General features: G+C 65.0%; 52 protein-coding genes (2 of these 52 running past the window's edge). 15 read left to right on the top strand and 37 right to left on the bottom strand.

Annotated elements, in window-relative coordinates; genetic code table 11:
- Positions 1 to 291, bottom strand: the 5' portion of a protein-coding gene (locus M1D32_RS04350; protein WP_458781113.1) for a DUF4229 domain-containing protein. 21 nt of this gene lie to the left of the window's left edge; only the first 291 of its 312 coding nucleotides appear in the window; the start codon lies at positions 289 to 291; its stop codon lies beyond the left edge, outside the window.
- Positions 292 to 353: 62 nt separating this feature from the next.
- Between M1D32_RS04350 and M1D32_RS04345 the strand changes: the two genes are divergently transcribed.
- Together M1D32_RS04345 and M1D32_RS04340 are read left to right on the top strand one after the other, a co-directional pair.
- Entirely contained in the window at positions 354 to 752 is a 399-nt protein-coding gene (locus tag M1D32_RS04345) for a PLD nuclease N-terminal domain-containing protein (RefSeq protein WP_458781112.1), read from the top strand.
- Positions 753 to 863: 111 nt separating this feature from the next.
- Positions 864 to 1,367 (top strand): hypothetical protein, encoded by a 504-nt coding sequence (locus M1D32_RS04340; RefSeq protein WP_458781111.1) that lies wholly within the window; start codon positions 864 to 866, stop codon positions 1,365 to 1,367.
- A gap of 36 nt (positions 1,368 to 1,403) precedes the next feature.
- On the opposite strand, the gene M1D32_RS04335 is transcribed toward M1D32_RS04340, so the two are convergent.
- The 10 genes from M1D32_RS04335 to M1D32_RS04290 form a co-directional block, all read right to left on the bottom strand.
- Positions 1,404 to 2,891 carry a dynamin family protein gene (locus M1D32_RS04335; protein WP_458781110.1) on the bottom strand — a complete coding sequence of 496 codons (1,488 nt, stop codon included), beginning with the start codon at positions 2,889 to 2,891 and terminating at the stop codon, positions 1,404 to 1,406.
- Positions 2,888 to 4,882 carry a dynamin family protein gene (locus M1D32_RS04330; protein WP_458782101.1) on the bottom strand — a complete coding sequence of 665 codons (1,995 nt, stop codon included), beginning with the start codon at positions 4,880 to 4,882 and terminating at the stop codon, positions 2,888 to 2,890. Before M1D32_RS04330 ends, M1D32_RS04335 begins: the two co-directional genes overlap by 4 nt.
- A 141-nt stretch (positions 4,883 to 5,023) precedes the next feature.
- Positions 5,024 to 6,154 carry an IniB N-terminal domain-containing protein gene (locus M1D32_RS04325; RefSeq protein WP_458781109.1) on the bottom strand — a complete coding sequence of 377 codons (1,131 nt, stop codon included), beginning with the start codon at positions 6,152 to 6,154 and terminating at the stop codon, positions 5,024 to 5,026.
- A gap of 164 nt (positions 6,155 to 6,318) precedes the next feature.
- Complete coding sequence (locus tag M1D32_RS04320) at positions 6,319 to 8,391, bottom strand: LuxR C-terminal-related transcriptional regulator (protein ID WP_458781108.1); 2,073 nt, start codon at positions 8,389 to 8,391, stop codon at positions 6,319 to 6,321.
- Between the two features lies 1 nt (position 8,392).
- Positions 8,393 to 10,450, bottom strand: a complete 2,058-nt coding sequence (locus tag M1D32_RS04315) for an Hsp70 family protein (protein ID WP_458781107.1) — start codon at positions 10,448 to 10,450, stop codon at positions 8,393 to 8,395.
- Between the two features lie 152 nt (positions 10,451 to 10,602).
- The gene (gene ccsB, locus M1D32_RS04310; protein ID WP_458781106.1) at positions 10,603 to 11,688 is read right to left on the bottom strand and encodes a c-type cytochrome biogenesis protein CcsB; all 1,086 of its coding nucleotides are present in this window, start codon (positions 11,686 to 11,688) and stop codon (positions 10,603 to 10,605) included.
- Positions 11,688 to 13,457, bottom strand: coding sequence for a cytochrome c biogenesis protein ResB (gene resB, locus M1D32_RS04305; RefSeq protein WP_458781105.1), 1,770 nt, complete (start codon positions 13,455 to 13,457; stop codon positions 11,688 to 11,690). Before resB ends, ccsB begins: the two co-directional genes overlap by 1 nt.
- Complete coding sequence (locus tag M1D32_RS04300) at positions 13,457 to 14,212, bottom strand: cytochrome c biogenesis CcdA family protein (RefSeq protein WP_458781104.1); 756 nt, start codon at positions 14,210 to 14,212, stop codon at positions 13,457 to 13,459. Before M1D32_RS04300 ends, resB begins: the two co-directional genes overlap by 1 nt.
- A gap of 10 nt (positions 14,213 to 14,222) precedes the next feature.
- Positions 14,223 to 14,825 (bottom strand): TlpA family protein disulfide reductase, encoded by a 603-nt coding sequence (locus M1D32_RS04295; protein WP_458782100.1) that lies wholly within the window; start codon positions 14,823 to 14,825, stop codon positions 14,223 to 14,225.
- Between the two features lie 38 nt (positions 14,826 to 14,863).
- The gene (locus tag M1D32_RS04290; RefSeq protein ID WP_458781103.1) at positions 14,864 to 15,544 is read right to left on the bottom strand and encodes a histidine phosphatase family protein; all 681 of its coding nucleotides are present in this window, start codon (positions 15,542 to 15,544) and stop codon (positions 14,864 to 14,866) included.
- Between the two features lie 201 nt (positions 15,545 to 15,745).
- Between M1D32_RS04290 and M1D32_RS04285 the strand changes: the two genes are divergently transcribed.
- The 3 genes from M1D32_RS04285 (at position 15,746) to M1D32_RS04275 (ending at position 17,851) form a co-directional block, all read left to right on the top strand.
- Positions 15,746 to 16,294: a YceI family protein gene (locus M1D32_RS04285; protein ID WP_458781102.1), complete on the top strand. Its 549-nt coding sequence runs from the start codon at positions 15,746 to 15,748 to the stop codon at positions 16,292 to 16,294.
- A 189-nt stretch (positions 16,295 to 16,483) separates the two neighbouring features.
- Positions 16,484 to 16,999, top strand: coding sequence for a hypothetical protein (locus M1D32_RS04280; RefSeq protein ID WP_458781101.1), 516 nt, complete (start codon positions 16,484 to 16,486; stop codon positions 16,997 to 16,999).
- 102 nt (positions 17,000 to 17,101) lie between these two features.
- The gene (locus M1D32_RS04275; protein ID WP_458781100.1) at positions 17,102 to 17,851 is read left to right on the top strand and encodes a hypothetical protein; all 750 of its coding nucleotides are present in this window, start codon (positions 17,102 to 17,104) and stop codon (positions 17,849 to 17,851) included.
- A gap of 52 nt (positions 17,852 to 17,903) precedes the next feature.
- On the opposite strand, the gene M1D32_RS04270 is transcribed toward M1D32_RS04275, so the two are convergent.
- Complete coding sequence (locus tag M1D32_RS04270; RefSeq protein ID WP_458781099.1) at positions 17,904 to 18,608, bottom strand: redox-sensing transcriptional repressor Rex; 705 nt, start codon at positions 18,606 to 18,608, stop codon at positions 17,904 to 17,906.
- Between the two features lie 104 nt (positions 18,609 to 18,712).
- A complete protein-coding gene (locus tag M1D32_RS04265; RefSeq protein WP_458781098.1) occupies positions 18,713 to 18,967 on the bottom strand; it encodes a glutaredoxin family protein in 255 nt (84 codons plus the stop codon).
- A gap of 77 nt (positions 18,968 to 19,044) precedes the next feature.
- Here M1D32_RS04265 and M1D32_RS04260 point away from each other — a divergent pair, with 77 nt between their 5' ends.
- Entirely contained in the window at positions 19,045 to 19,863 is an 819-nt protein-coding gene (locus tag M1D32_RS04260) for an HAD family hydrolase (protein WP_458781097.1), read from the top strand.
- Between the two features lie 83 nt (positions 19,864 to 19,946).
- Here the strand turns inward: M1D32_RS04260 and M1D32_RS04255 are convergent, their stop codons facing one another.
- From M1D32_RS04255 to M1D32_RS04215, 9 genes are all read right to left on the bottom strand, one after another.
- Positions 19,947 to 20,045 carry a 30S ribosomal protein bS22 gene (locus M1D32_RS04255; protein WP_003792170.1) on the bottom strand — a complete coding sequence of 33 codons (99 nt, stop codon included), beginning with the start codon at positions 20,043 to 20,045 and terminating at the stop codon, positions 19,947 to 19,949.
- Positions 20,046 to 20,236: 191 nt separating this feature from the next.
- Positions 20,237 to 20,449, bottom strand: a complete 213-nt coding sequence (locus tag M1D32_RS04250; protein WP_458781096.1) for a helix-turn-helix domain-containing protein — start codon at positions 20,447 to 20,449, stop codon at positions 20,237 to 20,239.
- Positions 20,450 to 20,618: 169 nt separating this feature from the next.
- On the bottom strand, positions 20,619 to 21,758 hold the full coding sequence (locus M1D32_RS04245) for a 3-deoxy-7-phosphoheptulonate synthase (protein WP_458781095.1): 1,140 nt from the start codon (positions 21,756 to 21,758) through the stop codon (positions 20,619 to 20,621).
- 214 nt (positions 21,759 to 21,972) lie between these two features.
- Entirely contained in the window at positions 21,973 to 23,301 is a 1,329-nt protein-coding gene (locus M1D32_RS04240; RefSeq protein ID WP_458781094.1) for a glycoside-pentoside-hexuronide (GPH):cation symporter, read from the bottom strand.
- 58 nt (positions 23,302 to 23,359) lie between these two features.
- Positions 23,360 to 24,379: an acetylxylan esterase gene (locus M1D32_RS04235; RefSeq protein ID WP_458781093.1), complete on the bottom strand. Its 1,020-nt coding sequence runs from the start codon at positions 24,377 to 24,379 to the stop codon at positions 23,360 to 23,362.
- Between the two features lie 66 nt (positions 24,380 to 24,445).
- A complete protein-coding gene (locus M1D32_RS04230; protein WP_458781092.1) occupies positions 24,446 to 25,969 on the bottom strand; it encodes a rhamnulokinase in 1,524 nt (507 codons plus the stop codon).
- Positions 25,966 to 28,002, bottom strand: coding sequence for a bifunctional aldolase/short-chain dehydrogenase (locus M1D32_RS04225; RefSeq protein WP_458781091.1), 2,037 nt, complete (start codon positions 28,000 to 28,002; stop codon positions 25,966 to 25,968). Before M1D32_RS04225 ends, M1D32_RS04230 begins: the two co-directional genes overlap by 4 nt.
- A gap of 5 nt (positions 28,003 to 28,007) precedes the next feature.
- Positions 28,008 to 29,174, bottom strand: a complete 1,167-nt coding sequence (rhaI, locus tag M1D32_RS04220; protein ID WP_458781090.1) for an L-rhamnose isomerase — start codon at positions 29,172 to 29,174, stop codon at positions 28,008 to 28,010.
- Between the two features lie 99 nt (positions 29,175 to 29,273).
- On the bottom strand, positions 29,274 to 29,621 hold the full coding sequence (locus M1D32_RS04215) for an L-rhamnose mutarotase (RefSeq protein WP_458781089.1): 348 nt from the start codon (positions 29,619 to 29,621) through the stop codon (positions 29,274 to 29,276).
- A gap of 150 nt (positions 29,622 to 29,771) precedes the next feature.
- On the opposite strand from M1D32_RS04215, the gene M1D32_RS04210 reads away from it, so the two are divergent.
- Positions 29,772 to 30,794 (top strand): LacI family DNA-binding transcriptional regulator, encoded by a 1,023-nt coding sequence (locus tag M1D32_RS04210; protein WP_458781088.1) that lies wholly within the window; start codon positions 29,772 to 29,774, stop codon positions 30,792 to 30,794.
- A 24-nt stretch (positions 30,795 to 30,818) separates the two neighbouring features.
- Here the strand turns inward: M1D32_RS04210 and M1D32_RS04205 are convergent, their stop codons facing one another.
- Positions 30,819 to 31,193, bottom strand: a complete 375-nt coding sequence (locus tag M1D32_RS04205) for a DUF7793 family protein (RefSeq protein ID WP_458781087.1) — start codon at positions 31,191 to 31,193, stop codon at positions 30,819 to 30,821.
- A gap of 133 nt (positions 31,194 to 31,326) precedes the next feature.
- Here M1D32_RS04205 and M1D32_RS04200 point away from each other — a divergent pair, with 133 nt between their 5' ends.
- The 4 genes from M1D32_RS04200 (at position 31,327) to M1D32_RS04185 (ending at position 33,598) form a co-directional block, all read left to right on the top strand.
- On the top strand, positions 31,327 to 31,941 hold the full coding sequence (locus M1D32_RS04200) for a nucleoside/nucleotide kinase family protein (protein WP_458781086.1): 615 nt from the start codon (positions 31,327 to 31,329) through the stop codon (positions 31,939 to 31,941).
- A 77-nt stretch (positions 31,942 to 32,018) separates the two neighbouring features.
- Positions 32,019 to 32,228 (top strand): hypothetical protein, encoded by a 210-nt coding sequence (locus M1D32_RS04195; protein WP_458781085.1) that lies wholly within the window; start codon positions 32,019 to 32,021, stop codon positions 32,226 to 32,228.
- A gap of 77 nt (positions 32,229 to 32,305) precedes the next feature.
- Complete coding sequence (locus M1D32_RS04190; protein WP_458781084.1) at positions 32,306 to 32,803, top strand: hypothetical protein; 498 nt, start codon at positions 32,306 to 32,308, stop codon at positions 32,801 to 32,803.
- Positions 32,804 to 32,926: 123 nt separating this feature from the next.
- A complete protein-coding gene (locus M1D32_RS04185; RefSeq protein ID WP_458781083.1) occupies positions 32,927 to 33,598 on the top strand; it encodes an alpha/beta hydrolase in 672 nt (223 codons plus the stop codon).
- A gap of 12 nt (positions 33,599 to 33,610) precedes the next feature.
- Here M1D32_RS04185 and M1D32_RS04180 read toward each other — a convergent pair whose 3' ends face one another.
- The 6 genes from M1D32_RS04180 to M1D32_RS04155 form a co-directional block, all read right to left on the bottom strand.
- On the bottom strand, positions 33,611 to 34,255 hold the full coding sequence (locus M1D32_RS04180) for a DUF1961 family protein (protein ID WP_458781082.1): 645 nt from the start codon (positions 34,253 to 34,255) through the stop codon (positions 33,611 to 33,613).
- A 27-nt stretch (positions 34,256 to 34,282) separates the two neighbouring features.
- A complete protein-coding gene (locus M1D32_RS04175; RefSeq protein ID WP_458781081.1) occupies positions 34,283 to 34,972 on the bottom strand; it encodes a rhamnogalacturonan acetylesterase in 690 nt (229 codons plus the stop codon).
- A 95-nt stretch (positions 34,973 to 35,067) separates the two neighbouring features.
- Positions 35,068 to 35,940, bottom strand: a complete 873-nt coding sequence (locus M1D32_RS04170; protein WP_458781080.1) for a carbohydrate ABC transporter permease — start codon at positions 35,938 to 35,940, stop codon at positions 35,068 to 35,070.
- 2 nt (positions 35,941 to 35,942) lie between these two features.
- Complete coding sequence (locus M1D32_RS04165; RefSeq protein ID WP_458781079.1) at positions 35,943 to 36,917, bottom strand: ABC transporter permease; 975 nt, start codon at positions 36,915 to 36,917, stop codon at positions 35,943 to 35,945.
- Positions 36,918 to 38,447 carry an extracellular solute-binding protein gene (locus M1D32_RS04160; protein ID WP_458781078.1) on the bottom strand — a complete coding sequence of 510 codons (1,530 nt, stop codon included), beginning with the start codon at positions 38,445 to 38,447 and terminating at the stop codon, positions 36,918 to 36,920.
- 97 nt (positions 38,448 to 38,544) lie between these two features.
- On the bottom strand, positions 38,545 to 39,228 hold the full coding sequence (locus M1D32_RS04155) for a YesL family protein (RefSeq protein ID WP_458781077.1): 684 nt from the start codon (positions 39,226 to 39,228) through the stop codon (positions 38,545 to 38,547).
- Between the two features lie 238 nt (positions 39,229 to 39,466).
- Here M1D32_RS04155 and M1D32_RS04150 point away from each other — a divergent pair, with 238 nt between their 5' ends.
- Complete coding sequence (locus M1D32_RS04150) at positions 39,467 to 40,732, top strand: Gfo/Idh/MocA family protein (RefSeq protein ID WP_458781076.1); 1,266 nt, start codon at positions 39,467 to 39,469, stop codon at positions 40,730 to 40,732.
- Positions 40,733 to 44,071 (top strand): family 78 glycoside hydrolase catalytic domain, encoded by a 3,339-nt coding sequence (locus M1D32_RS04145; protein WP_458781075.1) that lies wholly within the window; start codon positions 40,733 to 40,735, stop codon positions 44,069 to 44,071. It begins immediately after the preceding gene.
- 4 nt (positions 44,072 to 44,075) lie between these two features.
- On the opposite strand, the gene M1D32_RS04140 is transcribed toward M1D32_RS04145, so the two are convergent.
- The 5 genes from M1D32_RS04140 to M1D32_RS04120 form a co-directional block, all read right to left on the bottom strand.
- Positions 44,076 to 45,338, bottom strand: coding sequence for an MFS transporter (locus M1D32_RS04140; protein WP_458781074.1), 1,263 nt, complete (start codon positions 45,336 to 45,338; stop codon positions 44,076 to 44,078).
- 96 nt (positions 45,339 to 45,434) lie between these two features.
- Entirely contained in the window at positions 45,435 to 46,064 is a 630-nt protein-coding gene (locus M1D32_RS04135; RefSeq protein ID WP_458781073.1) for a Poxvirus protein I5, read from the bottom strand.
- 23 nt (positions 46,065 to 46,087) lie between these two features.
- Positions 46,088 to 47,005 carry a carbohydrate ABC transporter permease gene (locus M1D32_RS04130; protein WP_458781072.1) on the bottom strand — a complete coding sequence of 306 codons (918 nt, stop codon included), beginning with the start codon at positions 47,003 to 47,005 and terminating at the stop codon, positions 46,088 to 46,090.
- Positions 47,002 to 47,955: a carbohydrate ABC transporter permease gene (locus tag M1D32_RS04125; RefSeq protein ID WP_458781071.1), complete on the bottom strand. Its 954-nt coding sequence runs from the start codon at positions 47,953 to 47,955 to the stop codon at positions 47,002 to 47,004. The genes M1D32_RS04130 and M1D32_RS04125 overlap by 4 nt, the downstream gene beginning before the upstream one ends.
- Positions 47,956 to 47,986: 31 nt before the next feature.
- Positions 47,987 to 49,279: an ABC transporter substrate-binding protein gene (locus M1D32_RS04120; protein ID WP_458781070.1), complete on the bottom strand. Its 1,293-nt coding sequence runs from the start codon at positions 49,277 to 49,279 to the stop codon at positions 47,987 to 47,989.
- A gap of 176 nt (positions 49,280 to 49,455) precedes the next feature.
- On the opposite strand from M1D32_RS04120, the gene M1D32_RS04115 reads away from it, so the two are divergent.
- Positions 49,456 to 51,471 (top strand): beta-galactosidase, encoded by a 2,016-nt coding sequence (locus M1D32_RS04115; RefSeq protein ID WP_458781069.1) that lies wholly within the window; start codon positions 49,456 to 49,458, stop codon positions 51,469 to 51,471.
- Between the two features lie 152 nt (positions 51,472 to 51,623).
- Complete coding sequence (locus tag M1D32_RS04110) at positions 51,624 to 53,591, top strand: HNH endonuclease signature motif containing protein (protein WP_458781068.1); 1,968 nt, start codon at positions 51,624 to 51,626, stop codon at positions 53,589 to 53,591.
- Positions 53,592 to 53,738: 147 nt separating this feature from the next.
- Here M1D32_RS04110 and M1D32_RS04105 read toward each other — a convergent pair whose 3' ends face one another.
- The 3 genes from M1D32_RS04105 to M1D32_RS04095 form a co-directional block, all read right to left on the bottom strand.
- Positions 53,739 to 55,097: an ABC transporter substrate-binding protein gene (locus tag M1D32_RS04105; protein WP_458781067.1), complete on the bottom strand. Its 1,359-nt coding sequence runs from the start codon at positions 55,095 to 55,097 to the stop codon at positions 53,739 to 53,741.
- A gap of 254 nt (positions 55,098 to 55,351) precedes the next feature.
- Positions 55,352 to 56,293 (bottom strand): carbohydrate ABC transporter permease, encoded by a 942-nt coding sequence (locus M1D32_RS04100; RefSeq protein WP_458781066.1) that lies wholly within the window; start codon positions 56,291 to 56,293, stop codon positions 55,352 to 55,354.
- Positions 56,283 to 56,910: the 3' portion of a carbohydrate ABC transporter permease gene (locus M1D32_RS04095; RefSeq protein WP_458781065.1), read on the bottom strand. It continues 317 nt past the right edge of the window; 628 of the gene's 945 nt are visible here — the last part of the coding sequence; its start codon lies off the right edge, out of view; the stop codon is at positions 56,283 to 56,285. Before M1D32_RS04095 ends, M1D32_RS04100 begins: the two co-directional genes overlap by 11 nt.

Below are 56,910 nucleotides of genomic sequence, written 5' to 3'. Positions count from 1 at the left end.
GGCGTCATTGCTGATGGCGATGTCCGGGTTGGCGTCCAGGAGGGCGTCCTCCGCGTGTGCGTCCTGGACCTCATTGGCTGAACGGATCGGCTTGGCCTTGCCCGAGAAGCGCTGGTGGATGGCCGCGGCGGCCTCGTCCCGCTGCTTCTGGAAAAACAGGTAGCTCACGGCAAAAGCGATCAGCGCTGCGCAGATCACGGACATCAACACACCCAGCTGCAGGAGCATAAAAACCACGAACAGGGGCGCGAAGAGAGCCAGGCGGATGAGGGAATATTTCAAAAAGGCCACTATTCAAGTTTAGCCGCCTCCCGCCCGAGGCCCTTGCGCCTCCTGACGATAGACTTAATGGCATGCTCCTCCGTGTGGCTTTGGCCGTCGCAGTCCTCGTCATCTTTGTGTATGGCCTCGTGGATGTGATCCGCACCGATGGACGCCTCACCCGAGGAATTTCCAAGCCGGCGTGGATCGTGGTCATGATCGTCCTGCCAGTGGTCGGCGCCATTCTCTGGCTCCTGATCGGGCGGCCCCGCAGCTCTTCCCCGCAACAGCAGAGCCAGCGCCATCCCACCGCCCCCGACGACGATCCGGATTTCCTCCGCAACCTCGAAGCCCTCCGCCGGAAACAGGCAGAAACTGAGCGCCTTAAGAAGCTCAACGAGGAACTGGATGCCAAGGCGAAGGACGACGGCAAGGGCAGCGGCAAGGACAAGCACGAAACCGACGAACACGATACCGACGGACTGAAGTAGGGGCGTATGGCTCAGGAACCTGACGGAGAAAACCGGCTGCGGACCACGTCCCAGGGGGCCGCAGCCCCGCCTTCATCCTCAGGCCCGCCAGCGCCTCCACCAAGGCCTGGATTGTCCTATTCAGCTCCGGCCCCCATCGCCGTCGTCCCGGAAGCCCCGCGCAGTGTCCGGAATGCGCGGACCCTTTGGCTTCTCAGCTTTGTGGCCGGACTTGCCGTCCTGGTGGGGTCCTTCCTCACCCGCGATTCACACCTCGAACGGCTCCGCACCGTGGTGGAGCAGATGGCCCCGGGCGGCGACGCAGAAGCCGTTACCACGGCCACCGGCATTGTTTTTTGGGGCAGCATGGGGGGCGTCCTCCTGGTCATGCTGCTGGAGGCCGCGATGCTCGGCGTGGTGATGGGCAGGCAGGGCTGGGCACGCTGGGCGCTGCTCCCGCTCCTGGCCGGACATGTCGTTGTGCTGCTGGTGGCCGCTGCCTTCCTGGTGCCCGAGGGTGATGCCGGCAGCTATGTGGTCCTGCTCTGGGGACTCCAGCTGCTGCTGGCCTTGATCGGGCTGGTGCTGTTCTTTATGCCGTCGGCCAATGCTTGGCTGAAGTCGGGCCGGGACTGACCGCAGTCAGTCAGTCCTGGTGGGCCTGCCAATGCGTCAGGCTGGCTGGTGGGCCAGCTGGGCGCACTCCGCAACAACACCTTCGCAGCTGCGGATAACTACCCTGCAGGCGTCAAGGGCAGACCGGTCGGTCAGCGGATTCTCCGCCACTGCCCGCCAGCGTTCCAGGAAGCGCCGGGCCTCGGCGGCCAGCTGCTCGGGACCGGCATCAGCTGGCAGCCCCAGGCGCACGTGGAACGCGGCGCCCCAGCCCCCGATGAGGCCTTCGGCTTCATTCGCCAGTTCAGGACTCAGCGATACGCCCGTGGTCCGAAGGGTAGCCAGCAGCCGCAATTCACGGAACTCGTGGGCGTTGACCTGCAGCCGTTCCAGGGCGGCCGCCAGATGCCCCGTCCCTTCCCGCGGTGATGTGCGGAGCAGGGTTTCCACCCCCACCAAGGCTGTCCTGGCCTTCAAAGCCTCTGCACGGGCCTGGAACTGCCGCCCCAGCATCTCCAGCAGCGGATCCAGTCCGCTGCGCCGGGCAAGCTCGTGCGCCAAGGGCGTGGGCTCGGCAAATCCGGAACGGATGAGCACCACCGCCAGGCGGATGCCAAACAGCCCGAACCTCTCCAGCAGGGACGCACGGGCCGCCGTCGTCAGCCCTTCCGGGCCTGCAGCCCGCAGGAACCTGTCGGCTGAGAGCAGCATCTTTTCCCGCTCTGCCCGTTCCATGCCGGCCAGGACCTGCAATGCCTCGAAGTCAGTCTGGCGCATGCTGCGGGCGCTCTGCGCCAGGAGCCCGGCCACCGGGACCACACCCAACGCCAGCTTCCGCAGGCTGGGGTCCTGCCGGTATCTTTCGGCGATCTCCCCGGCAGAGAGGAGGGAATCTATCCGGCCCGCGCCCACTTCGTCAGCGCGGGAGAGCACTGCCAGGGCGTTGACGGTGCCGGACCTCCCGGCTTCAGTGTCCTTGAAGGATTCGAGGAAACGCAGGTCCGAAGCGTGCATATGGCGCATCAGGTAAATGATGGCGTCGGCCTCGGACGGTGTGTCTTCGGGAGTCAGGAAGCTCGTGGACCGGGCGGAGACGTCCTGGGAGAGCGAGGCTATGCCCGGGGTATCGATCAGCGTCATCTCGCGCAGCCCCGGCGAGGGCCACTCCACGTCCAGCCGGTCCACCTCGTGGGCCTGCACGTTGCCCAGAACGAAAACCAGGCGGCCCTCCACGCGTTTGACCGGCAGGATGCGGGGTTCGCCTTCCACCGGGTAGAGCGTGATCCGGGGTGTGTGGCCGTAGCGGTACCAGGTGACGATGCGGGTGCACTCCCCCGTGTCCGTAGGCGCAATTTCCTCACCGAGGATAGCGTTCAACAAGGTGGACTTTCCCGCCTTCACCATTCCGGCAACAGCAATCCGGAGGGGTTCGGCCAGCCTCTTGGCATAACGCTCCAGCGCCGCTACGGCCGCAGGATCATCGCGGTATGCCTCCAAAGCCTCCTGGACCAGGCCCGCCGCTCCCGTGATAGTCGACGCTGTCATCCCACCGCCGCCACAGCCGATGGCGCGGCCATCCGGGCTGCGCCGGATGGTGCTCCGGAACTGTTCGGGTCCGCACTGTTGGCTTCCCCATGGGCGGAGCCCGCACTGGTGGAGCCTGCACTGTTTGTGCCGGCAGTTGTGGCGCCGGCAGGCTGGCGATGCTTCCCTTCCCGCGGAGTCACCTCGGCGGAAACTGCTTCCGCGGCCCGGGACAGGGCATCCACCTTTTGGAGCTCGGCCTTGATCTCGCGGACGCGGACGTCTTTCTTCAGCGCGTAGGTGGTGGCGGCTTTTTGGGCCGCGGCCACGGAATCGGACAGCGAGCGGTGGTGCTCGTCCGCGATCTCGGTAAAGTGGTCGCGGGTGGATCGCTGCACCAGCCGCAGCCGGTCCTTCAACTGCTTGCCCACCTGGAAGGTGACGTCGTCCAACTGCCGCCGGACCAGGGCCTTGGCTTCGCTTTGCCGGCGCTTGAGCCGCGCCTCCTTGTCCTCCCGGTAGGCCTTGCGTCCCAGCAACAGGCCCGCGCCCACCGAGAGGGGGTTGATCAGTGCCATGCCGAAGATGCCGGTCAGGAGGCCAAACATCAGCACGCCGCCGTAGGAGCCGCGCATGCCGATCAGCACCTTCTGGGCTGAATTGATGCGCCCGTCGTCGAGGGTGGGCATGTCGTCCACCGGGTCCAGCGCGTCTCCCGTGTCCGAGACATGAAGGACGGGCAACGTCACTTCCTCCGCGGCGAAGTGATCGGCAACCTGGGCGGCCAGCCACTGCGCACGCTCGTTGGTCCAGACAAACGTGTCCGAGATGGCGGCAGCCGCGCATTCTTCGAGCCACGTGGAGAATTCAGCCCAGGCTGGCCCCGGATCGCCCTGGTCGATGGCAGTTTCGGCTTCGCGCTGGATTCGCCGCAGCCGGTCCCGCAGGTCGTACTCCATATCTGCGATGAGGTCGCTGATGCCGTCATTGAGCGTGATCTGCCACCGGGCGGAGCGTTTACGGAGGTCGTCGGCTTCGGCCCGGGCCGCCTCGAGGCCGGCAATCATCTGCGGTGTTCGTTCGGGGTTCTCGAGTGCTTCAAGCTCGGACTGCAATGACAGCCGGAGGTTCTCGCACACTGAAAGCAGGTCCTGCTTCACCGAGCGCCGCTGCAGGCGCTCAGCCTTGCCCACGATTTCGTTCCGGATGTGGGTGACCAGACCCGGGAAGCCGGACTCTGCGTTCAGCTCGCCGTCCTGCAGGCGTGCCGCTTCCAGCCGAAGGTCGGAGGAGACAGGGAACAGCGGAATGTCCTGTGCCACCTGGGCAAGGTGGCCGCGGTCGATCTCCTCAACGCGCCGCCAGTCCGGGTAGAGGTCCGTCTTGGACAAGACACCCACAACACTGGGGGTGATCCGCATGGCCTGGCGAAGGAAGCGCAGCTCCGGTTCGGTGTACTCCTGGGACGCATCGGAAACCAGCAACATGGCGTCTGCGGTGGGGAGTGCGGTAAGGGTGGTCAACGTGTGGGATGAGTTCAGTCCCCCCACGCCGGGAGAGTCAATGATGGTGAGGCCGCCCGTGAGTACTTTTCGAGGGAGGTACACCTCACCGGCCACCAGCTTTTTGCTGTTCCCGGGGTTGCCCCGCTCGGAAACATAGCCTGGCAGGTCGGCTATGGGGACGGGCTGGCGCTCAACGCCGGCTTCGTCGCCGGCGTCCGCGTCTGCTGTGGGAACAAGGATGGCTGCTGAGGCGGTGTCCCCATAGCGGACCACGGTAGGGACAGACGTGGCAATGTCGTCATCCACAGGACATACCGGAGCGTTCACGAGTGCGTTGATGAGCTTGCTTTTGCCTTGCTTGAATTCGCCGACGACGATCACGCGAACGCTGGGATCCTTTAGGCGCCGCAGGGTCTGGTCCAGGCGTTTGCGGAGATCGGCGCGGTCTCCCGTGCCCACCAGTTGGAGCCCCTGTTCAACCAGTCGTACAAGTTGCGCCGCCGTCATCGGCGTCGCCGCTTTCGCCTGTCCTGCTTCTGCCACAGCGTGTCCTTTTCTCGGGTCTTGATCGGGAACCAGGGATAAACCGGGAAGAGCCCGACAGGAGGTGGATGCCTCCTGCCGGGCGCTTACTGTACCCCGGGACTGCTAGCCGGCGAAAGCATCGTCGCCAGCGACTGCAACCTCGTTATCCTCGATGTTCACATCGGTGTTGAAGGAGTTGTCCTCCGTGTAGGTGAGCTCATTGTCAGCAACAACAACGTTGTCCGAGACGTTCGTGTACTCGAGAGTGTTGTCCGCAACGACTGTGTTGTCCGAGATGGTGGTGTTCGTTTCCTCCGAGTTGTCCTGGAAGGAATCCTTCACATCCACATCAACATCGGTGGAGCGATCCGAGTTGTCGTTGAACGAATCGTTGAGGGAGTTGTCTGTGTTGCCGACATTCTCAAGGTGGGCATCGACATCGACGTTCGTCGAGCTGTCCTCGTTGAACGAATCGTTGATGGAGCTGTCGTTACCGGAGTCCCGGACGTCGATGTTGGTGGAGTGGTCCTCGCGGTTGTCCGAGTTGTCGTTGAACGAATCCTCAACTTCGACCTCCAGCTCGGTGTTGAAGGAGTCGTTGGCATCGATGTCGGTGTTGCCGATGTTGACGTCTTCGCCGGCATTGATGGAGTTGTCCGTGGAGTTATCCGAGGAGTTGTCCGTGTTGTAGGAATCCTCGATGTTGTTGGAGTCCTCAACGTCGGCGTCGTCGCCGGCAGCGATGGCCCGGTCACCGGACGCAACCACGGCGTCGTTGTCGAAGTACTGGGTAACGTCGCCGTCGGCCCAGATGTTCTGGTTCACGGACTGGTCGGTGATGGTGTCCCGGTCATCCACAGTGGTGGTGTAGGAGTAGTTGTTCACTACGTGGTGGAGCTGCTGGACGGCGTGGGCGTGATCGTCGCCGCCACCATTGTTTCCGCCGCCGTGGTTTCCGCCACCATGGTGGCCACCGCCGTGGTTCCCGCCGCCGGTGCTGCCGCCGCCACCGTTGTCATCGGTGGAAGCGCGGTTTCCGCCGGTGTTGTACTCACGGTCGAAGCGGGAGGCGTTGATGGTGACGGGTGCGTAGTCCAGAACCACCGGCATCGTGGCGTCAACGTCAGCCGAGCAAACCTTGCCCAGGCCGTGGTCTTCCAGAACCTTCTCCGGATTATCCAGGAAGTCCTGTGCGGCCTGGCGGTCTCCGAAGAGGTGCATCAGGAACTGGACGAGATCGTTAGCGAGTGTCATTGGAATGTCCCCTAATTTCTTTGAGTTGCCCTTCGCCCGACTTCGTTGCCGGGCTTGAATCAAACGTACGGTTCCCCTCCGGGACCGGGCATCGGGCCGTTTCCCCCTACCGGCGGCTCCCCCGCTGGGGAACCGGCGGCTCTTCGGTTAGGGGTATTAGGGGTTTAATCCTGTTGGGGGTTTTCGTTGCCCAGGGCCAAGCGCAGCCTTGCCAGCAGATCCGACCGGTTTTCCGCCCCGAGCCGGCGGCGCATGCGGGCAATATGGTGTTCGGCAGTCCGGGGAGAGATGTAAATTGCCTCTCCGATCTCCCGATACGTTTTGCCCTCCAGCACCAGACGGGCCACTTCCTTTTCCCGCTCACTCAGCCCGGAACCGTCCGGCTGCATGCCGCTGGCCGGTTCGGCGGCGGAAGCGTTCTGGGCCTCCGGCGCTCCCGAGGTTCCGTTTCCTGCCGAGCTTCCCTGCGGGTGCAGGTCCCGCGCGCAGGACAGCAGGCGAACCATGTCCTTGCGCTCCTCCGCCCGTGCCGCGGCATGGCCGGCGAGCCTGGCGCCTTCCCACGGCATTCCTACCCTGCCGAGGCCCCGCGCTGCCGTCTCGACGTCGGCCGGATGGAACCTGCGGGCCAGTACCGAAACCCAGGCCTTGCCCGCAGCCGCAAGCACAACAGCGAGGTGGCTGTGCTGGGCGGCCCGTGCCAGTGCGGCGGCGTGGGGTGCCAGCTCCGCGGGGCTCTCACCGAGCAGTGCTGCCTGCACGGCAGCCCAGTGGAAGGGCACTGCCCACAGTGGCGGGTCACCAAGGCGCCCCAGCAACTGCTTTGCCTCGTCAAGGTAATGCGACACGCGGCGGGTCTCCCGCAACCGCGCGGCGGTAATCATCAGCTCGCCCCACGGCAGAAGGCTGTAAAGGTCAACGGAGGTGTGCAGCATAGCTTCGCGCGCCCGCTCCCAGGCCATCACCAGTTCGGCTATCTCGCCGTTCCGGCGGGCCAGCCCCACTTCCAGTGCCGCGCGCAGGAACTCATCCCTCGGTACCAAGGGCCAGTGGTTCGCCTTCGATGCCTCGTTGATCGCCAGCCTGGCGTCCTCGAGTTTGTCCTGCTGCATGGCTGACCAGGCCTGCAGCAGGAAGAGCCGTGGCTGCGCGGAATTTCCACCTTGGCCTGCAGCAACTGCAGACCGGCATACGGTTTCAGCCACATGCGGCTCCCCGCTGTGCAGGGCCATCAGCGCAGCAAGGGCGGCAGGGGTGTCCGGAAGGGGAAGCGCGGTACCGGTAGCGTTCAGCATGTCCGAGGCATGGATCAGCAAAGGGAGTGCCTGCTTGGGATCCTGTGCCAGCGACTTCAGAATGCCCTTGCCGGTTTGCGCCAGCGCGGCGGCCATGAGGGTTGGAGATGCCGGCGGGGTATCCGCGTGGAACAGGGCCTCGGCGCCGGAGCGGTTGCCGCAGCCGATCATGGCGACGGCGGCCAGGGGCGCTGACGGCCCTACCCGGGAGGCGCCCAGCCAGCTGTACGCGTCCGCGCTGCGTGCGAGCATTCCCCGCTGCGACCAAACTGCTGACGCCACGTCCACCCCGCGGCGCAGGTCAGGGGGATCGGAACAGACCAGTAGTGTGTCGATGATCCGGGTGGCAGCGTCGAGGTCTCCGTCGGCCGCGGCGGCCTGCGCGCGGCGTGCGGCGGTTGCCATCTCGTCCGCTCCTGCCAGGAGTGCTTCATCGTAAAGTTGGACGGCCAGTCCGGGGTCATGGTCAAGGGCTTTATCACCGGCATGCTCCAGCTCTGACGCGACGCGGGAATCCGCCAAGCCACCACGAGCCAATGCGCGGGCAAAGTCCCCCAACGGCTGGCGGTCTGCAACGTACAGCGTCACAAGCTCGCGTTGGAGCGCGTGCACCCTCGCGGTGGGGGCCACGGTCAGCAAAGCATGCTGGGCCGGCCCAACCACGCTTCCGTCCGGCGACAGCAGGCCTGCTGATTCTGCCCGCTTCACCAGGGCATCAACGCTCTCCACCTCGCCGCCGTCAATCTTCCGCTGCAGGTCCGCAGGCAACGGCCCTGGCAGCACAAAGCCGACCGACAGTGCCAGCAGAAGCTCACGGACTGCGGCATTCTCACCCTTGAGCTGCCGGGCCATCTGCTCGGCAGCGTGGGGGGCCGGGCCTTGGTGGTTCAGGTCCGACTGTCGAAAAGCATGCACTTCGTCGTGGGTGTGATGGCCAGGCATCCTAGGCCACCGGCTCGGCGGGCGTGATCGGTGCAGGATCTGTCTCCGCTGGAGGTGGTGGTTGCACGGATTGCGTAACAACAGGTGTCGGCGCCGGGTCAACAGGAGCCGGCGTCACAGGGTCAGCAGGAGGCGGCGTCACCGGGTCCGGAACAGGCGTTACCGGGTCAGCAGGAGGCGGCGTCACGGGGTCCGGAACAGGCGTCACCGGGTCAGCAGGAGGCGGGGTCACCGGGTCCGGAACGGGCGTCACCGGATCCGGAGTCACCACCGGCGTACCAGGGTCCGCGGTTCCGGGTGTGCCAGGGATGGGGTCAGTCCCTCCAGCCGGCGGTCCGGCGGGAGCCTGGGTCCCGGGAGCTGCACCGCCACCGGCTGCAGCGCCTGTGGATCCGGCGCTCCCCGCAGGTGTGCTGCCAGAGCCAGCTGCTGTTCCCCCGGCTGCGCTCTTACCCGCAGCAGCGTTCGACGACGGCTGGCTGGTGGGCGAGGCCTCGACGTTGAGCCCCGCCCCGCTTGCAGGCTTGTTCACGCCGGCTTCGATGCCTGCCACCGGCGCCCCGCCTGCTGCGGCAGCGCCCGCGCCCGGCCCGCTTCCGCCCCCCGGGCCTCCGGAACCGTCGGCGGCCGCGCCCGCCTCAGGAGCGGCCTCCGCACCTGGTGTAAGTATTGAGGTAAGGCTGCTCAAGCCTCCCGGGCTTTGGGCAGCGGTGGCACCGAGAACGGTGAACAACGCCGCAGCGGCTGCGATAGCGGTCAGCCGGACGGTGGGCTTCGGAGCGTGCGCACCCCCGTGGCCGTGGCCGGAGCCCGCCCCCGAAACAGCACTGGCCGCCGTCGCGCCCTTGCGCGACCAGCTGGCCCGGCGGTTGGGCACGTGCCCTGCAGCGCCGGCAAGGAGCCCGACGGCGGTGGCGTCCGCTCCTACCGGGGCTTCCCCTGCCGCTGCCGCGGACTCCTTGGCGTCGGGAACTTCCGCACGTGCCAAAACAGCTGAGACCGCGGCGCCCATGCAGATGGATGACTTGGGATCGGCGTCGACGGCGATGGGCCGGTCCAGCTGTTCCGAAATCAGCTGCGCCACGAGGGGAATCCGCGATGAGCCACCGATCAGCAGCACGGCCGACAGGTCTGCGGGCTCAAGTTCCATCTCAGCCAGTGACTGTTCCAGTGCATCCACGGTATCGCGGACAGGACCTTCGATCAGTGCCTCAAACTCCGAACGGACCAGGCGAACCTGCTGCTGGAGGCCGGGGAGGAGCACCGAAATGCTCGCCTCACTGTCGGAGGAGAGGGCCTCCTTGGCCTCCACGCATTCCCGCCGCAGCCTGGCCAGCGCCCCAAGCACTCCGGCGTCGGCGGTGTCCAGTTTCGACAGTGCGTCCCCCGTGTGCTCGGCGACGTAGCGAAGCACTTCCGCGTCAAAGTCCGCGCCACCCAGGTTTTCGATGCCCTCCGGGCGCCCCACCAGTTCGAACCGATTGCTGGCTGCCTTCCTCAGGACAGCGGTGTCAAAGGTACCGCCGCCAAGGTCGTACACCGCGATAGTGCTGCCGTCCTCTACCCGCACCTGCGAGGCGTAGTACACCGCCGCGGCTTCGGGTTCGGTAATGAGCGTGACGTTCTTCAGGCCCCTGGCCTCCATTGCCGCCAGAATCACCGAGGTACGGTGGCTGCCCCAGGCAGCAGGGTGGGTGAGGACAACCTCCGATGGCGGCGCGCCTTCACGCTCCTCGGCCCGGTCGGCCACCCAGCGCGCCATGGTGGCGAATACGTCCTCCGGGGGCAGGGAAAGCCCTCCCACGGAAATCGGGACGGCGTCGCCTACCCGGCGCTTGAACTCGCGCACCACCCGGGCGGGTGAATCGAGGCCGCGGCGTTCTGCTGCCTCCCCCACCAGGATGGGACCGTCCTCCGGATAGTAGACAACGGAGGGCACAGATGTTCCACGGAGGCCCAATGGCAGGGATTCCGGGGCAGGGGAAGATCCGTGGTCAAAACGGGAAATAGCGGCAGCAGTAAAACTTGTGCCGACATCAATGGCGAGCACGTAGCTCATAGGTACCTCGGTACAACTGGTGTTACGCCTGCAAGCTTCATCACAGGCGGACTTCACCAAGGTAGCATCACGGCCCGACCGCGAACACCCCTATTGCTACACCGAATTGTTATTTACCCGCGGTACTGCGGGCGTCAAGGGAAAGCCCCTGCTCAGAGGCCGGAATACGAGTGAAGTCCGTTGAAGAACTGGTTCACGATGGTGAAGTTGAAGATTACGCAGAGGTAGCCAACGATGGACAGCCACGCCGCCCGCGTGCCCGTCCAGCCGCGGGTTGCGCGGGCGTGGAGGTAGCCGGCATAAACAACCCAGATGACGAACGTCCACACTTCTTTGGTGTCCCAGCCCCAGAAGCGGCCCCAGGCCTTCTCGGCCCAGATGGCACCGAACATCAGGGTGAAGGTCCAGCCGATGAACGCGATCGCGTTGATGCGGTACGACAGGTTCTCAAGGCTGAGCGCTGACGGCACCAGGCGCATAAAGCCCAGCTTGTCCGTACCGCCGGCTGCAACGGTCTTTAGTCGTCGTGCCTGGACGAGCTGGAGCGCGGACATCGCGAACGTCAGGGTAAAAAGCGCTGAGGAAAGCACGGCGATGGACACGTGGATGATCAGCCAGTAGCTCTGCAGGGCGGGAACCAGGTGGCCAACGGGAGTCCAGTACGCCACGGAAGCGGCCACCAGCATAATGATCACCAGGCCCACCACAAACGTGCCGAGGAAGCGCAGGTCCCGGCGGACCAGGACCAGCAGGAACACGGCCACGGCAACGAATGCGCCAGTAGTGAGGAACTCGTACATGTTGCCCCAGGGCACCCGGCCGGCGCCCAGCGCACGGGTCAGCACGCCGGCGCCATGGATCAGCGCACCCAGGACCGTCAGGGCTACCGCCACCCGGGCGGGAGCGCGCCGTTCGGCCGCGTACTTCATGTCGGCGTCGGCGGTGATGGCGCCACCGGCCCCGTTGCCGGCCGGCAAGGCAGCGGACGACGACGGCCGTTCAGCCCTGCCCGCCGGCCCGGCGAGGTGCGACTCGCTGCGGTCTCCCGCACGGGCCCCTACCGGCACCCGGGCCGGGTCTTCCGCCTGTGCGGCTTTGAGGTCGATGGCGCGCAGGGCCTTGCTGCTCTTGGCCAGGTCCCAGGCGAAAGCGATGAAGGCCACCGTGTACGTGCCTGCAGCGAGCAGCATAAAGAGCTCACTGTACTGGCCCATGGTTTCGTTGATTCCGTACGGCATTACTGGTCCTTTTCGGGCCCGGTGGGGCCTGCTGGGGTGGTGACTGAGCCTGGAGTGGTGGCAGCGCCCGGGTCATTGTCCTGCTTCGGGCTGGACGTTTGCTGTGAGGATTCGGGCCCGGCTGCATCTGCATCCAGCTGCCATTCCCCGGACAGCAGCTTCCGGACGGCTTCGGCCTCGGCGGCGAGGCGGTGGTCCTCACCGCGGGCCAGGAGCCCGTACTCCACCATCGTGCGGCCGTCGGCGTGGGTACCGGTGCGGACCCAGACGCGGCGGCGGTTGACGTAGAGCGAGAGGATGAGCCCGGCCACCGCGAGGAGCGCGAAAATCAGGGCGTACAGCTGGCCGGGGTTGTGGTGGATGTCCACGCCGATGTACCGCTTCACGCCGTCGAAGCTGATGGTGCCCTTGCCGTCCGGCAGCGTGTAGCTGCTGCCGGGGGCCAGGGTGATGCCGCCGGCGTCCAGGTTCCTCGCGTTGAGCGGAGTCAGGGCCTGCACATCCAGCTCGAAGACGTTCTGCGGGGCACCGTCGTCCAGGCCCAGGTCGCCGTAGTAGGAGTTCAGGGTCAGCTGGGGGTTGAAGAGGTCGGGGTCGCCGCTGAAGGAGACACCCTCGTTCGAGACGAAGGCCGTGGGCAGGAAGAAGCCGGCGAAGCCCAGCTGGTCCGGCTTGGCGTCGGGAACCTTGATGACCACTGAGGAGTAGTAGTTGTCCCCCTGCAGCTTGGCCACCACCGGCCCCTGCATGGCCACGTTTCCGTCGCCGTCCCGGATGGTCACCACGGGGGCGTACCCGTTGCCGGTGAGGTAGATGCTGGTGCCGCCCAGGGTAATGGGATCGTTGACCTTCAGGATTTCCTTCTGCGCCGGCGCGTCCGGGTTCTCCTTGGTGGTCACCGCGGCGGAGAAGTCGATGGGCTGGCCGAACTTGCCCTCCGACTCGCGGTCGAAGGTGATGTCGAACTTGTCCAGCTGGACGGAGTAGGGCTGGAGCTGGCCGGACTCGAAGTTGGTGCCGGGCGTGAACTGGTCGTAGCCCACCAAGGTGTTCACGAAAGTGTCACCCTCCACCAAAATCCGCTGGCCGCTGTAGCCGAACAATCCACCGATGGCTACGGATACCAGCACCCCGATCAACGACGTGTGGAACACCAGGTTCCCCACTTCCTTCGTGAAGCCCCGCTCAGCGCCCAGCGACGGACGCTCGCCGCCGCTGTCCCGGACGTCCACGCGGTAGCCGCGCTTCTTCAGCACCGCCGCGGCAGTGGTGATGGCGCTCGACGCCGGGATCCCGGCGTCGGACGGAATGACAAGCGTGCCGTACTCGGGGAGGCGGGACAGGCGCTTGGGGGTCCGCGGGGGCTGGGAGCGCATCGCCTTGTAGTGCGCGATGGCGCGGGGCACCACACAGCCGATGAGGGAGATGAACAGCAGCAGGTAGATGGCCGAGAACCAGGCCGAGGAGTACACGTCGTACAGCTGCAGGGTGTCCAGCAGCTTGCCGTAGTCCGGGTTGTCCTTAATGTACTGGGTGACCACGGACGGGTTGGCCGGACGCTGCGGGAACAGCGAGCCCGGGACTGCCGCCACGGCGAGGAGCAGCAACAGGAACAGCGCTGTACGCATGCTGGTCAGCTGGGTCCAGGCCCAGCGGAGCATGCCCATGGGTCCCAGTGCAGGCAGCGCCGCTTCCGCCTTGGCCTCTAACAGCTTGGCGCCGGCCACCGGATCGGACGACTTCTTGTCTACGTTCACGCGCTCGCTCATCAGATCGGCAACTTCACATCGGTTTGGAACCAGTACTGCAGCCCGGTCACCCAGGTGCCCCAGACGCCACTGGCCATGAGCAGCCCGAGGACCACCAGGATGCCGCCGCCAATGCGCTGGATCGCCAGCCGGTGCTTGCGGAAGAACGCCATGACACCCATCCCCCGCCGAAGCGCCAGCGCAATGAGCAGGAAGGGGATCCCCAGGCCGAGGCTGTAGACGAAGGCAAGGAACGCGCCCTTGGCGGCGGACGAGCCGCCGGAAAGGCTCAGGAGCTGGACCGCGGAGTAGGTGGGGCCGATGCACGGTGCCCAGCCAAGGCCGAACGTGAGGCCCAGGAGCGGCGCCCCCCACAGCCCGGCCGGTGGCCTGGCGTGGATTTTGGCGTCCCGCTGCAACCAGCTGAAACCGCCCATAAACACCACGCCCATAACGATCACCAGGAGGCCCAGGACCTGCGTAATCCAGGCATTCTGCGAGCCGGTGACCAGGGTGCCCAGCTGGCCGAACGCGCCGCCGAGGAGAACGAAGATCACGGAGAAGCCCAGCACGAACAGCCCGATTCCCATCAGCATCCGTCCGCGCTTCTGCTTCTCCAGGTCCACGCCCGACAGGCCCGTGACGTATCCCAGGTAGCCGGGAACCAGCGGCAGGACGCATGGGGACAGGAAGGAGACCAGTCCGGCCAGCAGCGCTACCGGAATGGCGAGGAGGAGCGAGCCGTTGAGGATGGCTTCGGCAAAGGGGCTGTTCATGGTGTCCGCGCTACTCAGCCACGGCGGCAGCGATAAGGGCTTTCAGGGTGCCCCTCTGGATTTCGCCAAGGACGCGTGACGCCACGCGCCCTTGCTTGTCCAGCACGAGGGTTGTGGGAACTGCGCCGGGAGGAACCAGGCCGGAAACAGCCAGCAGGACCCCGCCGTCCTTGTCGTCAAAGCTGGGGTACGTCAGGTTGAAGGACTTGTCGAAGGCTTCCGCGGTGGCCTTCTCGTCCCGAAGGTTGACGCCGAAGAACTGCACGCCCTGGGGCTTGAACTCCTGGTGCAGCTCTTCGAGGATGGGCGCCTCAACCCGGCAGGGGGCGCAGGCGGCGAACCAGAAGTTCAGGACAGTGACCTTGCCCTGGAAGTCAGCGGGGGCAACAGTGGTTCCGTTGAACAGCCTGCCGTTGATCTGGAGGGCGGACTTCCGATCGCCCGCCGCAAACTCGGTGACAGACCCGTCGCCGGCCACATAGTTCTTGTTGTCCCCGGCCCTTGCCTGCTCCGCGAGGGCATCTTCCTGGGCACACGCCGAAAGGCCCAGGGTCAGCGCGGTCAACGCGAGGCCGCCGGCAGCAAGGACGCTGCGGCGGGACGTGATGGGCAGGCCGGGCCGGCCCTTTTCGATAAAACTGTCAGACACTTCTAGGCTCCAGGGGTGCTGGCTGCACCGGGCAGAAGGGACGCCGCGGGTTCGCTGTACGCGACGCGCACCAGTGTGCCGTCGTCGTCGAACACCAGCGACGTGATGGAGGTCAGGGTGCACTCACGCTTTCGCGGATCGTGCCACAGGGGCTTGCCTTCCGCGCTCAGGCGGGTGGCCCAGATGGGAAGCTGGTGGCTGACCATGATCGCTTCGGGCCCCTCTGTTCCGAAGTCGCCGTCGGCCAGCTCGATGGCGCGGAGGCGCGCCTCCTGCGCCGCTGCCATAACCCTTGCCGCCTGCTGCTTGTACGGCTCGCCCCAGGAGGGCCGGAGGGGGTTAACCAGCCGCGGCCAGTGCTTGGGCCTGCGCAGTTCCGCCTTGCTGACCTTCATGCCCTCAAAGTAGTTCTCCGCCTCGATGATCCGCTCCTCCGTGTGGATGTGCAGATGCAGGGCTTCCGACGTCGGCCGGGCAGTTTCCTGCGCGCGGTCCAGTGGCGAGGCGGCCAGGTAGGTGATACGGGCCCCGTTTTCGGCGCGCTGCCGGAAGTGCTCGGCGAGGGTGCGTGCCATCTCCTGCCCCAGCTCGGAGAGGTGGAATTCGGGCAGCCTTCCGTACAAAACGCCGGCAGGATTATGGACCTCGCCGTGGCGGAGCAGATGGACAGTGGCTTGGGGCATGTTTACCAGTTTCTCAAAGATGGCGTTCGATCCGAAATCTTCTACATCCAGTAGAACTGAAATTTATGAAGAAATGTTCCGAAGGCGGGAACAAAAGATGCATATGCATGTTTATAGTAGATGCAGCAGTTAGTTGAGACTTCAACAGATGAAAGTTCAACGGCACGACCGTCAACAGGTAACACCCAAAGGAGCAACATCATGGCACTTCCCGCAGACGTCACCACCGGCACCTGGACCCTCGACAACTCCCACAGCGAGATCGGCTTCACCGTCCGCCACGCAGGCATCAGCAAGGTCCGCGGCCAGTTCAAGGAAGCAGCAGCAACCCTGGAACTCGGCCAGGACGTGGCAGAATCCCGGATCAACGCCACCATCAACACCGCCAGCTTCGACTCCGGCGATGCGAACCGCGACGGCCACGTCAAGGGCGAAGACTTCTTCGATGTGGAGAAGTTCCCCGAAATGTCCTTCGTCTCCAACGGCCTGGTGGCCAAGGGCAACAGCTACGAACTGACCGGCGACCTGACCATCAAGGGTGTCACCCGCCCGGTCACCCTGGACACCGAGTTCAACGGCGTGGCCGTGGACCCGTTCGGCAACACCCGCGCCGGCGTCTCCGCTGAAACCACCATCAGCCGCAAGGACTTCGGCCTGACCTGGAACGCTGTCCTCGAGACCGGCGGCGTGCTGGTGAGCGACAAGGTTGCCATCAACCTCGAACTCGCCTTCATCGCTCCCGCAGCGTAGTCATTCTTTCCGCCGGAACCCCGGCACCGGCCGTCGCGCCGGTGCCGGGTTCTGTCGTTAATGGGGTTCTGTCGTTGATGGCGTTCGCCGTCCCGGCGCTGCAGTGAAGCCGTGGCTCGTTGCGCAGGGGCAGTCCCTGTGCACCGAGCCACGCTGTGCCGCCGTCGGGGCGGGGCTACAGTGATGGCCATGAGCAACTTTGACAGTGCAAAGCCCCGCAACGGTTTCGCCGCCATGTTCTCGGTGGCGGGACTTCCCACGGAGCTCAAGGTCTCGTTCTGGATCTGGTTCCTGGGCGGCATCCTCGGCCTCCTGGGCGGACTGCTGGGCATGCTTGCCTCGCTGGTGCTTTTCGCCGCGGCGCCTGCTGCGGCCGCGCTGGTTCTGTTGCTGATGCTGCTGGCGGCGGCAGTGGGAGCCGCGCAGATCATCCTTGCCCTCAAGATGAAAGAGGGGAAGCAGTGGGCACGGCTCGCCCTGACAGTCCTGACGGGCATCACCCTGGTCCTGGCGCTGGTCAACCTGGCCATGCGTGTTGGCCAAGGCGGCAACTGGGCGGGCTTCCTGATCAGCCTCGCGGCAACAGTATTGCTCTGGCTGCCGAACGCGCAGGCCTGGTTTGCGGCGCAGGGGAACAGCGGCCGGCAAGGTATCGCCGGGCAAGGGCCGAACAGGGGCGGAATACCTCCCAGGAATGACTCATAAGCTGCCGGTCCGGGGGTACGGTGGACTTAAGCCATGCTGGGGGTAGGGCACAGGACCGAAACCCGGCAGCCTACCAGAACCCGCCACGCCAAAGGACAGCTCATGAGTAATCCTCCCGTCCCGCCTCCCGTGCCCAACGATCCCGAGCAGGGCAACCAGCAGCCGCGCTACGGGGAAAACGCCCCGCAGTACGGCCAGAACGCTCCACAGTACGGCCAGAATGCTCCACAGTCAGGCGCTCCGCAGTACGGCCAGAACTCTCCGCAGTATGGCCAGAACCCGCCGCAGGCTCCGGGCTTTGGCCAGCAGCCGTTTGGACAGCAGCCTTACGGCCAGTCCCCGTACGCGCAGTACCCCTCGGAGCAGCCGCAGCCCACGGGCAGCAACGGAGTGCCGCAGCTGGTCAACATCTCGTTCTGGCTGCTGATCGCCTCGGCCGCAATCTTCGTTATCTCCATGCTCACCGGGCTCACCCAACTGGACGACCCGGTATTCCGCCAGACCTTTGAGCAGCAGATGGAAGGCAGCGGAGCGGGCGTCACGTACGAGGACATCAAGGGCGTCATCGCCGGCACCCTGGTGGTCTTCGCCATCCTCGGCGCAGGGCTTTACCTGCTGGTGGCCTTCTTCATCCGCAAGGGCAAGAACTGGGCCCGCATCCTGGGCACCGTGTTCGCTGCACTGTCCATCGTCGGCCTCTTCGGTCCTCCCAGCATTGGAACCATCGGCACGCTCCTGGGGATCGCCGCCATCGTCCTGCTGTACCTGCCGGCGGCTGCCCCGTACTTCCGGAAGCAGCAGCCCTTCGCCAACCCTTACGGTGGCGGCCTGGGCAACCCCTACGGCCGGTAAGTTTTACGCACTTCCCACACCTGCGGGCGTGGGTCCCGGAACCGCCTGAAAACTAGGCGGTTTGCCCCGGGGCCTGCGCCCGTTGTGCGTGGTAGGCCAGGATCTGCAGTTCAGTGGCCATGTCCACTTTACGGAGGTTGACTCCCTCCGGCACCTGGAGCATCACGGGGGCGAAACTCAGGACACTGCGGACCCCGGCAGCAACCACACGGTCGCAGACATCCTGCGCCACGGCCGCCGGCAGCGCCAGCACCACCATATTCGCCCCGGTACGGTGGAGCACTGTTTCCAGGTCGGCCACATCGCTGACACGCAGCCACCCCACCTCATTGCCCACCACCATCTGGTCGGCGTCAAAAATGGCTACGACGTCGAACCCGCGGGATTCGAACCCGCCGTACCGTGCCAAAGCCTTGCCGAGATTGCCGGCACCAACGATGGCTACCTTCCAGTCGTGCGTCAGCCCGAGTGCCGCAGCGATGTGCCGGCTCAGGTACTGGACTTCGTAGCCAACGCCGCGGGTACCGTAGGAGCCCACGTGGGACAGGTCCTTGCGGAGCGTGGCGGAACTGACGCCCGAGGCTTCGGCGAGGGATTCGGAGGAGACGCGCTCCACTCCCTCGGCCAGCAGGGTGTTCAGGGCACGCAGGTAGAGCGTCAGCCGGGCCACCGCTGCGGGCGGAATCTGTTTGGCTGGCGTGTCCGTGGTCCCCGGAAGATCCGGGACAGCCTGGGGAGTTGAATCCAGCGAAGCCACCAGCCCCTCCCTCGCATCGCGTTGTGACTCCACTCTAGAGCCCCCCGGCCGATGCCAACAAAGCAGCCAGCCACAAAGCGCGTGCGGTCACCGGTGCTGCTCCCCTACTCGGCCAACGCCCGCTGAAGCACGCGTTCCAGCCGGACCTCATCGATCTTCCAGAAGTCGCGCTGCACGCCGTCCACCAGCACTACCGGGATTTCCTCGGCATAACGTTCCCGCAGTTCCGGCTGGTGGTCCACCAACTCTTCCGTCCACCCAAGCCCCAGGGAGGCAGTAACCCGCCCGACGGCGTCGCGCGCCTCTTCGCAAAGGTGGCAGTCAGCTTTGGTGATCAGGACGACGCTCGGTGTTGCCATGACTTAACCGTAGCCCCGTTGGCTGGGACCCGCGACGCCGACCATGTCCACCGACTGGATTGACTAGACTCAACTTCATGCCCGAGGAGAAGTACGTCGCCGTAGTCACCAAGCCGGTTGCGGCGCCGCAACCCGGCGAGGCGGCGTTCTTCGACGTGGACAACACCCTCATGCGCGGCGCCAGCCTTTTCCATGTTGCCCGCAAGATGCACCAGCGCGGAGCCTTCACCATGGCCCAGGCAGCCGGGTTCGCTTGGAAGCAGTTCAAGTTCGTGGCCCGCGGCGAAAACATGGATGACGTCCACGCCGTCCGCGACTCCGCGCTTACCTTGGCTGCCGGCATCACGGTTGACGACATCAAGGCCCTCGGCGAAGAGGTCTACGACGAGATGATCGCCTCCCGGATCTGGCCTGGCGCTAAGGCCCTGGCCGAGCAGCACCTGCGGGTCGGCCGGCGGGTGTGGCTTGTCACTGCGACTCCCATCGAAGTTGCCACGGTGATCTCCACCAGGCTGGGACTCACCGGAGCCTTGGGGACGGTCGGGGAGATTTCGGGGGGCATGTATACCGGCCGCCTGGTGGGAGACATCCTGCACGGCTCCGCGAAAGCAGTGGCTGTCCAGGCAGTAGCGGACGCGGAGGAGTTGGACCTGAAGCGCTGTTGGGCCTACAGCGACTCCTACAACGACATCCCTCTGCTGACCCTGGTGGGCCATCCGGTGGCCATCAACCCGGACGCCCGCCTCCGGCGCCACGCCCGCGACAACAACTGGCCCGTCTACGACTTCCGGGCAGGCCGCCGCGCAGCCACCTTCGGCCTCAAGGCAGCCACTGCCGGCGGCGCCGTCTACGGCCTCTGGAAAGGCTTCGCCCGCATCCGCGGCCCTCGGGCATAGCATCTCCAGGCGGGTACCCGGACAAAACAAAATGCCCGCCGCCTCGGAAGGCGACGGGCATTTCCACGCTGTTCGAAGTATCTCTACTTCTTGTTGCGGCGCTGGTGACGAGTCTTGCGAAGCAGCTTGCGGTGCTTCTTCTTGGCCATACGCTTGCGACGCTTCTTAATAACTGAACCCACGAAAGTTCCTTACAAACTAGATGCAGTACCTGTCTGATGGAAAAGTGTTCGTGGACAGAGCTACGAACTGAACAACTGACAGATTCTTACAATGACGTAAAACGTTCCTTAACAGGGTACCGCTTATCCGGAGCCGCTTCTGACCGGTGCGGCCCCGACCGGCGAAAACACGGCGATTGCGACGAAAGGACTCAGGCGGTTTCGGTGTGGCCGTCCACCACAGCACCCTTGAGGTACTGGTCCACGGCGGCTTCAGGCACCCGGTAGGAGCGGCCGAAACGCACTGCCGGCATGTCGCCGGAGTGGACCAGCCGGTAGACGGTCATTTTGGAGACGCGCATGACCTGGGCTACTTCTGCCACGGTCAGGAACTTCGCGTTGGAGAAGTTCTGTTCTGCCGACATTTCCCTATTTTCCTTTGCTGACGGATGGACAACAGTGACCCCAGGTACGTGCCAATGCGGTGTTTCCGATGCTGAGCCATCCACCAACCACCTTCTAGATACTCTAGATGCTCCTGTGGCCGATGTGAAAGTAGCAGGGTCCCCCTATTTGCACCCCCACTGTGGGGGCCTACCTCCTGCGCTTGCGGGCGGAAGCGGCGAGCTGGTCCAGCACCGAGACCGAAACGTCCCAGTCCATGCAGGCATCGGTCACGCTCTGCCCGTACACCAGCTCCGAGCGGCCGGCCTCGTGTTCCGCAACATCGAGGTTCTGCGCGCCGCCCACCAGGAAGCTTTCCAGCATGACGCCGGCAATTGCCTGCGCGGAAGCGCCGCCGTCTTCCAGCTGCGCACCGATCTCCAGCGCCACTTCTGCCTGGCGGTGGTGGCTCTTGCCGCTGTTGGCGTGGCTGGCGTCAACGATGAGGCGCGGGTTAAGGTGCTTGGCTGCCAGCTTGGCGGAGGCTGCCTCGACGTCGGCAGCTGAGTAGTTGGGGCCCTTGCGCCCGCCCCGGAGGATCACGTGGGTGTCGGGGTTTCCCGCGGTTGCAACCAGCGCCGCCCGGCCGTCGCCATCGATGCCGAGGAAGGCCTGGGCTGCGCCGGCAGCCCCGCAGGCGTCGATGGCCACCTGCAGGTCGCCGTCGGTCCCGTTCTTGAAACCGATGGGCATGGAGAGCCCGGAGGCGAGCTGCCGGTGGATCTGGCTCTCGGTGGTGCGGGCCCCGATGGCGCCCCAGGAGATGAGGTCCGCCATGTACTGCGGGCTGATCGGCTCCAGGAATTCGGTGGCGGTGGGGAGCCCGAGCGCGGTGACCTGCTGCAGGAAGTGCCGGGCGGTCCGGAGGCCGGTGACCATGTCGTGGCTGCCGTCCAGGCGGGGATCGTTGATCAGGCCCTTCCAGCCGACGGTGGTGCGGGGCTTTTCGAAGTAGGTCCGCATCACGATGAGCAGGTCTTCCTTGTGCTTTTCGGCCTGGCTGACCAGCCGCCGTGCGTACTCCAGCCCGGCCTTCGGATCGTGGATGGAGCACGGTCCCACGATCACCAGCAGGCGGTCATCCACACCGTCCATGATGGCGCGGACTTCGTCACGTCCGCGTTCGACGACGTCCGCCACCCGGGCGTCCAGCGGCAGCTCCGCGATGAGTTCAGAGGGCGTGGGCAGCGCAGTGAACTCACTGACGCGCAGGTTAGAGGTGGATTTTGCCGCGGCTTCACCATGGGGGTTGCCGGCGGTGGTGTTTGCGGGGGCTGTCGCGGTGCTCATGTTCGGGTCCTGTTCCAGATATGAAGCGGGCCCAGATCAGAACCCGCCGGAGAAACGGCGAAGGGCAGAGAATAATCTCTGCCCTGTTGGCTCTGAAGGAAAGTTGGATGCGTGTCAGTTAGACGCGGGCCCCTCCAGAGCCAACGAAAAATACGCATACCAACGGTTTGTCATGCCATGAACCATAACGGCGGGCCGCCGTGGCCGCAAACTGTTACGTCGCATCACGCGCCAGGCTTGCCACCAGCTCCGCGTGTTTCTGGTCGGTCAGGCGGTACCAGTACATGATCCCGACGGAGGCCAGCACCAGGGCCCCCGGCAGCAGCCCTGCCGCCGCCCTGATGGCCAGGGTGGCAGCCTCAGACTGCTCCGCAGTACCCGAAACGTAGCCGCCCCAGGCGAGCGAGAAGGCAACGACGGCGGCCCCGAATCCCATGCCAAGTTTCCGGGTGGCGGCCAGGAGCGCGTAGTTGATTCCCTGGACCCGGACTCCCGTTTTCCACTCACCGTATTCCACGGTGTCGGCGATCAGGGCCCAGGTCACGATGCTGACGCAGGCCGACGCAAGGAGCCCCAGGATGAGGCCCGCCAGGCCGAGCAATGGAGTGTCAGCGGGGGCTAGGAAGACCAGCACGCCGCCCGCCGCCCCGAATGCGCCGCCAACGCTGTAAACAGCCCGCTTGCCCCATCGGGCGACCGGAAGCGGCATCAGGACGGCCAGCGTCAGCGTGATCACCACTTGGGCGGCGGCCATGACCGGGAAAAGGTCCACCCGGGAGAGGACATCGCGGAGGTAATAGAACTGGGACGCGCCGGTGGCAGAGGTTCCGGTGACGAAAAGGACGGAACTCACGCAGAGGATCACCAGCGGGGAATTTGCCTTGAGGGCTGCAACGCTCTGGCGAAGGGTGATCTTGGGGACGCTGCCGGGGACCCGCTCAACGCATACTAGGCCTGTGAAGCAATAGAGCAGTGAACCAACGACGGCGAAAGTGATCGTCAGCCAGGTGAAGATCTGCTGCATGTCCTGCCCGGCACCGAGGAGCGGTGCAATGAAAAAGCCAAGGGTGGCGCCAACCGAGAGGCCACCGATGGTTCGGGCTCCACCGAGCCTGGCGCGTTCTTTGGCGTCTTGGGTCATGGCCCCCACCAGGCACCCGTAAGGGACGTTGACCATGCTGTAGGCGACACACACCAGGGCGTAGGTGCAGTAGGCGTACAGAAGCTTCAGGGACGGATCGACGTCGGGAACATGGAACACCGCCACGCTCAGCAGCAGGGGAATGAAGCCGAACATCAGGAACGGGCGGAACTTTCCCCACCGCTTGCTTGGCACACGGTCCACGATGCGGCCGGCCGCTATGTCGGTGAAGGCGTTAAAGACCCGCGCAACCAGCAGCAATGTTCCAGCGGCCGCTGCCCCGATCCCCGCAACGTCCGTGTAATAGACGAGCAGGAACATGTTTCCGGTACTGATGATCATGCTGTTGGCCGCATCGCCCGCACCGTAGCCGAGAACGCTGAGCTTGCTGAGTTTCTTCATTGCTTCCTTGTCCGCCGCGACGAGAAACCGCTTTCTCAGCCAGCCCGCAGGAAGAAACTTACCCCAAAATTTTGCGCAGAAACAGCAATTGCCTGATCCAGTGGTGTTCCTGGCCGCCTTCGTGGTTGTTAAACCGGTAGACCTCGATGTCCTTGTCCGCTCCGGTTCCGGATGAATCCGCGGCACCGGTGCCGTAGGCATTGAAGCTGGCGAAGACGGTGGACGGCGGGCAGATATCGTCCATCTGGGCAGCGGAGTACAAGGCCGGCGCGGTGGCCCAGCGGGCGAGGTTGACGCCGTCGAAATACCGTAGGACCGCGAGCATCGGTTCATACCTGTCCCGGTGCCGGGCCAGGAAAGCCGCGATCTCCGGATACGGGCCGCGCGGCGTGATGTCGACGGCGCGGGGAAAGTCCTGCAGGAACGGAACGTCCGGCAGTGCCGCCACTACGCCGTCGAGCCTGCCAGCCGCCAGCCCGGCCACGGCCACCACGATGCCGCCGCCCTGGCTGACGCCGGCGAGGACCACCCGTGCCGGGTCGATCTCCGGGTGGCCTTGGGCCGCTTCCACGGCACGGAAGGCATCCACGTATACCCGGCGGTAGTAGTAGTCCTCCCGGCTGCCCGCGCCCCTGGTCATGAGGCCCGCATGCGCCACTTCTCCGGCGGAAGGGTGGGGGTCGGGGGTATCGCCCAGGGTGCCGCCGTAGCCCTGGCCGCGGGTGTCCATGATGAAGTGGGCGTAGCCTGCCTGCGCCCACTTCGTGTCCTGGTTCACCAGCCCCCGGCCGCCTGAGTAGCCCACATACTGCACCACTACCGGCAGCCTGGTTCCGGCGGCCCTGTTGGCGGGAAGGTGCAGCCATCCCTTGATGGCGGCGCCCCCGTAGCCGGCGAAGGTCACATCGAAGGTATCGATGACGGACAGGTAGTTCTCCACCGGTTCGAAGGACGCACCCAGCGGAAAGGCCCGTGCCTCCTCGATGGTGGTGTCCCAGAATTCGCGGAAGTCCTCCGGCGGCGTCACGTCGGAGGTGTAGCCGCGGAGTTCGCCTAGCGGGAGGTCAAAAAGGGGCATGCGTTGTCCGGTCCTGTCCTGTGTGCTGGGGTGCTGGCGCGGCGCCGGGGGACGCGCCGGCGAGGGCTAGAGCCGCGAGAGCTCCGGTACAAAAACCTGCAGTGGACTGCTGGCCACCACCAGGGCACGGAGTTCCCCCAGTCCGCCGGCGATGGAACCTGCAGCGCGGGCCTGTACCAGGACGTTACCCAAGGCAGTGGCTTCCACCGGCCCCGCCACGACTTTCCTGCCGGTGGCATCGGCGGTGAGCTGGCAGAGCAGCCGGTTCTGGGAACCGCCGCCCACCACATGCACCACGTCCACTGACCGGTCAGCAAGCCGCTCGGCGTCGCGGATGGTGCGGGCGTAGCCGGCGGCCAGGCTGTCCATGATGCACCGGGTGATGGCGGCTGGATCGTCCGGCAGTACCTCTCCGGTGCGGCGGACCGCGGCACGGATGCGGTCCGGCATGTTGTCCGGGGCAATGAAGTACGGATCGTCCGGGTTGATCTGTGGCCCGCCGGGCGGCAGGGCAGCAGCCGCGGTCAGCAGGGCAGTGAGCTCTGGCCGGAACCCCTCGGACGCCCACGTCCGCTGGCATTCGCTGAGGAGCCAGAGGCCGCCCATGTTGCGGAGGTAGCGGATGGTGCCGTCAACGCCGCGCTCATTGGTGAAGTTCGCCTCGCGGCTGGCCTCGGTGAGGACCGGGTGCTTCAGCTCAAGCCCCACCAGGGACCAGGTGCCGGAGGAGATATAGGCAAAGTCTTCCTCCTGTGCGGGGACGGCTGCCACTGCTGAGGCGGTGTCGTGCGAACCGACAGCCACCACCTGGGTTTCCTGCGGAAGGCCCACCTGGGCGGCAATGGCCGGCAGGAGGGTGCCAAAGGTTTCCCCCGGCTGGATCAGCGGAGGGAACAACTCTTTCCGCAGGCCGAGGGCGGTAAGGAACTCGGTGGCCCACTCCCCCGCCACGGCGTCGAACAATCCTGTGGTGGAGGCGTTGGTCGCCTCGGTCCGGCGTTGCCCGGTCAGGAGGAACGCGATCAGATCCGGGATCAGGAGTGCCTGCAGCCCGTCCAGGTCCGGCTCGCTGGCCAGTTGGTAAATGGTGTTGAACTGCAGGAACTGCAGCCCCGTGGTCCCGTACAGGCGCGCTGGGTCCAGTTTCCGGTGCACCGGCTCGACGACGGCGCGGCTGCGGTCGTCGCGGTAGCTGAACGGCTGGGCGGTCAATACCCCGGCGGCGTTCACCAGTCCGTAGTCCACGGCCCAGGTGTCGATGCCGATGCTGGCTACACGCTCACCCTGTGCGGCGGCAACCGTGGCCGCTGCTGAGAGTCCCTTGAGGACCTCGGCGAAGAGGGCGTTGAAATCCCAGCGCAGCCCGCCGTCGATCTCCACCACGCCGTTGGGAAAGCGGTGGACGACTTCCAGCTCGACACTGTTTTCACCGCCGGCACCGCCGGCCTGGACGCGGCCCAGGATGACCCGGCCGGAGGAGGCACCAATATCGACCGCGGCGAAAACATTGCCGGCGAACACCTTGGCAGGCCCTGCGGAAACTGCCCCGGCCTGGGCCGGGGCAGTTTCGTTGGTGCGTTCGATGCTCATCGCAGGAAGGCTGCGGCCACTCCGGCGTCCACGGGGATGTGCAGGCCGGTGGTGTGGGACAGTTCGTTGCTGGTGAGGACGGCGGCGGCGTTCGCCACGTGCTCGGGCAGGACTTCGCGCTTGAGCAGGGTGCGCTGGGCGTAGTACTCGCCCAGTTTCTCCTCGTCCACGCCGTACACGGCGGCGCGCTTGGCGCCCCAGCCGCCGGCGAAGATGCCGGAGCCGCGGACCACGCCGTCGGGGTTGATGCCGTTGACGCGGATGCCGTGCTCACCGAGTTCCGCGGCGAGCAGGCGCACCTGGTGGGCCTGGTCTGCCTTGGTGGCGGAGTAGGCGATGTTGTTGGGGCCGGCGAACACGGAGTTCTTGGAGGAGATGTAGATGATGTCCCCGCCCAGGCCCTGGGCAATCATGACCTTCGCGGCAGCCTTGGCCACCAGGAAGGAGCCCTTGGCCATCACGTTGTGCTGCAGGTCCCAGTCCTTCTCGGTGGTTTCCAGCAGCGGCTTGGAGATGGACAGGCCGGCGTTGTTGACCACCAGGTCCACACCGCCGAATGCCAGCACAGCGGCGTCGATCGCGGCTGCAACCTGGGACTCGTCCGTCACGTCAGCCTGGACTCCGATGGCAACATCAGGCCCGCCCAGTTCTTCGGCGACCTTCTCCGCGTTCTCCAGGTTCAGGTCGGCAATGACCACGCAGGCGCCTTCCGCGGCGAGGCGGGTTGCGATGGCCTTGCCGATGCCGGACGCTGCGCCGGTAACCAGCGCGATGCGGGTGGCGTGCGATTTGGGCTTGGGCATGCGGGCCAGCTTGGCTTCCTCCAGCGCCCAGTACTCGATCCGGAACTTCTCGGATTCCTCGATGGGTGCGTAGGTGGAGATCCCCTCGGCGCCGCGCATCACGTTGATGGCGTTGATGTAGAACTCGCCGGCAACACGGGCGGTCTGCTTGTTGGCGCCGAAGGAGAACATGCCCACGCCGGGAACCAGCACAATGGCAGGGTCCGCACCGCGCAGGGCCGGGCTGTTTTCGTCCGCGTGGCGGTCGTAGTAGGCCTGGTAGTCCTCCCGGTAGTCCGCGTGGAGTTCGTGCAGACGGGCGATCGAGTCCTCCACCGAGGCCTCAGAGGGCAGGTCCAGGATCAGCGGCTTGACCTTGGTGCGCAGGAAGTGGTCCGGGCAGGAGGTGCCCAACGCGCCCAGGCGCGGGTGCTCGGCAGCTTCGAGGAAGTCAAGGACGACGGCGTCATCGCTGAAGTGCCCCAGCTGCGGCTTGTCCGTGGAAGCCAGTCCGCGGATGACGGGTGCGAGGGCTGCAGCCTTGGCGCGGCGCTCTGTCTCGGGCAGGGCTGCGTAGCCGGGGAGCTTGGCTCCGAAGGGTTCGGCCTTGCCGTTGTCCCGGATGTACTTCTCGGCCTGTTCGATGATCCACAGCGAGTTCTGCTCTGCTTCTTCGCTGGTGGCGCCCCAGGCGGTGATGCCGTGCCCGCCCAAGATGGTGCCGATGGCCTGCGGATTGGCTTCCTTGATCGCGGCGATGTCCAGGCCCAGCTGGAAGCCGGGGCGACGCCAGGGAACCCAGACCACTTTGTTGCCGAAGATCTTGGTGGTGAGGGCCTCGCCCTCGGCCGCGGTGGCAATGGCGATGCCGGAGTCGGGGTGCAGGTGGTCCACGTGCGCGGCGTCCACCAGCCCGTGCATGGCGGTGTCGATCGAGGGAGCGGCGCCGCCCTTGCCGTGCAGGCAGTAATCGAAGGCGGCCACCATCTCGTCTTCGCGCTCAACGCCGGGGTAGACGTTCTTCAGCGCATTCAGGCGGTCCAGGCGCAGCACCGCGAGGTTTTCGGCCTTCAGCGTGCCGAGGTCCCCGCCGGAGCCCTTGACCCACAGCAACTGGACGTCCTCGCCCGTGACCGGGTCCTTCTCGGTGCCCTTGGCGGAGGTGTTGCCGCCGGCGAAGTTGGTGTTCCGCTTGTCCGCACCGAGGCGGTTGGAACGGGAAATCAGGTCTTCAACAGTCTTGTTGCTCATGGCTATTAGGCGCCCCATCCGGCTTGCTGGCCGCCAACGCGGTCCTCGTTGATCTTCTTCTGGTAACCGCTGGCCTTGAACGCGGCCAGCGGGTCCGCGGGCAGGCCGCGGGATTCACGCCACTCGGCCAGAACCGGCCGGACGTCGGTGTAGAACGCATCGTTGAAGATGCCGTTGGCGGCCAGGACGTCCCCGGCGCGCTGGGCTTCGGCCAGGGCTGCGGTGTCCACCAGCAGCGCCCGGGCGGTCATTTCCTGAACGTTCAGGACCGAGCGGATCTGGCCCGGGATCTTTTCTTCCAGGTTGTGGCACTGGTCCAGCATCAGGGCAACGCCGGAATCCTTGCCGTAGCCGCCGCCACGGATCACCTCGTGCATGATGCGGAAGAGCTGGAAGGGATCCGCGGCACCCACGATCAGGTCGTCGTCGGCATAGAAGCGCGAGTTGAAGTCGAAGGAACCAAGCTTCCCCAGGCGCAGCAGCTGCATCACGATGAACTCGATGTTGGTGCCCGGGGCGTGGTGGCCGGTGTCCAGGCAGACGAAGGCCTTCTCACCCAGCGCCAGGGTCTGGGCGTAGGAGGTGCCCCAGTCCGGAACGTCGGTGTGGTAGAAAGCGGGCTCGAAGAACTTGTACTCGAGCACCAGGCGCTGCTCGTCACCCAGGGCGGCGTAGATCTCCTGCAAGGATTCGGCGAGGCGGTCCTGGCGGCCGCGGATGTCGTCCTGGCCCGGGTAGTTGGTGCCGTCGGCCAGCCAGATCTTCAGGTCCTTCGACCCCGTGGCATGCATGATCTCGATGCAGTCCAGGTGATGGTCAACTGCCCGGCGGCGGACCGTCTCGTTGGAGGACGTCAGGGAGCCGAACTTGTATTCGTCATCCTGGAAGGTGTTGGAGTTGATGGTGCCCAGGCCCACGCCCAGGCCGGCCGCGTACTCCTGGAGGGCGGCGTAGTCATCAACCTTGTCCCACGGGATATGCAGCGCAACGGTGGGGGCCAGGCCGGTCAGTTCGTGGACCTTCGCCGCATCCGCAAGCTTTTCCTGCACGGTGCGCGGGGTGCCGGGCGTGCCGAACACCTTGAACCGCGTACCGGAATTTCCATAAGCCCACGAGGGGACCTCGATAGCAAGCTCCTCGAGCCTGCCCAGCGCCGTTGCTACGTCATTCATGATGGTTCTTTCCGGTGTCTTGTCTTGCTGTGGTCTGGTTGGTGTTGCGGTGTTCGGTGCGGCCCGCTGCTGGAGCGCACGGTGGGTGACAGCCTATGGTCAGCTTGCAGCGGATTCTGCCGCCGCAAGCTGGCTGTCGAGGTTGAAGACTTCCTCCAGTACCTGGAACCCCTCATCGGGCGCCTGGTCCGGGTCTTCGAAAAGCTTGGCCATTTCCGCCTGCCAGCGGGTGTTGACGTCCGCGAGGGCCATGCGGGCCCGGGCTGCGTCGAAGTCGTCGCACTCCAGGTAGCCGATCAGAAGTCCGTCCTCGCTGAGGAACAGGGAGTAGTTGTTCCAGCCGGCATCCTTCAGTGCCCGGAGCATGTCCGGCCAAACGGCGGCGTGGCGCCGCCGGTATTCGTCGATCAGCGCCGGCTGGACCGAAGAACGGAAGCACACCCTCATTTGGAACTCTCCTGAACTCGCAGATCTTTGAATCGTTTCATTGTTACGATTCAAAGTACTCTTGAACGTGAGCGGGTGTCAAGCATTCCGGCACCCGTTCCTCACGAAGACCGGGAGGCATCTGCACCCGGCCCAGCAGCACGGAGAATCATGAACCGCTCAGCCAGCATCAAGGACGTAGCCAACCACGCCAGCGTGGCTGTCGGCACTGTTTCGAATGTGCTGAACTACCCGGACAGAGTCTCCCAGCGGACCAAGGATCGGGTACTGCGCGCCATCGACGAACTGGGTTTCGTCCGCAATGATGCGGCACGCCAGCTTCGCGCCGGACACAGCCGCACCATCGGCCTCATCGTCCTGGACGTGGGAAACCCCTTCTTCACCTCGGTGGTGCGCGCCGCCGAGGATGCGGCCGCCCTCCAGGGCAGCGCCGTGTTGCTGGGCGACAGCGGCCACGACGCCGGCCGTGAGGCCAACTACATCGACCTGTTCCAGGAGCAGCGCGTCCAGGGCCTCCTCATTTCGCCCGTGGGCGACGTGACTGAGCGGCTGGACCTCCTCCGCGAGCGCGGCGTGCCCACGGTCCTTGTGGACCGCCTGGCGGACGAGGAGAAGTTCAGTTCAGTGGCCGTTGACGACGACGCCGGCGGCTACCTGGCTGCCAGGCACCTGCTGGACACCGGCCGCCGTCGACTGGCCTTTGTGGGTGGTTCCACCTCCATCCGCCAGGTGGCTGACCGCCTCCAGGGCGCCCGGCGGGCCGTGAAGGAAGAACCGGACGCCACGCTTGAAGTGCTGGTTTCCGAAGGCCAGACGGTCCTGGCCGGCCGCAGCGTTGGCAACACGCTGGTGGAACGGGACCGCAGCGGTCTACCCGACGGGATTTTCTGCGCGAACGACCTCCTGGCGCTCGGCGTTATGCAGTCACTCACCATGACGCACACCTACCGGATCCCGGAGGACATCGCCTTGATCGGTTATGACGACATCGACTTCGCAGTCTCCGCCGTGGTGCCCCTCTCCTCCATCCGGCAGCCAACCGAGGCGTTGGGCAGGACAGCCATTGAACTCCTGGCCGAAGAGGTTGAAGCCCAGCACGCGCGGCACCGCGCAGTCGTTTTCACCCCGGAACTGGTGGTCCGTCAAAGCACCGGGGCGCCGGCCGCGGACTGACCGGCCTCTCTCTGCCCGACGGATTTACCGGGCCTGCGCCAGCCACGCCATGGACTCGGTCCTGGAGGTAAAGAAGCGGGTGGGGCACGGCGGGATGTGGACGCCGAGGAAGAAGTTCGCCAGGATCCGGTCCACCGGGCTGGAACCGAGCAGCGCGATCCGATGTGCCGCACATGGAATGGAAAACACCGAACGCGCCGCCCTGGTGACATTCTCCGTCGTGGCCATGTCCACGAGCATGGGGTAAGTCTTATCCCCTGCTATCCCGTTGACAGCTGCCATAGCCGCCTTGGCGTCATGTTGTTCTATGCGGACCTGCGGCTCCCAGATAAGGTGGATGACGCCGTCGGAACGCAACTCCACCGTGCCTTTGCCACCACCAACCATTACAGACTCCATGCCCAGTCTCCCTCCCAGTGCAGACTCCCCTATTCTGCTCCAACTTTGACCCGGCGGCGCTTCCTCCTGCTTTCACAGCCTGCCCACAGGCTTCCCGAACCGCAGGCACAGTACGCTCCCGTATGAAAGAGACATGACACTTCCCGCGAGACGACCATCAGCCCTCATTGTGGTGCTGGGAATTGATGGTGCCGGCAAATCCACTGCCGCACGCGAAGCGGCGGAACTTCTGCCGGGCACCCCAGTGCTGGTGCTGGGCAACTATTCGGGGAGGAAAACCGTCTCGGCCCTGGCCCAGCGCTTCGGGATGCCCCTGCCCGTCCAGGTCGCGGATATCCTCGAAACCGCTGTCAGGGTCTTCAACGTCGTGCTCAACCACCTGCGCGCGTGGCGCTTTGACGGGCTGGTCATCATGGACCGGCATCTGTACTGCCAGCTGGCCCTGCGGAAAGCCCGGGGCATCCGCCGCCGGCGGATGCTGGAAGCCCTGCTGGGGATGCTGCCGAAGGCCCAGGCCGTGGCCTACTTCGACATCCCGGCGGAGCAGGCGTACGAACGCATTGCCCTCCGGGGCGAGGACAAGGAAAGCCTCGAGGATCTCCAGCGGTTCCGGAAGGGCTACATGGAGCTGCCCTGGTATCCCTCCTTTACGGTGATTGATGCGGGCGGATCCACCAAAAACAGTGCCCTGCAGTTGCAGCGGCTCATCGCCAAGGCGATGGGATCTCCCGCTTCCCTCCCCCAGTGATGCCACGGCGAAAATCCCCTGCGGCAAACACACTTACTGCTCTTGTGGGACGGGGGTAGCAGAAGCAAGGATTGGTTATGGATGACCTGCGGCACAGAGCCAGACACCTGCTGCAGCGGAAGGACCTTGGCCTGATCGATCTCTGGATCCTCTATTGGAACCACGGCGGGCACTGCCATCCCTTCGATTTTGATGCCTTTATCCATGACGTGCTGCCTGTCGCGTGGTTCGACTTGGATGCCCTTCAGTCGGCAGTCGAGGAACTGTCACTGGAAGCGATCGCCTAGGTTAGGTCCTCCCCTCTGCTGGGTACGTACCAGGGACCAACGATTCCAGGTACTTCCGACGCGGATGGGAGCAGCACATGCACGGTGAAACGAGGGGGCGGCGGCTGCTGGCAGCTGCAGGAAAAGGCGCGGTGTGCGGCCTTGCCGGAGTGGCAGTGATGACTGCCGGCGAAAAAGCCGAACAGATTTTCACGAAACGGCCCAACTCCTACGTTCCCGCCCGGACCCTTCTGACGCTTCTGGGCAGGACCCCCAGCCAGGCGGAGAAACCATTTCTTTGGAACCACCTGATGCACTGGGGCACCGGGGCGGTGCTGGGCTCCCTCCGCGGGATGTGGGCGGTGACCGGCATGCGGGGTCCCTTCGCCAACACCAAGCACACCGCCGTGCGGCTCGCCTTCGATCAGACCCTTGAGAATGCCACGGGGATGGGCGCTCCCCCTACAAGTTGGACCCCTCGGGAACAGGTGGTTGATGTGCTGCACAAAGCCATCTACTCCATCACCACAGGCGTTGCCGCCGACCGCTGGATTCCGCCCGTGCTCGAATCGCGCAAAGGCACCATCAGCCACTAGAGCGGATGTGGGTAGGCCGTGGCCACGCGACGCAGCTTCCTGGTTGGCGCGGGAGCGCTGGGAATGGCCGCAGCGCTCTCAGCCTGTTCTGGAGAAGAGATGGATCGTCCCAAAGAAACGACAATGAATTTTGCAGCCCTGACTGCAAGGCCGGGAAATGAGCCCGGGCAGCCTCCTGGTCCCGGACAGAAGGGCCTGGGCCTGGAGACTGTCCGGGACACCTTGCTCTACGTTCCGTCCGGGCTGCAGCCCGGCCAGCCTGCCCCGCTTATCATCCTGCTGCATGGCGCCGGGGGTGAGGCTGCGGGAGGATTATCACTGCTGTCCGCCTTTGCCGAAACACACAAATTCGTCCTGGCGGCACCGTCCTCCCGGGACTCAACCTGGGACGGCGTCCGGGGGCCCTTCGGCCCCGATGTGCAGGTGATCGACCGGGCTATGGAACGGATCTTCCAGCTGGTCTTCGTGGACCCGAACCGCATCGGTGTGGGCGGCTTTTCGGACGGCGCCTCCTACGCACTGGCCCTGGGCCTGGCCAATGGTGGCCTCTTTTCCCGGGTCGTTGCCTTCTCCCCGGGGTTTGTCCCGCCCGTCCCGCGCAGCGGCAAGCCCCGGGTCTTCGTTTCCCACGGAGACGCCGACGCAGTCCTGCCGATTGACCGCACCAGTCGCCGGCTGGTGCCTGCGCTCCGGGCGGGTGGCTACGACGTCACCTACCGGGAATTCCCGGGCCCGCACACGGTACCCGCAGCCATTGCCCAGGAAGCCGTCGACTGGCTGGGCTGGCAGAAGTAACGGAACCGGACGCTAGATTTTTTCCACGACGAGGTTGCAGTAGGCCGCGCGGAGTGGTGCCATCTGCCGGAACCCCAGGTAGCCTCCGCCCAGCACCTGGTCCGATGGATCCTGCCAGTCAAAGAGCGGGAGCCCGTTGATGGAAAAACCCACATTCCGGCCATCCTTCACCACTTCCATCCGGTAAAAATCCACGGCGTCCTCCGCAGGCGGCAACGGGTCCGCGCCCTGGGCCACCAGCTCGAAGCCGGCGCTCTTGCGGAGGTTGCAGGTCCGGAAGGCCCGCTCCGACGGGTACTTGTGCCGCAAATACGAGACGTGCAGGGCGTCCATGTCCCCTGAGTGGTACTGCGGATAGTAGCCCGTCCGCGGCAAGAGTCCAGGGGAGAACAGGTCCCGCCCGCCATGCCCGTTTGCAGCCAAAAACAGCATGGCCAGGCCAGGTTCTTCCAGAGGGCGGAACTCCCAGCTGATCCTTATTCCGTCCGGGAACTCCTCCGGGCACCAGAACGTCCAGTGCGCGTGGTCGCCGAACTCCTCGTCGTCCAGCGAGCCTGACAGTTCCAGAGCCCCGTCGTGGCTCCCCAGGCTGAGGGGCCCTTCGGCTACCCAGTCCGCTACGTCCCCAGGACCGTTGAGCGGATTGCTGTAGAGCACCTCCGTTCCCAAGCCGGCGGCGCCCACCTAGCCGCGCCCCGCCGTCGTACTTGCCAGGCTCACAGGGGCCAGCCCAAGCGCGTGAAGCTGCCCCGCAACGTGCTCTGCCACCACGGCTGCACCCTGCTGGGAGAAATGGGTGTTGTCCCTCAGTCCGTCGGGCCAGTGTGCATGTTCGCCGGGCGCGAAGTGGCAGAAGAGGGATACCGATTCCTCCCGCCCCAGCCGCACGTATAGCGCGCGCGTCCACATGTTGAGGTCGATGACCGGCAGGCCCAGCTCCAGGCCAATCTCCCGGACCACTTCCGGATAATCCTCCAGGCTCTCCTCCAAGGAAGCGTCCGACGACGGGCCGGCCAGGAAGTGCCGCCGCTCCACCGACGTGCACAGCACGGGCAGCGCGCCCAGGGCACGAACCTCGGCCACCATTTTGCGCAGGTTGGCGGCATAACCCGTACGCGCCGCCAGATGCGGCTTCTTCTGGTCGTTGTGGCCGAACTGAATCAGTACCAAGTCACCATGGGCTGCCTCCGCCAGCAGCTGCCCCCAGAGCCCCTCCTCCCGGAAGGACTCAGTGCTGGCGCCGCCCTTGGCAAAGTTGTGCACGGCAGCCCATGTGTAGGTGTGCGGGGGCAACCGGGCTCCCCAGCCGCTCATGGGGTACTCGTGCGTGGGGCAGTTGGCGACCGTGGAATCTCCGGCGAGCAGGACTTTCATGGTGTGCTTTCTGTAAGTGGGCCGTTGACCTATCACTTCTGGTCCCCAAAACCCGGTGTTGGGGACCAGAAGTGATAGCGCAAGCGGGGCGTGCGTCAGCCCTTGACGGAGCCGATCAGCATGCCTTTGGCGAAGTGTTTCTGCAGGAACGGGTAGAAGATCAGGATGGGCAGGGTGGCCACCACGATGACGGCGAACTTGATGCCCTGCTCCGGCGGGATGTAGGCGGGATCCACGTTGCCGGTGCCCAGGAGGTCCGACGCCGCAGTGACCTGGCGCAGGTACATCTGCAGGGTCCACTTGGAGTTATCCGAGAGGTAGAGCAGGGGTGACATGAAGTCATTCCAGATGCCCACGGCGTAGAACAGCGCGAACGTGGCCAGGACCGGCTTGGACAAGGGGAGCAGGATCCGCCAGAGGATCCCGATCTCGGTGGCGCCGTCCATCTTGGCCGATTCCTCGAGCTCCTGCGGAAGTTCCTGGAAGAAGTTCTTGATGATGATCAGGCTGAAGGGGTTGATCGCGGCAGGCAGGATCAGGGCCCAGTAGGAGTTAAGCAGCCCCAGGTCCTTCACCAGCAGGAACGTGGGGATCATGCCGCCCGAGAACACCATGGCGAAGACCACCAGGGACAGGATGAGCTTGCGCCCGCGGAGTGTCTTTTTGGCCAGCGGGTAGGCCATGGTGACGGTAAACGCGAGCTGGACCAGGGTGCCGACGGCGGTGACCAGGACAGTGGTGACCAGCGCCCTGGTGAATGCGGGGGTGGAGAAAATGTACTCGTAGGAGCCCAGGGTGAACTGTTCCGGCCAGACGAAGAACGCACGGCGGGTGATTTCCGCTTCGGTGGCGAAGGAGCCTGCGATCACGTAGACGAACGGCAGCAGGGTGATGATGCCGACCAGGGACAGGAACACGTAGTTCGCGGCGTCGAAGATCCGCCCGCCGGTGGTGTTGTGGATTTTCATGGCTAGAACAGTCCGCTCTGGTTGAAGCGTTTGGCCAGGGCGTTGGTGCCGAAGATCAGCACGAGGCCCACCAGGGATTTGAAGAGCCCGACGGCAGTGGAGTAGCTGTAGGCGCCCTGCGTGATGCCCACGAAGTACACGTAGGTATCGAACACGTCGGCTGCGGAGCGGTTCAGCGCGTTCGTCATCAGGTAGATCTGCTCGAAGCCGGTGTTCAGCATCTGCCCGATGGCCAGGATCAGCATCACGATAATGGTGGACCGGATGCCGGGCAGCGTGATGTGCCAGACGCGGCGGAACCGGCCGGCGCCGTCGATGATTGCGGCCTCGTACTGGTCCTGGTCAACGGTGGCGAGCGCGGCGAGGAAGATGATGGTTCCCCAGCCGGTGTTTTTCCAGATTTCCTGCAGCACAATCAGCGGCCGGAACCAGTTGGGATCGGACAGGAAGTCGATGTTCGTGCCCATCACTGAGTTCAGGAACAGGAACAGCGGCCCGAAGTCCAGGGCAAAGAGCAGGAAGCTCAACGAGGCAACGATGGTCCAGGACAGGAAGTGCGGGATGTAAACGAGCGTCTGGACGGTGCGTTTGAGGATCGAGAGGCGGACTTCATTCAGCAGCAGCGCCAGGACGATGGTCAGCGGGAACGCGATGCCGAGGTTCAGGAACGCCAGGATCAGGGTATTGCCCAGCAGCCGCGGGAAATCCGGGTTGGAGAAGAAGTCCTGGAAATGCTGGAACCCCACCCACGGGCTGTCGTTCACGCCCAGGAACGGAACGTAGTCCTTGAAGGCGATGCTGACCCCATACATGGGGCCGTAACGGAAGATGGCAAAGTACACCACGCCGGGCAGCAGCAGCAGGTACAGCCACTTGTAATGGGCGAAGTGGACGGAGAACCTGCCCCGCTTCCGGGGAGCGGACGCAGGAGGCTGCGCCCGCTCCCCGGCTTTGGTGACTATGACAGGGGCTGTCATTTACTTGTTGTCCTGCCAGAGCTTGTTGATCTCTTCCTTGACCTTGTCGCCACCGCTGGTGTTCCACAGCTTGATGGCGTCCTTCAGGCCCTGCTCGTCGATCTGGCCGGCGAGGTACTTGATGCGGGCGTCAGCCACGATGTTGTCCAGCTGCGCACCCTTGGAAACATAGGTGGCGGACACGTACGGGGCGGCAGGGTTGTAGACGGCGCTCTTCAGGTCTTCGGCCATCACTTCGGTCCGCTTGTCGAAGACCTGCTGTTCGTAGTCGCTGGCCTGCTTGACCGGGTAGAAGGTGTTGCCGGCAACGTTCATGCCCAGCTGGGCGTAGCTCTTGATGTCCGTGTTGACGGCTTTGGCTTCCTCGGTTTCGGGCTTAATGGTGGCAGCCTTGCCATCCTCCAGCGTGAAGTTCACGCCTTCGATGCCGTTGTTGAGCAGCACAGCCACGTCCTTGCCGTTCATGGTGTTCAGGAACTCCAGCACGGTCTTCAATTCAGCCTCGGTGCGCACGCTGGACTTGGGGATTGCCAGGAATCCGGAGTAGCCGTCAGTGGGGTGGGCGTTCAGCTCGCCGTCCGGGCCTTCAAGGTTGCCGACGAAGCCCACCTTGTTTTCGAAGTTGTTCGGGTCTGCCTGCTTGAACAGGTTGATGAGGACGCTCACCCGGGAGTCGACGTCCACAATGATGCCGCCCTTGCCGTTCAGGAACGGCTCGTTCCACTTGGTGGGATCGAACGTGGCAAAGTCCGGGTTGATGAGCTTCTCGTCCACCATCTTCTTGACGAACCGGTTGGCTTCCAGGAATTCCTCGGTTTCGAAGCTCGGGATCAGTTTCCCGTCCTTTTCGGTCCAGCGGTTGCCTGCGCCGTACCAGGTCTCGATGAAGTCGTAGGGGCTGTTGGTTCCGAGGGCACCCCACTTGGGGATGGTGATGCCCCAGGTGTCATTCTGGCCGTTGCCGTCCGGATCCTTTTCGGTGAATGCCTTGGCTACCTCGTACAGGTCCTCCGTGGTCTTGGGAGCCTCAAGCCCCAGCTTGTCCAGCCAGTCCTGGCGGAACATCACGGCAGCACGCATGGGGGCGCGGCCGCGGTAAACGCCGTAGACCTTGCCGTTGATGCTCGCGTTCTGCTGGATGTCCGGGAAGGTGGTCTTCAAATTCGGGTATTCAGCCAGCTTGTCCGTCAGGTCCCAGAAGGCACCGGCTTCGGCGTTCTTGACGAAGCCGGGCGTTTTACCCTGGATGACCATTACGTGCGGGATCTCGGAGGAGGCCAGGGTGATGTTGGTTTTGTCCTCATAGGAGGCGTTGGGGGCCCACGTGATATTGACGTCCTTGCCCGTCAGCTCCTCGAGCTTCTTCTGGACGGCGCCCTCTGCGGAAGGCGGCTGCGCCTCAAGGAAGGGAGCCATGACGTTCACTGTGGAGATGTCTGCGGACTGGGTTTCACCTCCGCCGCAGGCCGTCAGGGTGAGCGCCGTAGCGGTAACGACGGCGGCGGCCAGGGACATTCTTCTGCGGATCATTTTGTTCCTTTTCCACTTCTTCGGGGTCGGTTTTGCTGTCACCGGGCAGCGTTGAGCCCGGGCAGCACGAGGTCAGGTTTTGGTTTAGGCCGTGCGCTCAGCGCGCTATCAGCGCCTGGCTGTGGTTTAGGCCGCTGGCAGCGGCCTGCTGTTGCTCCGAGGCGGCGGCCATGGAGTCATCGTTGGCGGTAAAGAAGCGGTCACACAGCCAACCGGTCAGGAACAGCCAGGCTCCGATGCTGAAGAACGGGATCAGGCCCGGGACGGCACCGCTCGCATAGGCCACGGCCGCGGAGACGAACAGCAGAATGACTGTTCCCGCGAGGTGCCGGAGGGCGAAGCGTGACGACATCAGGAAGTACTGGGGCAGGGGAAGGTGGTACCGGGCAAACATGGGGAACAGGTAGCACAACGCGCCGGCAACGAAGATGGCTCCGACAAAGGTTGCAGCGGCTGCCAACTGGGACAACAGGCCACCCGAGCCGGAAAAGTAGTTCCAGTTCATGGCGAGGGCCACGGCCACCCCCATGATGGGGAGGGCCAGGGCGTTGCCGCGGACAAAGTTTCGGCAGTACTCGTGGGCAAAGCCGGGCAGCAGGCGCGCAGCGTCACCCTTGGCCCTCTTGCGGACCAGGATTTGCGCTGCTGCGGTGGCAGGCCCCGCACCCAGGACACCGAGGCCCAGGACGGTGAAGGCGAGCCACAGCATGTTCAGGCAAGCGATCCACAGGAGCGTGTCAAAGAACGAGTATGCCCGGGCGCTCCACGATGACGTTGACATGGCATGGCTCCCTTCAGTTCTCCATCGTTGCAGAAACGGGAACCCGAGTGGTCCACGTCACGTAAGTAATCGGTTTCTCGAAATCTAGACCCCGGCCATGGGGCGGGTCAAGCTAGTTTTTGAATCGTTACATAACTGGACGGCAAGCCTGCTCTTGGCGCACACTGGAAAGCGGAAAGCGCTTGCCGTACAAACGCTTTATAGGAACGCATGCCCTGTCCGGGCAGAATGGAGCACCATGGGAACGCCAGCCGGCACCGTCGCCGGGATTCAGCCAAGGGACCTCTCTGACTCAGCAGCAGCCAGCACACAGCCAGCGGGCGGGCCGGGGGCGGAGCAGTCGGGCGGGAGCGCGTCGAGGGTGGCGCTGGTAGGTGTCCACGGCTTCGGTACCCACCACCTGCGGAACCTTGAGCGCCTCCAGGCAGCCGGCGTCGTCGACCTTGTTGCCGTTGCTGACCCCAATCCCCCGGCACCGGGTTCGGTCCCTGCAACAACGCAGGTCTTTCCGGGGCTGGCTGAACTGCTCGCGGGGACCGGCGGGCCGGACCTCATTATTGTCGCCACCCCCATCCAGACCCATGCCCCGCTGGGCCTCGCAGCACTGGCCACCGCTGCCGATCTGTACCTGGAGAAGCCGCCGGTCGCGTCACTCTCGGACTTCACCAAGCTGTGCGAGGCTGCAGCAGCCAATGGACGCAGCGTCCAGATCGGCTTCCAGAGCCTGGGCTCCCACGCACTGCAGGCGATCGGCAAGCTGCTCGCAGACGGAACCATTGGTACGCTGCAGGGTATCTCGGCCACCGGCCGGTGGGTCCGGGACCGGGCCTACTACAAGCGGTCCCGCTGGGCCGGTAAACGTACCATCGACGGCGTGGACGTGGTGGACGGCGTGGCCACCAATCCCCTGGCGCATGCGGTGGCAACTGCCCTGCGGATCGCGGGAGCACGCACCACAGCAGACATTGCTTCGATTGAAACCGAGCTGTACCGCGCCAACGATATCGAGTCCGACGACACCTCAGTGATCCGGATCCGGACCAGCTCAGGGCTGCCCATCACCTGCGCCCTGACGTTGTGCGCCACCGAATCCGTGGAACCCTACGTGACCCTGCAAGGCTCAAAGGGTACCGCCGTCTTCCACTACACGGAGGACCGGCTCGCTGTGGAAACCGCCGAGGGCAGCTCCGAGGAAGTGTTCGGCAGGGACGACCTGACCGAAAACCTGCTGGCCCACCGCAACAGCGGCGCTCCGCTCATCAGCCCGCTCCTGGACAGCGGCGCTTTTATGCTCGTCCTGGAAGCCATCCGAACTGCTCCGCTGCCGGCCCGCATCGATGAGGCATACCTCCGGTGGGAGGGCGAGGGAGATGCGGCGCATGCTGTGCTCATCGGTATTGAAGATGCCTTGGCACGTGCCGCCGGGCGGCACACCACCTTCAGCGAGCTCGGGCTCCCCTGGGCCGGTACCGCCCCGCACGCCTTCACCCTGCCGGCTTCCTGAATGTCCCGTACCCCAGCTGCACAGCCGGAAACTTCCGTGATTGCAGGAGGGCAGCTGCAGGCCAAGCACCTGTTGACGGATGGACTTTCCCCCTGCCTTACGGCGGGAGCACGCCCCTCGTTCGGCTGGCAGCTCGTGCAGCCCGAGGACTCGGATCCATCCCGTGCCCGGCAGACCGGCTACGAAATCGTGGTGCAGGACGCGGCAGGGTCCCGGGTGTGGAATTCCGGCCAGGTTGCTTCAGACTTCCCCGGCTCTGCCCTCTATGACGGACCGGCGCTCGACGATGACGTGGACTACGCGTGGCGGGTCCGGGTGTGGGACGCGGCGGGGATGCCGGGAGCCTGGTCGCAGCCGCAGCAGTTCAGCACCGGCCTCCCGGACGGCGGGTGGGGAGCGGACTGGATGCACCGCGCGCCGGGCGGCCGCGCTCCGCTCGAGATCCTGGACGGGGCGCTGCGGGTTGCCGGCACGCCGTTCCTGCCCATCCCCTGCCCTCCGCTTCGCGCTTTCCGGCTGCAGGCACGCGTCCGGCCAATGATGGGCATGGCCGGGGTCATCGTCAGGAGCTCCGGCCCCGGGACCGGGCTGCTGCTGGAACTCAACGCGGCCGGCGAAATCGTACTTCGCCGGACCGCCGAGTGGGAGATCCCTGTGCCGTCGGCCCCCGCCACCGAGGTCCTCGCCACAGCCCAGGCCGGACCGTCCACCGAGGGGTGGCGCGACCTGGACGTCACGGACGATGGCGACGCCATTACCGCGGCCGTGGACGGCATCGAACTCCTGGCCTGGACGGAGCCGGCAGCTCCCGGCGGGCAGGGCCGGCTGGCCCTTCACCAGGGGCCACGCAGCCAGGCCGAATACCTGTCGCTTCACGTCACGGACACCTCCAGCGAAAACCCCGGGGAACTGCTCCTCGACCATCAGTTCGGCGTCGGCACAGATCTTGCCCGCGCGAACCTCGCGCACTGGGCCGGCACCACAGCGCACCGCCAGCCGGACGAGTGGACGCTGTTCACCAGCACCATCAGGCTCACCGGCACGGTGGCCAGGGCCCGTCTCTTTATGGCAGCAAACCATCACGCAGAGCTCTCCCTCGGCGGCACCAGATGCCTCAGCACCACGTCCTTTGGCTACCCCGGCGAAGGGTATTACGACGCCGCGGACGTCACCGGACTGCTCACCGGACTTTGGGACGGCACGCCGGGCACCGCGGCACGGCAGCAGGACGTAGAGGTGCCACTCACAGCGCTGCTGCACTGGTACGGCCCCGGGCAGGGGCGCGCCGCCGGCCTCCCGGGCCTGCTGGTCCGCCTCAGTGTTGACTACGCTGACGGCCGGCGCGAGGTCTTTGCGTCCGGCCCGGAGTGGCTGGCGTCCGAGGCGCCCTACCGCCAGTCGGGTTACCGCAATGACGAAGGCGACCCCGTGGAGCACCTGGACGGACTGGCCGCGGCTGCCCTGCCCGCCGTCGAACAGATGCCTCCCGCCCTGAGCTACGGCAGCCACCCTTGCCCCGAATTCCCGGCCCTGCATCCACGGCGGACGGTGCTGGCGGAGGAGTTCGTGGCGCCGCTGGCGTTTCTGACCGCCGACGACGGAACGCTGGTGGCGGACTTCGGCCAGGTCATCCCAGGCCGCCCCGAAGTGGACTTCCTCAACGGCGTCCCGGGCCGGACGGTGATGATCCGCGCCGGTTACGTCCTGGGCCCCGACGGAAGGGTGGACGCGGGCAAGACCGCCAGCCAGAACACCGACATGTCCTTCCCCTACACCCAGGCCGTGGGTCCGCAGCAGTACCGGGCCATGGTGCACCTGGGCTTCCGCTACCTGGAACTGCCCGGCGTGGACGCCGCGGACCTGTCCAAAGTCGGCGCCGTGGTGGTCCACGGCCGGCACCCCGGCGAGGCGACTTTCACCAGTTCCGATGCCACACTGAATGACGTGTTCCGGCTGCTGCGGGATTCGGCGCTCTACGGAGTGCAGGAGCAGTTCGTGGACACGCCCACCCGGGAGAAGGGCCAGTTCCTGGCCGACGCCGTCAACATCTCCTACGCCACCATGTCCCTCTTCGCTGAACACGCCTACACCGCCCAGGCTCTCCGGGAGTTCGGCTGGTCGCCTGCGCGCTACTGGACCGACGGAGCAGACAAGGGCCGCTACAACGCCGTGTACCCCAACGGCGACGGCAAACGGGACATCCCCGACTTCTCGCTCATGATCCCGGAGTGGGTTGAGGAGTACCACCGCCGAACGGGTGACCTGGCCTTGGTCAGGGAGCTGCTGCCGCACCTCTGTGACACGGCGGACTACGCCTTGCGGTACATCCCGGCGGAGGGCCCGACGGCGGGACTGGTCACCGAACTGGGTGGCGGCTCCGGCCCCTACCTCCACGGCATCGTGGACTGGCCGGCCCCGGGCCGCTTCGGCTACGACATGGACTGCGCGGCCAAGACCACCGTTAACGCCCAGGCCTACTCAGCCCTCATCTCAACCTCCCGGCTCTGCGCGCTGGCCGGGCAGGTGGATGCCGCCGTCGAGTACGCCCGGCAAGCCCGCACCCTGGCAGGGGCCATCCGAACCCGCCTCCGCGTGGACGGTGTGATGGTGGACGGACTCCGCGGCGACGGCACACCGAGTCCGCACGCCTCCCAGCACGCCACCTCCTTCCCGCTGTCGCTGGGGATCACCGGCACTGAACACGCCACGGCTGATGCCTTGCGGATTGCCGGCATGGGCATGCGTCAGGGGCCCCTGACCGTGCACCGGCTGGTCCGGGCGCTGCTGTCCCAAGGGCTCACCGATGCCGTCCTGGACTTGCTCACCACCAAGGACCAGCCCGGCTGGGCGAACCTCCTGGAGCGCGGTGCCACCTTCACGTGGGAAACCTGGGACCTGGCTGAAGGCAGTGACTACAGCCAGTCCCATGCGTGGTCTGCCTCAGTGGCCAAGGAGATCCTCGAGCACCTGCTCGGCGTCCGCCACGCCTCCGCCGGCGGCCGTGAACTCCTGATCGAACCCCCGCTGTGCAGGCTGGAGTATGCCCGCGGCACCGTTCCGGCAGGCAACGGCGACGTGGGGGTCAACTGGAGCCGGGACAACGGCTTGGTGCGCCTGGAATGCACGGTCCCGGCCGGCAGCACCGCGGTTGTCCGGCTGCCGGCCGGCACCTACGGAGTCAAGGGACCCACGGCGGATGCCGCCGTCGAAACCTCCGCGCGCGCGGGCGCCACGGAAGGCAGCACAAGCCATGGCGGCGGTCCGGCCGGGCGTGGGCAAACGATGGACTTTCGAATCCACCCTGGCAGCTGGACGTTCACGCCGGCGGGGGTGGCTTAAGGAGTCAGGTGCGGCGCAGGCGGCGGGCGTTGAGCCAGAGCAGCAAACCGATCACTGCTGCGGACAACATGCCCAGGGCACCGGTGGTGACCAGTCCGATCCGTACGCCGAACTGCTCGGTCAGCCAGCCGGCCAGCAGGCCGCCCAGGGCGTGTCCGCCCAGCAGCAACGGCAGGTACAAAGCCATCACCCTGCCGCGGATCTCCGGGCCGGCCTCCAGCTGCACGGCGGTAGCGGCACTGGTCAGGAACAGCAGCGTCATCAGGCCCACCACCACCAGCATGACAATGAAGAGGACGAGGTTGGGCATCAGGGCCGCCACCAGCTGGGAGAGCCCGAAGAGGCCTGCCGCCAGCACGATCCCCTTCCGGCCCAGGCTCCGCAGGCGGGCCGCCAGCAGGGCGCCGGCAAAGGCTCCGACGGCACTGACGGTGTTGAACAGGCCGAACCCTTCGACACCGTTGTGCCACACCCGTTCGGCGAAGGCGGCCAGGACCACGGGCCCGTTCATGCCGAACATTCCCAGGAGCCCGGCCAAGGCAATAATCAGCAGCAGGGAAGGGCGCTCCCGGACGTAGCGGAAGCCCGCCAGCAGCTGGCCCCTCCCCCGTTCCGCCGGGATGCTCGAGTGCAGTTCAGCCGGGCGGATCGCGGCGATCAGGCAAAGCACCAGCAGGCACAGCAGCGAGTTAGCCGCAAACGCTGCGGCCGATCCAACTTGTGCAATGACGATTCCAGCCAGCGCAGGTCCTGCCATGGCGCCCAACTGGCCGATGGCATTGTTGATACCGATTGCGGGCCTGAGGGCGGCGTCGCCCACTACTTCATTGACGAACACCTGGCTGGCGGGCTGGTTGATGGCTGACGTCACGCCGAGCGCCACGCAGCTGGCGTAAACGGCCCAGACGGTGACGGTTCCAGTCGCGACCCACACGGCGAGGGCCAGGGCGAGGAAGGCAATGACGGCCTGGCAAACCATCATGATCCGGCGTTTGGGGAACATGTCCACCAGCAGGCCGCTGAGGGGTCCCACGATCAGCATCGGCAGGAACTGCAGTGCCACTGCCACACCCACGGCGGCCGGGCTGCCGGTCAGCTGCAGCACCAGCCAGTCCTGGGCCAGCCGCTGCATCCATACCCCCACGCTGCCGGTGAACACGAGGGCCAGGAAGAGCCGGTAGTTGCGAAGCTTGAGGGGCTGGTACCAAGGAGGCTGGCTCTCCGCAGAGTGGAGGGACTGTTCGGAACGCTGGCGGTCGGAAGACACGTCGGACTCAACTCATATTAGGGGCGGGCAGAACCAGGATTACGGTGCGGGAGTTGCCCGCCGCTGGTGGAACCCAGGGCTGTTGGGCTTGGTGTTTCAGGTGCGGGTGGAGCGCAGCTTGACTGCTGCGGCCGCGAGGATCAGGGTGCCCGGAACCACCACGAACAAAGCCGCCAGCATCCATACGAACACCACAGCCCCGAAGAGCGCAGCGGCCAGCAGGAGGGACCCCGTCCAGTCCTTCAGGGACAAGGCCTGGCCAGTCTCGAGGGCTGAACGCCAGGCGCTGCGGGCGTCGGCGCGGGAGCCGGTGAAGTCGGACCACGCGGCGGCGCTGCGGAGGAGCACGATGGCTGCCGCAGCAGCCAGGATCAGGGTTGCCGGCAGCACCACTTCCCCGCCCGGCAACTGCCCCACCCAAGCGAGCAAAAGGTTAAGGACAATCACGACGGCGGCTGCCGCCGTCGTGATTCCAAGCTTCCAGCTGCCTGGCAGGGCAGCTTTGAACGTGTCCCACAGGCCGCGGATGGAATCGTCCCGGCCGGAAAGGTGCCGTTCCAGATGGGCGATCCCCGCCGCATATGCGGCGGGGATCGTCACCAGCGGAATGGACAGCACCAGCACCAGCACCCCTGCCAGGAGGGTCTCGGAGAACAGCGCGAAGCGGTTGACCGGGACGGGTTGGTGGTGGTTGGGGGCGGGTGTGGTGCTGTCCATGACGCTCATTTTCTGTATCGGCTTCCGGGCGGTCAGCCCTTGAGGCCCTGGGTGGAGACGCCTTCAACAATGTACCGCTGGAACACCAGGAAGAAGATCAGCACCGGCAGGAGGGCGAGGACGGACATGGCGATCATTGCACCGTAGTCCGAGCTCTGGGTCTGGTCCACGAAAAGTCGCAAAGCCAGGGGCAGCGGGTACTTGTCCGGGGTGTTCAGGTAGAGCAGCGGGCCCAGGAAGTCGTTCCAGCTCCAGATGAAGGAGAAGATCGACGTGGAGATCAGGGCCGGCTTCATCAGTGGCAGCATGATGGAGGTGAAGATCCGGACGTGGCCGGCGCCGTCGATCCTGGCGGCCTCGTCCAGCTCACCCGGCAGGTTGCGCATGAACTGGACCATCAGGAAGACGAAGAACGCGTCGGCCGCCAGGAACTTGCCGATCAGCAGCGGCACGTAGGTATCCACCAGGCCAAGCTGCTGGAACACGATGTACTGCGGGATGATCACCACGTGGAACGGCAGGAGCAGGGTTGCGATCATCATTCCGAAGAAAACGCTGCGGCCCGGGAACTTGATCCTGGCGAACGCGTACGCCGAGACACTGGCGGACAGGATGGTTCCCACCACGGCACCGATAGCCAGGACCAGCGAGTTGGTGAAGAACTGCAGGGTGGACACGCCACCGATGCCGTCCATCGCCGTGACGAAGTTGTCGAAGCTGAAGTTGTTGGACCACAGCGACGTGTTCGCACCGCCGATCTCGGCGTTGGGCTTGAAGGACGAGGCGATCATCCACAGGCCCGGATACAGGACCACCGCCGTCAGGGCGAGGGCAACGACGTGGAAGAGGGTGCTCTTGGCACGCTTGGCCGTTACAGACTCGGACTTGGGGTTGTAGTGCGCCAGCTGTGCGTCCGGGAGGGACTGCGTGGGGGTTGCCGTGCTTGTCATTTTGCATCACCGCTGTAGTGGACCCAGGACTTGGACGTGCGGAAGAAGATCAGGGTAATGATGCCAACGACGATCACCAGCAGCCAGGCCATCGCCGAGGCGTAGCCCATCCGGAAGTCGCTGAAGCCCCGCAGGTACAGGTAGAGGGTGTAGAAGAGGGTGGAACCGGCCGGGCCGCCTTCACCGTTGGAGATGATGTAGGCCGAGGCGAAGATCTGGAATGCGTGGATGGTTTCCATCAGCAGGTTGAAGAAGATCACCGGGGAAAGCATGGGCCAGGTGATATTGAAGAACTTCCGGATCGGGCCGGCACCGTCCATGGACGCCGCTTCGTAGAGATCGGCCGGGATCTGCTTCAGGCCGGCGAGGAAGATCACCATCGGGGCGCCGAACTGCCAGACGGTCAGCAGGATGAACATCGGCATGGTCATGGACGGGTTGCCCACCCAGCCGCCGAGGTTGATCCCGAAGAAGGACAGGCCCTGGTCCACCGGACCGGCATCGCCGAACATGGCCTTCCAGACGATGGCGATGGATACGGATGCGCCGATCAGGGACGGGGCGTAGAACGCTGAGCGGTAGAAACCCTGGCCGCGGCGCTTGCTGTTGAGCAGCATTGCCACAGCCAGTGCCGCGGCGAGCTTCAGCGGGGTGCCGAAGACGACATAACCGACGGTGACCCCCACCGACTGCAGGAACCGTTCGTCCTGGAAGAGGGTGGTGTAGTTGTCCAGGCCGATCCACTTGGGCGGCTCGAACAGGTTGTAGTTGGTGAAGGACAGGTAGAGCGAGGAAATCATGGGCCCAACAGTGAGGGCGATGAATCCCAGCAGCCAGGGCAGCAGGAAGGTGTAGCCGGCGCGGGCATCCGCCCCGCGCTGCCGCGACTTGCGCGGCAGCGGGGAGTCGGACTGTGCCGAACGCCTGCTCAATGTTGGGCTTTGAGTCACGAGTTCAATCCGTCAGTTGTGAAAGCCTGGATCAGGCGTTCTGCTTGATGAGGTCTTCGGCTTCCTTGAACCATGCGTCGGCTGCGCCGTCGATGGTCAGCTTGCCGTAGTTCAGGTCCGAGCTGACGCGCTTGAAGGAAGCCTCGAGGGTACCGAAGCCCACGATGGGCGGCTCGGGAGCGTCCTTGAGGTACTGCTCGATGGACTTTTCGTAATCCACCACGAGCTTGTCGGTGCCTTCGAAGGTGGTGCCGTCGCGCTGGGTCTTGGACGCCGGAACGCCACGCGAGGTCTTGAAGATCTGGCCAACCTCGGGGTCGTTGACCATGAAGTCGATGAAGCGGGCGGAAGCGTCCTTGAACTTGGTCTTGGCGCTGGCCACCATCAGCATGGACGGCTTCAGGAACAGGCCCAGGTTGTCCGCGTCGTCTGAGGGCGGCGGCACCAGCTTGAGTTCCTTCGCGCCGCTGTCCGCGAGGTAGCCGGCCATGAAGTTGTCCCAGGTGACTTCTGTGGCGGTGACGTTCGAGCCGAAGGGAGACTTCGGGGCGAGCTGGGTGACGCGCTCTTCGGAGATAATGGCAGGCGTGCCGCGCAGGCCCGCCGTCGTGTTCCACCACTTCTTCATGTCGTCCTTGGTGAAGCCGAGCTTGCCGTCCTCGGTGAAGGCCTCGATGTTGTTCTGGCGCAGCCAGATGTTGAACATCCACCAAACACCGGTGTAGTCGGTCGAGCCGAAGACCGCGCTGTTGCTCTTGGTGCCAACCTCCGTGAGGAAGTCGTTGAATTCCTTGTAGGACCACTTGCCCGTGGGCTCAGCGATGCCCAGTGACGCCAGCTTGGCGGGGTCGTAGTAGACAGCGAAGGCGTTGGTGCTGGTGGGGATGCCGTAGGTCTTGCCCTTGATCTGGCCTGAGGGCAGGAGGGACTTATCGAACGCTTCCGTGTTGATGTTCACTGTGCCCAGGTCCAGGAGCTGGTTGCGCTGGCCATAGTCGCGCAGGTAGGAAAGGTCCCACTGCATCACATCGGGCAGGCCGCCGCCGGCTGCTTCGGTGGCGCGCTTCTGCCAGTAGCCGGCGAAGTCGGTGAAGTTGCCGTTGACCTTAACGTCCGGGTTCTTCGACTCGAACAGGGCGATCGCCTTGCGGGTACGCTCGGCGCGGTCGTCGTTGCCCCACCAGGTGTAGTTGATGGTGACGGGGTTCTCGGCGGAGCCAGTCTCTCCGGCGCTGGTGCCGGACCCTGTTCCACAGGCCGCCAGAGCGGCGGCAGATGCGGTACCGACGGCTACGGTGGTGAGGAAATTCCTTCTATTGATCATGAGAGCCTCCTTGCTCGATGTGTGCAATCCCAGTCGCTCACTCTGCAACGTGAGTAGTGAGCTGGCTTACACGGCTTCTGAAACGATACAATATAGGCATTCCCGGAATTGGGCAAGCGTTTTCCATAGATCTGATTTTCGAGCCACTTCATCTTCCCAGCAGACAAAGGAGTCCCATGACTTTGCAGGAAACCCCGCGCCCGGCCAGCGTCTGGAACCACGTCGAAGGTATCGCCTACGGCGGCGACTACAACCCGGAACAATGGCCTGTCAGCGTCCGGCTGGAGGACCTGGAGCTGATGCAGGAAGCGGGTGTCAGCTTCCTCAGCGTGGGAATTTTCTCCTGGGCGCTGCTGGAGCCGGAAGAGGGCAGGTACGACTTCGGCTGGCTGGATGAAGTGATGGACAACCTGGCGGGAATCGGCGTCAAGGTAGCCCTGGCCACTGCCACGGCCGCTCCCCCGGCCTGGCTGGTACGGAAGCATCCGGAAATCCTTCCTGTCACGGCTGACGGAACCGTGCTGGGGCCGGGCTCGCGACGGCACTACACGCCGTCGTCGGCCGTCTACAGGCGCTACGCAACCGGCATCACGCGGGTGCTGGCGGAGCGCTACAAGGACCATCCCGCGCTTGCACTCTGGCATGTGGACAACGAACTGGGCTGCCACGTCTCCGAGTTCTATGGCGAAGAGGACGCTGCTGCGTTCCGCGTCTGGCTGGAGCGGCGGTACGGGAGTATCGATGCACTCAACGCTGCCTGGGGTACGGCGTTCTGGTCCCAGAACTACGCCTCGTTCGAGGAAATCCTGCCGCCGGGCGTCGCGCCCTCCACATTGAACCCGGGCCAGCAGCTCGACTTCCAGCGCTTCAACTCCTGGGCCCTGATGGACTACTACCGGGAGCTTGTTGCCGTCCTGCGGGAGGTCACTCCCGGCGTGCCGTGCACCACCAACCTGATGGCATCCAGCGCCACGAAGTCCATGGACTACTTCGACTGGGCCAAGGACCTGGACGTCATCGCCAACGACCACTACCTGGTTGCGGCCGATCCTGAACGGCAGATCGAATTGGCGTTCAGTGCGGACCTCACCCGCGGCATTGCGGGAGGTGACCCGTGGATCCTGATGGAACATTCGACGTCGGCCGTCAACTGGCAGCCGCGCAACCAGCCCAAGATGCCCGGCGAGATGCTGCGCAATTCCCTGGCCCACGTGGCGCGCGGCGCGGACGCGGTGATGTTTTTCCAGTGGCGGCAGAGCTTCGCCGGCTCGGAGAAGTTCCACTCGGCCATGGTGCCCCATGGCGGCCGGGACACCCGCGTGTGGCGCGAGGTGGTTGACCTTGGCGCGGCTCTGAAGCGGCTCGCCCCGGTGCAGGGTTCGCGGGTGGAATCACGCGTGGCTATTGTGTTCGACTACGAAGCGTGGTGGGCGAGTGAAATCGACTCCAAGCCGAGCCAGGACGTGAAGTACCTGGACCTGCTGCGTGCTTTCCACCGGTCGCTGTTCCTGCGGGGCATCCCGGTGGACATGGTGCACCAGTCAGCGTCGCTCGAGGGCTACGACCTCGTCCTGGTGTGCACCCTGTACTCGGTGACTGATGAGGCCGCGGCCAACATCGCGGCTGCCGCTTCTGCCGGCGCCACCGTTCTGGTGAGTTACTTCAGCGGGATTGTGGATGAGAAGGACCACGTGCGGCTGGGCGGCTACCCGGGGGCATTCAGGGAACTGCTGGGCGTGCGCGTGGAGGAGTTCCACCCGCTCCTGGCCGGCGGGCAGGTGAAATTGAGCGACGGCGGTGTCTCTTCCATCTGGAGCGAACATGTGCACTTGGCCGGCGCCGAAGCTGTCCAGACTTTCACTGAGTATCCACTGGAGGGCGTACCGTCACTGACCCGGCGGGCAGTGGGCGAAGGGGCCGCGTGGTACCTCGCCACATTCCCGGACCGCGACGGCATCGAGGCATTGGTGGACCGGCTGCTCGAGGAGTCAGGCGTTGCGCCCCTTACTGCGGCCGATCCCGGGGTGGAGCTGACGCGCCGGCGTTCTGAAGAGGGCCGCAGCTTCCTGTTTGCCATCAACCATTCCCTTACCCCCGGGGCTGTCCAGGCTACCGGCGTTGACCTGCTCTCCGGACAGCCGTTCGACGGGGTGGTGCCTGCCGGCAGTGTTGTGGTGATTGCTGAGGACTAGCGGGACCGGACGGCGGCGCGAGGCCCGGTCGTGGCTTTTGCCCGCCACCGGTGCCGGCTTCCTTTAGATTGCAGGCCCCGTCCAGGGCAGGGTTATCCACATAGAGTCTCTTATAGAGCTGTTTTGTCAGTGGTCTTTGGCAGAGTTGGGCTATGGAAGCCATTGGGGAGCAGCTTGCGGAGTACTGCGGTTCTACCGCTGTGCTGACCCGGGCCGGCAGTGTTTCCTCGCGTGGTTCAGAGGCGTCCGACGGCGGTCCCGGCCTGGGTTTTGCGGGCCGGCTCCGTGCCGTTCCCGCCCTGGTCAGGGCCGACGCGGATCAGTTTCTTCCTGCGCCGCTTCCTGCTGAGTCGATTCCCGTGGACAACCCGTCCAGCTTGGCTCAGCCGCTTGCTGCGGCGCCGCTCCCGACTGGCAACCCGGCCGGTGCTGATGAGCCGCTTAGCCTGAGCGAGATCGGCGGGCTCCTGGCTGCTGCCGCTGCCGCAGCACCATCAAGGCTTGCCGGTGCGGATTACGTCGAGGCCGCCGATTTTGCCGGGCAGGTCGAGGACCTCTCCCGGTCCGTGGAGTACCTGCAGGTCCTCTCCGCCGGGATCGTTGACCGGACCCGCGCACAGGCTATTGCCGCGGCGGACGCTTCCCGGGCCGGCCGGTCGCGCACGGGCAAGGGCTGGGTCACCGGCTGGGACAACGGCGCAGAAACCCTGAACGAAACCGACACCGCCTGGCCAGAAGACACCGGGACCAGCGGTTTAACGGCCAGTGCTCCCGGGAGCCAGATGGGCTCAGACCGTTCCAACCCGGTCATCACCTCGCCGGCTGATGACGGGTGCGCCAACACCGCGGAGTTCCTGCGGCTGCGGCTGCGGATCGGCAAAAGCGAAGCCCACCGCCGCCTCGCCCTCGCAGCGGACATCCTGCCCACCAACACCCTCACCGGCGACATCCTCCCCGCCACCCGCGAACACCTCGCCGCCGCCCTCACACCCACACCCCCACCCGCACCCGCCGGCAGCAACGTCGAGGACGAGGACACGCCAACTAGCGGGGCCGCTACCAGCCCGGTTGTTTCCTCCCGGGCCGGGACCATCATCGCCCTGACCCTGAACCGGCTCCGCCACCTCGTCACACCAGAGCGGCTGGCCCTGATCGAGGAGAACCTCACCACCACCGCCGCGACCACGGACCCGGACTTCCTTACCCGCCTCGCCCGCCGCTGGGCCGACACCATCGACGCCGACGGCACCGAACCCAGCGAAGAAGCCCTCCGCCACACCCAAGGCGCCTTCATCCGCAAACCCCGCCACGGCCTGCACCACCTCGAAATCTTCGCCACCACCGACCAATACGAACACCTCCTCACCGTCATGAACACCGCCACCAACCCCCGCACCACCGCCACCAACACCGGCACCGGCGGTGGCAGTGGCGCGGGTGCTCGTGCTGGTGCGGCCGGTGTCCCCGGCAACGGCACCGGCCAGGACTCCTTGCCGGACGGTGACGTGGACCTGGACCGGCGCACAAGGCCCCAGAAACAACTCGACGGAATCATCGGCGCCGTCAAAACCGCCATGGCCACCAACACCCTGCCCACCACCGGCGGCAACCGCCCCCAAATCATCGCCACCATCAACTACCAGGACCTCCTCCCCCACCCCCGACACGTGGCCCCGGAAACCGGCACCGGGAACTTCGCCTTCACCGGCCCCGTCACCGCCGCCACAATCCGCAAAATCGCCTGCGACGCCGACATCATCCCCGCACTCCTCGGCACCCGCAGCGAAATCCTGGACCTCGGCCGCAAAACCCGGCTCTTCACCCCCACCCAACGCCAAGCCCTCACCGCCCGGGACCAAGGCTGCACCTTCCCCAACTGCACCATCCCCGCCCCCTGGTGCGAAGCCCACCACATCACCTACTGGTCCCACGGCGGCCCCACCACCCCGAACAACGGCACACTCCTCTGCTCAGCCCACCACCACCTCATCCACAAAGAACAATGGACCATCACCACCATCAACAACACCCCCTGGTACACACCCCCAAAACACCTCGACCCCCACCAAAAACCCCAACAAAACACCTACTTCAAACCACCACCCCCACCCCAGGAATGAGTGGACGAAAAGGCAGCTTAAACAGCTCCGCCCCGGGAGGAACCAATGGTTCCCACCGGGACGGAGCTGCCACCCGCCGTCGGACGTTATGGGCGGAGGAGGCGTCCTCCCAAGGTGTCCAGAGCCGTGTTAGTGGCGGTGTGAAAACTAACTGCTGATGGCGGACTTCATCTCGTCATGTGCCTTCTTGCCAGCTTCTTCCGTGGACAGCCGCTCGAAGAGAACCTCAGAGGTGTAGCGCTTGATGATTTCCTGGATGGAGCCGGCGCCCTTCGGCGGCGGTGCAGGAGCCTCGCCCAGCTCGTCCTTGATCTGGTCGATGAACTTGACCACCTTGACGTCGGCAGGAGTCAGCTTGGATTCAATGGCTGCACGAACGTCGGAGTTCGGGTACACGCCACGGTCGGCCAGGAGCGCTTCGCCGGCCTTGACGTTGTTGGCCAGGAAGTCGATGAACTTGGCGGTTTCCTCAGGGTGCTTGGTGCGCGAGGAGGCCGACCAGAACTGCGAAGCCTTGTACCAGAGTCCGGCCTCATCGGCCTTTCCGGTCTTGGTGGGGAACCGCAGGATCTTCAGGTCACCGCCGGATGCCTTTTCCAGGGCAGGAGCCTGGTTGGACCACCAGAAGGCCATGCCGTTCTTGCCGGTGGCGAGTCCGCTCTGATCCAGCGGTGCGGCCTCGGCTTCCACTACCTCGGAAGCGGACGGAACTGCCTTCTTCTCGCTGAGCTGCTTCAGGAACGCCCACCATTCGGCGATGTCGCTCGGCTCAAAGCCCAACTTGCCGTCTGAGGTGTACAGGGACTTGCCGTTCTGGCGGAGCCAGACGCCCAGTGAAGCCTCATCGGTTCCGTAGGCTGCTGCGCCGTAGGTGCCCTGGGGAGACTTGTCGGTGATTTCGGTGGCAATCCGTTCGAAGTCCTGCCAGGTCCAGGTGGAGTCGTCTGGCAGCGCCACACCAGCGGCTTCGAAGACTTTGGGGTTGGCCAGGATGGTTGCGGCGTTAATTCCGGCGGCGATGCCGGTCAGGCCGTCGTCACTCTTGCCGGCATTGAGCGCGGCTTCGTCAAGCTTGGAGGTGTCGATCTCGTACTTCGAGAGGTCGAGAAGGGCTCCACGGCTGGAGTATTCGGTGATGTACTTTTCGTCCATCTGAATGATGTCCGGTGCGTCGTTGGCCGCGACTTGGGTGGCCAGCTTGTCCCAGTAGCCGCTCCAGTCACCAAATTCGGGCTTGATTTTGATGTTGGGGTTCTCAGCCTCGAACTGCTTGATGGCTTCCTGCGTCAGCTGCGCCCGCTTGTCGCCACCCCACCAGGAGAAGCGCAGTTCTACGGGACCGTCGGCGCTCTCCGAAGCAGCTCCTCCGCCACAGGCACTAAGGGCCATGACGACGGCGGCAGCGGCGGCTACCAAGCCAGTCTTGCGTAACGGGCGGCGTGCGCCCGTGGAGGGTGTCTCTGCCGATGGCTTGGCAGCAGACGCAGGGCGGGAAAATAGCGGCACTGGATACTCCGATCTTCTTTGATCATGATGCTGGTTGATCAGGTGCTGGGGTTAGGTTGGGGATTGGAACCAGGAGCAGGAGGGGAAAACGGGAAACCGCTTTCTGTGCCTAATACTACAAGTGCTCAACTTGTATCACAAGATGTTTCTGGTGACTCTTTTATAACGGCAGAAACGGCCCGCCGGCAGACGGGCCGTTTCACAAGAGCCGTAGCGTCAGCAGCAAAAATGTCGGCGCTGCTATGCGGTAGGGACTACTTGATTCCGGTGGTGGCGATGCCCTTGATGAGGAATCGCTGGCCGAAGAGGAACACGAGGAAGACGGGCAGCAGGGACACGATGGACATCGCGAACAGCGACCCCCAGCTCGTTGCCGACTGCGCGTCGACGAAAGCCCTCAATGCCACCGGAACCGTGAACATGTCGGGGTCCGTGAGGTAAATCAGGGCGCCGAAGAAGTCGTTCCAGGTCCAGATGAAGGTGAAGATGGTGGTGGTGGCCAGGGCGGGCACCATCAGCGGCAGGATGACCCGCAGGAAGATGCGCGGGTGGCCGGCGCCGTCGATCCTGGCGGCCTCGTCCAGTTCGCGGGGAATGCCGCGGATGAACTGCACCATCAGGAAAACGAAGAACGCTTCCGTTGCCAGCAGCTTGGGCACGATCAGCGGCCAGAAGGTGTTCACCCAGCCGATCTGCGAGAACAGGATGTACTGCGGGACGATCACCACGTGGAACGGCAGCATGATGGTCAGCAGCATGATGCCGAACAACAGCTTCTTGGCGGTGAACTGAAGCCGGGCGAAGGCGTACGCAGCCATCGAGCACGAGATCAGGTTCCCCAGGATGGATCCGATCACCACAATCGCGGAGTTGATCATGTAGTGGCCGAAGGGGTGGGTCAGGGCTGACCAGCCGGATGTGTAGTTGCTCATCTCCAGGCTGTTCAGCCACAGGCCGGGCTCGCGGAAGATCAGCTCGTTGGGCCGCAGCGAGGACACCACCATCCACAGCAGCGGGCAGATCATGAGCCCGCCGGCCAGGATAAGGATGGCATGTTTCATCAGCGCCTTGCTGCGCTGCGCCTTGCTGAAGGCCAGGGTGCCCCGGGACTCCCTGACCTTGGGCTTGCGGCGGTTCGTAGGCTTGCCCGCGCCGGCGGTCTCCGGGGTGGGCAGCGTCTCAAGCTTAGTCGTCATAGAAAACCCAATACTTAGAAGCGATGAAGTTGATGGCGGTGAAGATGCCGATGATCACCAGCAGGAGCCAGGCCATCGCGGAGGCGTAGCCCATGTCGAACTGGCCGAATCCCTTTTGGTAGAGGTACAGGGTGAAGAACATGGTGGAGTCCGAGGGCCCGCCGTTACCGCCGGAGACGATGAACGCCTGGGTGAACGACTGGAATGAACCGATGATCTGGAGCACCAGGTTGAAGAAGATGATGGGGCTTAGCATCGGCATGGTAATCCGCCAGAACTGCTGGAGGGTGGTGGCACCATCAACCTTCGCGGCCTCGTAGTACATGGTCGGGATCTGCCGCAGGCCTGCCAGGAAGATGATCATGGGGGCGCCGAAGGTCCACACGTGCAGCAGGATGATGGAACCAAGGGCAGTGCTGGGATCCGAGATCCAGCCCGGTCCCTGGATGCCGAACATCGCAAGGACCTGGTTGACCAGGCCGGTAGTGCCGAAGATCTGCTTCCAGAGAATGGCAACGGCCACCGATCCGCCCAGCAGGGACGGCAGGTAGAACACCGAGCGGTAGAACGGGAGCCCGCGCAGGCCCTTGTCCAGGACGAGGGCGATCAGCAGCGCC

Source organism: Arthrobacter sp. D3-16, assembly GCF_054408515.1.
The sequence above is the reverse complement of the archived record's forward strand: the minus strand, read 5'-3'. Positions and strand labels throughout refer to the sequence as shown.

Bases quoted from the DNA above. Each gene is read 5' to 3' on its own strand.
- M1D32_RS04160 (WP_458781078.1), bottom strand. From the start codon at position 38,447: ATGATCCGCAGAAGAATGTCCCTGGCCGCCGCCGTCGTTACCGCTACG.
- M1D32_RS04215 (WP_458781089.1), bottom strand. From the start codon at position 29,621: ATGAGGGTGTGCTTCCGTTCTTCGGTCCAGCCGGCGCTGATCGACGAA.
- M1D32_RS04325 (WP_458781109.1), bottom strand. From the start codon at position 6,154: ATGACACTCGCTAACGATCTCGTCCAGTTCCTGATGCACCTCTTCGGA.
- M1D32_RS04195 (WP_458781085.1), top strand. From the start codon at position 32,019: ATGGATGACCTGCGGCACAGAGCCAGACACCTGCTGCAGCGGAAGGAC.
- M1D32_RS04100 (WP_458781066.1), bottom strand. From the start codon at position 56,293: ATGACGACTAAGCTTGAGACGCTGCCCACCCCGGAGACCGCCGGCGCG.
- M1D32_RS04210 (WP_458781088.1), top strand. From the start codon at position 29,772: ATGAACCGCTCAGCCAGCATCAAGGACGTAGCCAACCACGCCAGCGTG.
- M1D32_RS04135 (WP_458781073.1), bottom strand. From the start codon at position 46,064: ATGAGCGTCATGGACAGCACCACACCCGCCCCCAACCACCACCAACCC.
- M1D32_RS04170 (WP_458781080.1), bottom strand. From the start codon at position 35,940: ATGAAAATCCACAACACCACCGGCGGGCGGATCTTCGACGCCGCGAAC.
- M1D32_RS04315 (WP_458781107.1), bottom strand. From the start codon at position 10,450: ATGAGCTACGTGCTCGCCATTGATGTCGGCACAAGTTTTACTGCTGCC.
- M1D32_RS04265 (WP_458781098.1), bottom strand. From the start codon at position 18,967: ATGGCAACACCGAGCGTCGTCCTGATCACCAAAGCTGACTGCCACCTT.
- M1D32_RS04205 (WP_458781087.1), bottom strand. From the start codon at position 31,193: ATGGAGTCTGTAATGGTTGGTGGTGGCAAAGGCACGGTGGAGTTGCGT.
- M1D32_RS04200 (WP_458781086.1), top strand. From the start codon at position 31,327: ATGACACTTCCCGCGAGACGACCATCAGCCCTCATTGTGGTGCTGGGA.
- M1D32_RS04190 (WP_458781084.1), top strand. From the start codon at position 32,306: ATGCACGGTGAAACGAGGGGGCGGCGGCTGCTGGCAGCTGCAGGAAAA.
- M1D32_RS04330 (WP_458782101.1), bottom strand. From the start codon at position 4,882: ATGACGGCGGCGCAACTTGTACGACTGGTTGAACAGGGGCTCCAACTG.
- rhaI (WP_458781090.1), bottom strand. From the start codon at position 29,174: ATGAATGACGTAGCAACGGCGCTGGGCAGGCTCGAGGAGCTTGCTATC.
- ccsB (WP_458781106.1), bottom strand. From the start codon at position 11,688: ATGCCGTACGGAATCAACGAAACCATGGGCCAGTACAGTGAGCTCTTT.
- M1D32_RS04335 (WP_458781110.1), bottom strand. From the start codon at position 2,891: ATGACAGCGTCGACTATCACGGGAGCGGCGGGCCTGGTCCAGGAGGCT.
- M1D32_RS04165 (WP_458781079.1), bottom strand. From the start codon at position 36,917: ATGACAGCCCCTGTCATAGTCACCAAAGCCGGGGAGCGGGCGCAGCCT.
- M1D32_RS04185 (WP_458781083.1), top strand. From the start codon at position 32,927: ATGAATTTTGCAGCCCTGACTGCAAGGCCGGGAAATGAGCCCGGGCAG.
- M1D32_RS04300 (WP_458781104.1), bottom strand. From the start codon at position 14,212: ATGAACAGCCCCTTTGCCGAAGCCATCCTCAACGGCTCGCTCCTCCTC.
- M1D32_RS04115 (WP_458781069.1), top strand. From the start codon at position 49,456: ATGACTTTGCAGGAAACCCCGCGCCCGGCCAGCGTCTGGAACCACGTC.
- M1D32_RS04225 (WP_458781091.1), bottom strand. From the start codon at position 28,002: ATGAGCAACAAGACTGTTGAAGACCTGATTTCCCGTTCCAACCGCCTC.
- M1D32_RS04280 (WP_458781101.1), top strand. From the start codon at position 16,484: ATGAGCAACTTTGACAGTGCAAAGCCCCGCAACGGTTTCGCCGCCATG.
- M1D32_RS04245 (WP_458781095.1), bottom strand. From the start codon at position 21,758: ATGAGCACCGCGACAGCCCCCGCAAACACCACCGCCGGCAACCCCCAT.
- M1D32_RS04290 (WP_458781103.1), bottom strand. From the start codon at position 15,544: ATGCCCCAAGCCACTGTCCATCTGCTCCGCCACGGCGAGGTCCATAAT.
- M1D32_RS04150 (WP_458781076.1), top strand. From the start codon at position 39,467: ATGGGAACGCCAGCCGGCACCGTCGCCGGGATTCAGCCAAGGGACCTC.
- M1D32_RS04320 (WP_458781108.1), bottom strand. From the start codon at position 8,391: ATGCCTGGCCATCACACCCACGACGAAGTGCATGCTTTTCGACAGTCG.
- M1D32_RS04260 (WP_458781097.1), top strand. From the start codon at position 19,045: ATGCCCGAGGAGAAGTACGTCGCCGTAGTCACCAAGCCGGTTGCGGCG.
- M1D32_RS04120 (WP_458781070.1), bottom strand. From the start codon at position 49,279: ATGATCAATAGAAGGAATTTCCTCACCACCGTAGCCGTCGGTACCGCA.
- M1D32_RS04155 (WP_458781077.1), bottom strand. From the start codon at position 39,228: ATGTCAACGTCATCGTGGAGCGCCCGGGCATACTCGTTCTTTGACACG.
- M1D32_RS04285 (WP_458781102.1), top strand. From the start codon at position 15,746: ATGGCACTTCCCGCAGACGTCACCACCGGCACCTGGACCCTCGACAAC.
- M1D32_RS04235 (WP_458781093.1), bottom strand. From the start codon at position 24,379: ATGCCCCTTTTTGACCTCCCGCTAGGCGAACTCCGCGGCTACACCTCC.
- M1D32_RS04240 (WP_458781094.1), bottom strand. From the start codon at position 23,301: ATGAAGAAACTCAGCAAGCTCAGCGTTCTCGGCTACGGTGCGGGCGAT.
- M1D32_RS04345 (WP_458781112.1), top strand. From the start codon at position 354: ATGCTCCTCCGTGTGGCTTTGGCCGTCGCAGTCCTCGTCATCTTTGTG.
- M1D32_RS04110 (WP_458781068.1), top strand. From the start codon at position 51,624: ATGGAAGCCATTGGGGAGCAGCTTGCGGAGTACTGCGGTTCTACCGCT.
- M1D32_RS04230 (WP_458781092.1), bottom strand. From the start codon at position 25,969: ATGAGCATCGAACGCACCAACGAAACTGCCCCGGCCCAGGCCGGGGCA.
- M1D32_RS04250 (WP_458781096.1), bottom strand. From the start codon at position 20,449: ATGTCGGCAGAACAGAACTTCTCCAACGCGAAGTTCCTGACCGTGGCA.
- M1D32_RS04145 (WP_458781075.1), top strand. From the start codon at position 40,733: ATGTCCCGTACCCCAGCTGCACAGCCGGAAACTTCCGTGATTGCAGGA.
- M1D32_RS04130 (WP_458781072.1), bottom strand. From the start codon at position 47,005: ATGACAAGCACGGCAACCCCCACGCAGTCCCTCCCGGACGCACAGCTG.
- resB (WP_458781105.1), bottom strand. From the start codon at position 13,457: ATGAGCGAGCGCGTGAACGTAGACAAGAAGTCGTCCGATCCGGTGGCC.
- M1D32_RS04275 (WP_458781100.1), top strand. From the start codon at position 17,102: ATGAGTAATCCTCCCGTCCCGCCTCCCGTGCCCAACGATCCCGAGCAG.
- M1D32_RS04175 (WP_458781081.1), bottom strand. From the start codon at position 34,972: ATGAAAGTCCTGCTCGCCGGAGATTCCACGGTCGCCAACTGCCCCACG.